Below are 55,565 nucleotides of genomic sequence, written 5' to 3' on the forward strand. Positions count from 1 at the left end.
GATCGTCCGACATCGGCTTCACTGCCGGAGCGGAGGCGGCAACCGGCGCGGCAGCCGGAGCCTTGGCCGCGGGTGCTGCCTTGGCGCCGCCGCCGGCAATCGCGGCATCGACATCAGCCTTCACCACACGGCCATGCGGGCCGGTGCCGGTCACAGCCGAGACATCGACGCCAGCCTCCTTGGCGATACGGCGCGCGAGTGGCGATGCAAAGGTGCGCTCGCCAGCCGCATGGCCATTGGCGACCGGAGCCGTCTCTGCCTTCGGAGCGGCTGCGGCAACAGGTTCAGCCTTTGGCGCCTCTGCCTTTGGTGCTTCGGCCTTGGCATCCGCTTTCGGCGCTTCGGCTTTCGCTGGTGCAGCACCGCCACCGCTCTTCGCGGCGGCGCCTGCGTCCTCGCCTTCAGCCGCAAGCACGGCAATCAGCGCATTAACCTTGACGCCTTCGGTGCCAGCGGGCACGACGAGCTTGGCGACCGTGCCTTCATCGACGGCTTCAACCTCCATCGTCGCCTTATCGGTTTCGATCTCGGCGATGACGTCGCCCGGCGAAACCTTATCGCCTTCCTTGACCAGCCATTTTGACAGATTGCCCTCTTCCATCGTGGGCGAGAGCGCCGGCATGGTGATGTTGATTGGCATTTTGTCCTCCCGGCCGGTTCAGCGATACGTGATGGCTTTGACCGCCTCGATGACCTCGCCGACATTCGGCAAAGCCAGCTTTTCGAGGTTGGCCGCATAAGGCATCGGCACGTCCTTGCCGGCAATGGTGATGACCGGCGCGTCGAGGAAATCGAAAGCACGCTGCGAGACCTGGTTGGCGATATGGTCGCCGACCGAGCTCTGCGGGAAGCCTTCTTCGACCACGACCAGCCGGTTGGTCTTCTTGACCGAGGCAATGATGGTGTCGAGATCGAGCGGGCGGATCGTGCGCAAATCGATGATCTCGGCGTCGATGCCCAGACCGCGCAGTTCCGCCTCCGCCTTGACCGCATAGGTCATGCCGATGCCGAACGAGACGATGGTGACGTCCTTGCCTTGCTTGTGGATACGCGCCTTGCCGATCGGCAGCACGAAATCATCCAGCTTCGGTACGTCGAAGGACTGGCCGTAGAGGATCTCGTTCTCAAGGAAGATGACCGGGTTCGGATCGCGGATCGCGGCCTTCAGCAAACCCTTGGCGTCGGCGGCCGTATACGGCATCACCACCTTCAGGCCAGGAATGTGGCTGTACCAGGCGGCATAGCACTGCGAATGCTGGGCGGCGACGCGGGCAGCGGCGCCGTTGGGCCCGCGGAACACGATCGGCGCACCCATCTGGCCGCCCGACATGTAGAGCGTCTTGGCAGCCGAGTTGATGATCTGGTCGATCGCCTGCATGGCGAAGTTGAAGGTCATGAATTCGACGATCGGCTTCAGCCCGGCCATCGCCGCGCCGACGCCGACACCGGCAAAACCATGCTCGGTGATCGGCGTGTCGACGACGCGACGCGGTCCGAATTCCTGCAGCAGGCCTTGCGTGATCTTGTAGGCGCCCTGGTATTCGGCGACCTCCTCGCCCATGACGAAGACATCGCCGTCGCGGCGCATTTCCTCGGCCATGGCATCGCGCAGCGCTTCGCGCACCGTGGTCGAGACCATTTCCGTGCCGGCAGGGATATCCGGATCGGCGGCGATCTCGGTCTTCGGTGCCGCCGCGACTGGTGCCGCGGCCTCGCTCTTGGCCGCAACTGGTGCCGGTGCAGCCGTTTCAGCCTTGGCAGGCTCTTCGCCAATGCCTTCGCCGGCCTTGTCGGTGTCTTCGCCTTCAACCGCGAGCACGGCGATCACCGCGTTGACCTTGACGCCTTCGGTGCCGGCGGGAACCACGATCTTGGCAAGCGTGCCTTCGTCGACGGCTTCGACTTCCATCGTCGCCTTGTCGGTTTCGATTTCAGCGATGACGTCGCCGGCGACAACCTTGTCGCCCTCGTTCTTCAACCATTTGGAAAGATTGCCCTCTTCCATGGTCGGCGAGAGAGCGGGCATGAGAATTTCGATCGGCATGTCCTGGCCCTCCCCTTACAATACGATATCGGTCCAGAGCTCGGACGGATCCGGCTCTGCATCGTTCTGGGCAAACTCGGCGGCGTCGGCGACGATGTCGCGAACCTCCTTGTCGACGGTCTTCAGCTCGTCCTCGGTTGCCCACTTCTTCTCGATCAGACGCGCCTTGACCTGCTCGATCGGATCGTGCTCCGAGCGCATCTTCTGCACTTCTTCCTTCGAGCGGTATTTCGCCGGGTCGGACATCGAGTGGCCGCGGTAGCGATAGGTCTGCATTTCGAGGATCAGCGGGCCGTTGCCGGCGCGGCACCATTCGGTGGCGAGATCGCCGGCCGCCTTGACGGCGCGCACGTCCATGCCGTCGACCTGGATGCCGGGAATCTTGAAGGAAGCGCCGCGATGCGAAAAATCCGTCTCGGCGGAAGAGCGCGAGACCGAAGTGCCCATGGCATAGCGGTTGTTCTCGATGATGTAGATCACCGGCAGCTTCCACAGCGAGGCCATGTTGAAGCTTTCATAGACCTGGCCCTGGTTGGCGGCGCCGTCACCGAAATAGGTTAGCGAGACATTGTTGTTGTCGCGGTAGCGGTTGGCGAAGGCCAAGCCCGTGCCGAGCGACACCTGCGCGCCGACAATGCCGTGGCCGCCATAGAAATGCTTCTCCTTGGAGAACATGTGCATGGAGCCGCCCTTGCCCCGTGACAGGCCGCCACGGCGTCCGGTCAACTCGGCCATGACGCCGCGCGGCGAAAGCTCCATCGCCAGCATGTGGCCGTGGTCGCGATAGGCCGTGATCATCTGGTCGCCGTCGATCAGCGCCATCTTCATGCCGGTGACGACAGCTTCCTGACCGATATAAAGATGGCAGAAGCCGCCGATGAAACCCATGCCGTAGAGCTGACCGGCCTTTTCCTCGAAGCGGCGGATGAGCAGCATGTGCCGGTAGGCGGCAAGCTCTTCATCCCTGGTGAATTCAGCGGGCTTGGGGGTCGAAAGCCCTGATTTGCCGTCGGATTTCGATTTGGCAGGCGCTTTTCTGGCTGCGGTGGCCATGCATCACTCCCTGTTGCGTCTCTTTGCGGACATTAGGGCAGGATGAAACCTGCCCTGGGAAGATGAACTCTCCCCACCGATTTATGCAAAGTTAACACGCGTCACAGCGTTGCGCCATGACGAATTTGCATAGCTGGCATGCGCCTAAGCGATTAAAATCATTGAAAATATTGTCGATTAACTGTAATTCAGTTATTTCGACGAGACCGGCAACATGATGGTGATTTCGTCAGCCTGAGACAGATTGAGCGCCCGGCGCGCCTGCTCGTCGAGCATGTCCTTCTCCAGCGTGCCGTCATGCATGAGCCGGACGCGGCGTTCGAGTTCCATCCGGCGGGCCTTGATGGCGTCAAGCTGGGCCTGCAGCGCAACCGTCTGGGCTTCCAGCTGGTATTTGGAATTGATGCCGAATTCGCCGTGATAGGCATGGAAGCCGAAATAGGCCAGGAACACGACGCAAAGCGAAGGGATGATCAGCCGACCGGTGTTTCTCTGCTTGTGCTGACGCGTCCACATAACCGATTCCCCATGGCCGCAAACTCAAACGACCCGGAACCTTTTTCACCTGATTGTGCTTAACGGACGGTTACGGAGACCGGCCCGGCGATCAGCGAAATGAAAAAGGGCGGGAATGATCTCGCCCTTTACAGTATCTAAGTTCAATGTTTCCCGATCAGCCCTTGATCACCGACTTGCCGGCGTAACGCGCCTGTTTGCCGAGTTCTTCCTCGATGCGGATCAACTGGTTGTACTTGGCCATGCGGTCCGAACGCGACAGCGAGCCGGTCTTGATCTGCCCGCAATTGGTGGCGACGGCGAGATCGGCGATGGTCGAATCCTCGGTTTCGCCGGAGCGGTGCGACATGACGGCCGTATAGGCCGCCTTGTGCGCGGTCTCGACGGCGTCGAGCGTTTCCGTCAGCGAGCCGATCTGGTTGACCTTGACCAGGATCGAATTGGCAACGCCCATGCGGATGCCGTCGCGCAGGCGTGCCGTGTTGGTGACGAAGAGGTCGTCGCCGACCAGCTGCGTCTTCTTGCCGATCAGGTCGGTCAGGTACTTCCAGCCTTCCCAGTCGTCCTCGGCCAGGCCGTCCTCGATCGAAATGATCGGATAGTCGGCGGCGAGCTTGGCGAGATACTTGGCCTGGGCCTTGGGATCGCGTGTCTTCTTCTCGCCCTCATAGACGTAATTGCCGTCCTTGAAGAACTCGGTCGCAGCGCAATCGAGGCCGAGCGCGATTTCCTCGCCCGGCTTGAAGCCGGCCTTCTCGATCGATTCCATGATGAAATCGAGCGCCACCGGCGCGCTCTTCAGGTTCGGGGCGAAGCCGCCTTCGTCGCCGACATTGGTGTTGTGGCCGGCATCCTTCAGCTTCTTGCGCAGCGTGTGGAAGATTTCCGACCCCCAGCGCACGCCTTCGCGCAGCGTCGGCGCGCCGACCGGCAGGATCATGAATTCCTGGAAGTCGATCGGGTTGTCGGCATGGGCGCCGCCATTGATGATGTTCATCATCGGCACTGGCAGAATGTGCGCCTTGGTGCCGCCGACATAGCGATAGAGCGGCAGGCCGGCGGCATCGGCCGCGGCTTTGGCCACTGCCAGCGAGACGCCGAGAATGGCATTGGCGCCGAGCCGGCTCTTGTTGGGGGTGCCGTCGAGCTCGATCATCGTCTGGTCGATATGGATCTGGTTTTCGGCTTCCATGCCGCCGATCGCCTCGAACAACTCGCCATTGATCGCTTCGACGGCCTTCAGCACGCCCTTGCCGAGATAGCGGGCACCGCCGTCGCGAAGCTCGACGGCTTCGTGGGCGCCGGTCGAGGCGCCCGAGGGCACAGCGGCGCGGCCCATCGAGCCGTCTTCGAGTACGACGTCGACCTCGACGGTCGGGTTTCCACGGCTGTCCAGGATTTCACGTCCGACAATGTCGATGATGGCGGTCATTGCGATGTCCCCGATTGATCTGACGAAAGGTCGCGCCCGTCTTAGCCAAAGCGACGCAAAAGGCAATCCGGCCATGGCCGAATAGTGCCACCGGCCCGATTCACGAAGCGCAAATTTCTGTCATCATAAGTCATGCGCCCGGACACGCATTCCGGGTTATGGCTGGTGTCGCGCGGGGCGAAACAGGAGGAGTTTCGCCATGTCCGAGTGGAGCGGTATCGTGAGTTTGTTCCTGATCGCGGCGGCGTTCCTGACGTCGTGCGACACACAGCAATCGCCGCCGAAGGCTTTCGAGCCTTTGCCGGTGTTGCACCTCAGCGAATAGCACTGCCTTGAAAAAAGGGCCTCGTCGAAACGAGGCCCTTTTTTGATCGTGGTTGCGTCAATGCCAGTAGGGCGTGACCTTGTAATACTCATAGGACGCGTCGCGCGCCGCCTCGCCATCCGCGCCGGCCAGTTCGTTGATCGAATAAGCGGGCGCTGCCTTCAGCTGATCCTTCGAGAACGGCACGACATAGCCGCCCTTGTCCTCGTCGTAGTCGAGACTGGCCCAGGGGATGGCGTGGTACTTCTCGCCAATGCCGAGAAAACCGCCAAAGCCGATCACCGCGAACATGATGCCGTTCGAAGTCTTGTCGAGCATGATGTCCTCGATACTGCCGATGCTCCTGCCTTCGGTGTTGTAGACTGACGTGCCGATGACCCGCGAAGCGGCAATGGCTTCGGTGTGGCCTGTCTGGGTTGTCATGATCTGCTCCTCGTTGTCGTTGAACTCTGCTTTGACAATGAGGGGCGTCGGTGAAAGTTCCCGACTTTTTTCGGCGTCGGCCGATCATTCCGCCAGAATGAAAGTCACCTTCATGTTGACGCGATAGGCAGCGATCTTGCCGTCCTCGACGACGATCTTCTGATCCTGGATCCAGGCGCCTTCGACGTTCTTCAGGGTTTTTGAAGCGCGGGCGATTCCCTTTTCGATGGCGTCTTGAAAACTCTTCTTCGACGACGAGGTTATTTCGGTCACGCGGGCGACGGACATGACTTTCCTCCTGCCAGGACGCTCATTTGCCGGCCAAGCGTACAACCGGTCTATGCCTTCCACAAGCGCGGCCCCGCCGGGCCATTGTCATGTCGCCGTCTAGCGTGGCATTGAGGGAGCGTCCGGTCGTTTTGCGAGGCGGCAATGGCCCGAAGGCGCAGTCAGCAGCCAGCGGCGGCGCAGCCGCCGGCACCTGTGGTCGATGCCAATGCCGCGAATGCGTCCAGCGGCTACTTCTTTGCCGGCGCCATGGTGCTGATCGCCGCCCTGATCCCCTGGTATTTCGAGCTGCCGCTCAACTTCAACGTTAACGACCGCGAATTCAATCCATTGGTCTTCGTCCCGGTCGTGTTTGCCGTCATCGGGCTCTACGCATTGCCGAAGGCGATCCGTGACACATTGCGCGTGCGCAAATTCGGCGCAACGACGCTGGAGGCGGGGCCGGCAAAACCTGGCGGACGCTTCGAAGGCCGGCTGCGGTCGAGCCGCGATCTGGCTCCTTCCGGTGACTACGTCGTCAAATTGCGATGTATCAGAACCTACCGCGTCGGCGGACCGGCCGTGAATTCGACCGCTGGGGACAAATCGACCTACAAGGAAGAGCTCAGATACGAGGAAAAGCTCGTCGTGCCGCGTGGTTCCGTGCAGTCGAGCGTGGGCATCCCCTTCGCCTTTGCAATCCCGCCCGATGCCCTGCCGTCGAACGGCCCGCCGGTTTACGAGCGCCAGCATGGCAATGTGCGCTGGATCCTGACCGTCACGGCGCCGATGCCAGGCGTCGACTATTACGCGGTGTTCGCGATCGACATGAGGCGGTCAGGCCAGAACAACTGACATGCAGGCGCTTGCAGCTTTCCTCAGGGCGCTTTAGCGGCCCTTGGCGATGCGATCGAATGCCATCAGCCTCTCGAGCAGAGCCGGCATATCCTTCAGCGGCAGCATGTTCGGCCCGTCGGAAGAGGTCGAATTGTCGGGATCCTGGTGGGTCTCGATGAAGACGCCGGCGACGCCGACGGCGACGGCCGCACGGGCCAGCGTCTCGACAAAGCGGCGCTCGCCACCAGACGAGCCGCCCTGCCCGCCAGGCTGCTGGACCGAATGCGTGGCATCGAAGATAACCGGAGCGCCGATCTCGGCCATAACAGGCAGTGCGCGCATATCCGACACCAGCGTGTTGTAGCCGAAGGACGCGCCGCGCTCGGTAGTCAAGACATTGGCGTTGCCGGAACCGGTGATCTTGGCCACGACGTTCTTCATGTCCCAAGGGGCGAGGAACTGCCCCTTCTTGACGTTGATGACCTTGCCGGTCTTCGCGGCGGCGACCAGCATGTCGGTCTGGCGCGACAGGAAGGCGGGGATCTGCAGCACATCGACATGCGGCGCGACGATCGCGCACTGCTCCTCGGTGTGGACATCAGTCAGAACGGGAAGCGAGAATTCCTTGCGCAGTTCGTCGAAGACCGGAAGTGCGGCGTCCATGCCGGCGCCGCGCGTTGCCGACAGCGAGGTGCGGTTGGCCTTGTCGTAGCTGGTCTTGTAGACGAGGCCGATGCCGAGCTTGGCTGTCAGTTCCTTCAGCGCGCCGGCCATGTCGAAGGCATGCTGGCGCGATTCGAACTGGCACGGGCCGGCGATCAGCGCCAAAGGCGCGTTGTTGTCGAAGACGACGTTGCCGACGGTTACCGAAGCGTTGGGCGTCAGGGGTTTGCTCATTGGATCTCCCGGAAGATGAAAGCCGCGCCCTGTCCGGAGGTCGGCCGCACGACGATATCAGTGCCCGCTATATCGTGCTGGATGGCATTGGCTGCAAGCAGGCTCGACGTGGCATCCGCACTGCGGACGGCAAAGACGATCGCCGCGAAGCGAAGTTTCGTCGATGACCCGGCCGGAATGCCAAAGCGGGCGGTGAAAGATTTGGGGTCGAGCACGCTCAAGGTTGCATTCGGCAGGAAAAACGCCTCACCGTCGGCGGCAGGATCGTTTACCGCCACGGAGATCAGCCTGATCTGTTCGGCAGGTTGGTCGCTGACCGCCACCACCTCGAGGATTCCGCTGGCACCGTTGGCGTGGTCCTGCAGGGCCGCACGGTCCACTTTCGGCGCGTTGATCCGCTGGCAGGCAAACAGGAACGCGTCGGTTGCGCCACTAGCCGAGGCGAAGGCGAGCTTGAACGATGCGATATCGCTTTTGCCCGCCGTGTCGATGAAAGCGCGCGAAAAGCTCAGCGTATCCCCCGCCGACAGTCCGGCCTCGATATAGCGTGCGTGGTCGGCATCGGCATTGCCGGTCCCCAGAACCACCGCGGAAAACCCCTCATCGCCGCGGCTTTCGCGATAGGCACGGTCGCGTGTGACGAAGACGTTGCCCGTGGCGGCGGCCTCGATCGCCGCCTGCTCGCTGCCAATCGCGAGCGGCTCCAGATAGGTGCCGTCGGCGAGGAAAACGCAGCAGTTTTCCGTTCCAAAGGGATGGATGCCTGTCGGGGCGACGACGAAGCCAAGCGAACTGAGCCGAGCTCTTGCCACATCGAGGCTCCGCGTCGGCAGCACCAGATGATCGAGCGGATGAATGCCGGTTGTTCGGGTCATAGCGGCGCGATGTGCATCATTCCGCAGAACGGTTCAAGACGTGATTGCGATCCTGACCGCCGGCAGCGGATCAGCTGCCGGCCACGACATCGGCTGAATAGCGCAGTTCGCGCAATGGTTTGACCTTGGCCGTGGTCTGCGCATAGAGCGGATGCGCCTTGTAGGCGGCCAGCGCCGCATCATCGGCGAACTCGGCATAGACGACGACATCGACTTCGTCCGACAGTGGGTCGACCTTGGTGTTCAAGGTAACCTCGAAGAGACTGGAATGAGGAATGTTGCCGAGCGCCAAAAGCCCGGTGCGCACTACCTCGACATCCTCCTTGCGCCGCGCGCTGAAGAAAACGATATGCCGGATCAATCCCGCCTCCTCGATCTGAATGTCGGGGTCTTTAGTGAGGGCGGTCCCCTTGCGTCAACCGTTCATGGCGCCACGCGTCCTTGCGACGCGCCCCGCACGGTGCCGGACCTCATCTCGCGGCGATAAAACACCGCGAATGGCGCGCCGGGCTGCTCTTTTCAGAAGGGATATCAGGCCTTGCCGGTGACGTAGCGCACGACATGGGAAAGCTCCCTGACCGAGATGTCGAGATACCGGCCCTGATTGTAGAGACCGTCCCAGATCAGGAAGAACGCGATTGCCGCAATGACGATTACATAACGCATGGCTAAAGCTATCGCACAAGCGCGGCGGCGGCCATAGACGTTTTCGTTTTTGGGCAGCAGCCAGCCGACGCAAGGGCAGATGCCCAGGCGCCATGTGGCACAGCCCAGCTAACGACCTGCCTCTTGAAGTTTGCCCTCATGACGTGGAAGATTGTTGGCAGGCATTCGCTGGGAAGTGCACAAGCTCCGGCTAACGGGCGCGCACTTTCGTTCGAGCCTGCCTGTCGCCGGACCCGCGAGTTGCCGGGACCCGGCAGGCGTTCGAACCTGGCGAATGATCCAAGAGAACCGTGGCTCGGCAATTTGCGCCGGCACCACGGAAATCCAGGGGCATGAAATGGCACACGGGGACCATCAGAGTATAGCGCCGGGCGAAGCGGTCAGGCTCGACGAGTTCAATTTCGCCGAGATCGTCAAGGGCCTGCCGGCCAAGGCGCGCATGGTGCTGTCGGCGGCAATGAACCTGCCGCGCGGTTCGCTCAAGGTGAGGATGCCGGATGGCCGCGCCGTTCTCGTTGGCGGCAAGGGACCTGGCCCGGACGCCGAACTGGTGCTCAAGAACTGGCGCCTGCCCGGCCGCGCCTTTTCCGGCGGCACGATCGGCGTTGCCGAATCCTATATGGACGGTGATTGGGAGAGCCCTGACGTCACCAGCTTCCTGGAATTGTTCGTCGTCAATTCGGCGATCGGCGAACGCGTCGCCGGCGGCGCCAGCTGGCTCATCAACACCGTCCAACGCATCCGCCACTGGTTCAACGAGAACACGCACACCGGTTCGAAGCGCAACATCTCGGCTCATTACGATCTCGGCAACGCCTTCTATAAGGAGTGGCTCGACCCGAGCATGACCTATTCCTCGGCGCTCTACGCCAATGGCGCCAATGACCTGGAGAGCGCCCAGGCTGCCAAATACCGGGCGCTGGCCAGGGATACGGGTATCGGCGACAAGGATCATGTGCTGGAGATCGGCTGCGGCTGGGGTGGCTTTGCCGAATTCGCGGCGCGCGAAATCGGCTGCCGCGTTACCGGACTGACGATCAGCCGCGAACAGCACGATTTCGCCAAGGCGCGCATCGCCAAGGCTGGGCTTTCCGACAAGGTCGACATCAAGCTGCAGGATTACCGCGACGAAACAGGGACTTACGATCGCATCGCGTCGATCGAGATGTTCGAAGCGGTCGGCGAGAAGTACTGGCCGGTGTTCTTCTCGAAGATGAAGGCCTGCCTGAAACCCGGCGGCACCGCTGGCCTGCAGATTATCACCATCAACGAAGCCGCCTACGACACCTATCGCGCCAGGCCGGATTTCATCCAGCGCTATGTCTTTCCGGGCGGCATGCTGCCGACGCCGTCGATCCTGAAGACGCTCGGTGCGGACCATGGCCTTGCTCATCTGCGCGAGCGGGTGTTTCCCGACGACTATGCGCGCACGCTCGCCGAATGGCGGCATCGCTTCTGGGCGTCGTGGGAGAAGATCGTGCCGCTCGGCTTCGACGATCGTTTCAAGAAGCTCTGGGAGTTCTACCTGCACTATTGCGAAGCCGGCTTCCGCGCCAGCTATATCGATGTGCGCCAGGTGGTCTACAAGGCGTAAGCTGGCGCGGTGAGCATGTCCCCGCAGCGTTGAAATTGCGGGCTTGCGCCAAAAGCGCCGATCGCGACGTCTTCATGCGAACGTGATGCAACCACGATCGCGCGGCGCCCGTTCTCACGCACCAGACGCCCCGCGCCCCAACCAACGCCGAGCGCCTCTGACCATAGGAGGCTTCCATGAAGCGAACTGTTGCCGCCATTGCCATGCTGCTTGCCGCCGTATCCGCAGCCGACGCACGGCGCGTCGCTTCACCCCGTCATGAACGATCCGCTGGGCCTCAGCATCAGCCCAACCTTGAGGCCTGGTGCGAGCGATCTCATCGACAACACACCAAGCTCGACCCTCCACGAGGTCCATGCTCCGGCCGGGATGTCGCCCTTGACCGTGCCCAGCGACCCGACTGGCACGTCGCTTGAGCCGACGCAGCCAGTCAGCCCGCAAGCGCCCGCGACAGCCTTGCCGCTGACACCGGTGCCCGCAACCAATTGAAGCTGCGCGACCAAGGACGAGCTCACGCCTAACTGGCGTGAGTTCGCTTCCCGCGGATTGCGCACCAATCTTCAAAGAGTAATGCGATATTTCGCAAAACCGGATTCGCCCTCGCCTGCCGGTTCGATCTTCAGCGATTTCACATCGGCGATGAAATCCTTTGCCTTGACGCCCGTCTCGAACACGACGCTGGTTCCAGGCAGCGGCGCGAACGACCAGTTGCCGTCGGCGGACGGGTTGATCGTGCCCTGGCTCACAATGTAGCGAACGATGACGTCGCGGTTGGTGTCCGGCGCCTCGTAGATGATCTTGGAGGCATTGATGTCGGGGAAATTGCCGCCGCCGCCGGCGCGATAATTGTTGGTCGCAACGACGAATTTCTGATTGAGATCAATTGGTTTTCCGTCGAACATCAGGTCAACGATGCGGCTCGAACCGGCGTTCGCGACACCGCCCTTGGCATCGTATTTCGGCGGCTGCGACAGATCGATCTTGTAGGAGACGCCGTCGATGACGTCGAAATTGTAAGATGGGAAATCGGTGTTGATAAGCGGCTGGTCAGCCTTCCCCGCCTCGATCCTGTTGAAGATTCCGGCCGACATTTCCAGCCATTCCTTGACCTGCGCTCCGGTGATTTCGACGGCGCGCACGGTGTTGGGATAGAGATAAAGGTCGGCGACGTTCTTGATGGCGATGTCGCCGACCGGCACGTCTGTGTAGTAGTCGGCGCCGTTGCGCCCGCCGGCCTTGAAGGGAGCGGCGGCCGACAGCAGCGGCACATCCTTCCACTGCGTGCTCTTGAGGATGTCCTTCAAATACCAGGTCTGCGCCTGGCTGACGACCTGCACCGACGGATCGTCGGCAACCAGCGAGAAATAGGAATAGAGCGGCGCGGAGGTCTTGCCGACGGGACGGCGCACATAGGCCAGGGTCGCCTGGTGGTCCTGCTCGAGCGCCGCGATGATGCGCTTGTCGTCGGGGACAGTCGGCTTGTTCTTGTTGTCGACGCGCTCGAAGATCGGCCTCGCCTCGGAGGTGGCGGAAACGACCTTCCACTTCGATCCGTCACGCTCCAGCATCAGGTCGATCAGCCCCATATGCGAGCCCCAGAAGCCACCCATCACGGCGGGCTTGCCCTGCAGCGTGCCTTTTTGCGTATCGACACCGTCGAGGGACTGGAAATCCTTCTTGCCGGGGAACACCAGATGCTGGTGGCCGGTGAACACGGCATCGATGCCATCGACGCCGGCGACGAAGAACGAGGCGTTCTCCATCATGTCGCCCTGCTTCACATCGATGCCGGAATGCGAGAGCGCGATGACGATGTCGGCGCCCCCCTCCTTCATCTGCGGCACCCAGGCCTTGGCCGCCTCGACGATGTCGCGCGTCTTGACGTTGCCTTCGAGATTCTTGAGGTCCCAGACCATGATCTGCGGCGGCACGAAGCCGATAATGCCGATCCGGATCGGCTGATCAATGCCCGAACCGTCCTTGATCTTCTTGTCGAGGATCACATAGGGCTTGAGATAGAGCTTGTCGTCGCGCGGGTTGGCGGCAAGCTCGGTGCCCCGGATCAGATTGGCGCAAACGAATGGGAAATTGGCACCGGCCAGCACCTTGTCCAGGAAGGACAGGCCGTAATTGAACTCGTGGTTGCCGAGCGTCGAGCACTCGTAGCCGAGCAGGTTCATGCCTTTCATGATCGGATGCAGATCGCCGTCCTTCAGGCCTTTCTCGTAGGCGATGTAATCGCCCATCGGATTGCCCTGCAAAAGGTCGCCATTGTCGATCAGCATCGAATTGACGGCTTCCTTGCGCACCGCATCGATCAGCGACGCCGTGCGCGACAGGCCCATCGTGTCGTTGGCTTTGTCGGCGTAGTAATCATAAGGCAGCACGTTCACGTGGATGTCGGTGGTCTCCATGATCCGAAGATGCGCCTGGTTGGCCTGTGCCCGGGCGGAGAAGGGATGAAGCACGATCAGCGCCCCTGTGGCTGCGGCGCCAGCGAGGAAACCGCGGCGAGAGACTGGATGGAGCAGTTGCGACATGTTTTCTCCTCTTTGACGACCTGACGACCTGACGCCCTGCCCCGAAGCGAACTTGGCGCCGAAATCGGCTCAAGTCCACTCAAGAAGCCGCGCGCATCCGGACATCAATCCATCAGCACCAGATGACGCGCGGATGAATGGGACAGTGGAGAAAAGTCAGGTCTTGTCGTCGTCGCCTTGGGTGATCAGCCGGGCGCTGCGCTGGCCTGTGACGTAGATCCATAGCCAGCTCAGGGAAACCGCAAGCCGGTTGCGGAAACCGATCAGGAAATAGATGTGCGCGATGCCCCACAGCCACCAGGCGAGCCAGCCCGTCAGCTTGATCCAGCCGAAATCGATCGCGGCGGCGCGTTTGCCGATCGTCGCCAGATCACCGGCGTGCTTGTAGTGGAACGGACGGGTGGTCCCGTCACCGCCGAGCCTGGCCTTGATCGTCGCTGCGACATGCCGGCCCTCCTGCTTGGCGGAAGGCGCCACACCAGGGACCGGCCGTCCACCCGGCCGCAGCACAAGGGCGGCGTCGCCGATGACGAAAATCTCCGGGCTGCCGGGCACGCTGAGGTCGGGCTCGACGAGCACCCTGCCCGCGCGGTCCGCCTTCGCCCCCAGCCATTCGGCGGCGGGCGAAGCGGCAACGCCGGCTGCCCACAGGATCGTTCTCGCCTCCAGGTGCTTGTCGCCAAAGACGACCCCTTCGGCATCGCAGCGTGTCACGGCACGTCCGAGTTCGACCGTCACGCCGAGTCGCTCGAGTGCCCTACTGGCGTAATCGGAGAGTTTTGGCGCGAAATTGGCCAGGATGCGGTCACCGGCCTCGATCAGCACCACGCGTGTTTGCCGCGTGTCGATGTTGCGGAACTCGCCGCGCAGCGTGTCATGCGCCAGCTCGACGATGGTGCCGGCCAGTTCCACCCCGGTCGGCCCACCGCCGACGATCGCAATGGTCAGCAGCGCCTGGCGCTTGGTGGGATCGGTTTCCCGCTCGGCCTGCTCAAAGGCCAGGAGAATGCGGCGCCGGATGGTGGTGGCGTCCTCCAGCGTCTTCAGCCCCGGCGCGAAAGGCTCCCATTCGTCGTGGCCGAAATAGGCATGGCGGGCGCCGGTGGCGAGCACCAGCGTGTCGTAGGCGACGGCGCTGCCGTCATCGAGCAGCACGCGTTTGCCGGCACGGTCGACGCCGGTGACATTGGCCAGCAGCGTCGTCACGTCCTTGCGCTTGCGCAAGAGATGGCGGATTGGCCAGGCAACCTCGGAGGTTGCCAGCGCCGTCGTCGCCACCTGGTAAAGCAGCGGCTGGAAAAGATGATGGTTGCGCTTGTCGATCATGGTGATGCGCACCGGTGCGCCTGACAGCGCGTGGGTGAGTTCGAGGCCGCCGAACCCCGCGCCGACAACGACGACATGATGGCTGGCTTCGTTCATCTCATTCACCCTGACGGCGAGATTGCCTAGCCTAGATGTAGGTATTTTTGTGCAATGCAGCAACAGAAGGACGGTGCCCGGGACTCGCCGTCCCATGTCGTGAATGCACAAGTTGTATCGTGTCGCGAGGTATAGCGTCATAGACCACGCTATGAGGTGATGCATGGCCAACGATCATGACGGCGACAGCCCGGCGCAGTACTCCTCGCCGCCTTGCTTCATGCACGAACTCGATCCGGAATTCCGGGCACCGCTATCCGACTGGACCGATGTGCGGCGCTGGCGCAAGGCCGAGCGCGAGCGCCTGATCGCCGCCCGCCTTGCTGTTTCGGCCGACGCGCGCACGGCCATGTCCCAGCGCATCGCCGAAGGGCTCGACACGATCATCGGCGAGATCAGCGGCCGCATGGTCAGTCTTTACTGGCCGTTTCGCGGCGAACCGGATCTGCGTCCCTGGATGGCATCAATCAACGAGCGCGGCGGCCGCACGGCGCTGCCCATCGTCGTCGAGAAAGGGCAGCCGTTGATCTTTCGCGCCTACAAAGCGGGCGACCGGCTGGAAAAGGGCATCTGGAACATCCCGATACCGGCCGAGGGCAATCCGGTGCTGCCGGACATCGTCATCTCGCCGATCGTCGGCATCGATCCGGCACATTATCGCCTGGGTTATGGCGGCGGCTTCTTCGACCGCACGCTGGCCGCAATGCCGTTCAAGCCGCTGGTCATCGGCGTCGGCTACGAACTGCAGCGCATCGCCACCATCTACCCGCAGCCGCACGACATTCCGATGGATCGGGTGGTGACGGAGGCCAGCAGCTAGGCCGAAGCTCCCGATTTCGTCATCCCTGGGCGAAGCAGCCGCGGAGCGGCGTCGCGAAGACCCTGGGATCCATTCCGTGACCCTAGTCGAGGAGTGCAGCGGAGCAGAATTCTGCACCGTGGTGACGCGTTTGAGTCCCGGCATGGATCCTGGGGTCTGCGCCGCGTCGCTTCGCTCCTTGCTCCGCCCCAGGATGACGAAGCGGCTGACCGTGTCGAACCAGACCTCAAGCCATTTCCGGCTTCATGCCCATGGCCGTGCGGTCGACGATTTCGCGCAAGGCAAAGGACGAGTTGATCTTGGTCACGTGCGGCATGGCCGACAGCCATTCCTTGTGGATGCGCTCATAGTCGACCAGGTCCTTTGCCGCGATGCGCAGGATGTAATCGTATTCGCCCGACATCAGGTGGCAGGACAAGACATTGGGGCAACGCTTGATCGCCGCCTCGAAATCCGACAGCGTCTTCTCGAACTGGCCCGACAGCGATATGTGCACGATCGCCGTCATCTGATGACCGAGCGCTGCGTTGGACAACCGGGCGTGGTAGCCGCGAATGGTCCCGGATTTTTCCAGATTATCGAGCCGGCGCGAACAGGCCGACTGCGACAGGCCAACCTTCTCGGCAAGCGCCGCATTGGGTATCCTGCCGTCCTTCTGCAAAGTCTCGAGAATGGCGATATCGATCCTGTCGAGCGGCATTTTTCGTGAATCCTGCGAATATCCTGCTATTTCGCGCAAGGATTATCGAAACCCGCCTGTCCGCGCAAGCGCATTCGCAAACACTTGCACGCCGATTCGTGGTTCACTCCGACAATACAGGGAGTGAGCCCAAAAAGGGCCCGGATCAGGAGAAGACAATGCGCGTCGGTTGCCCCAAGGAAATCAAGAACCACGAATATCGCGTCGGCCTCACGCCAGGCTCGGTGCGCGAATATGTGGCGCACGGCCACGAAGTGCTGGTCGAGGCCGGAGCCGGCGCCGGCATCGGCGCCGATGACAACGCCTATCGCGCCGCCGGCGCCACTATTGCCAAGACCGCCGCCGATGTGTTCGCCAAGTCGGACATGATCGTCAAGGTCAAGGAGCCACAGCCCAATGAGTGGGTGCAGCTGCGCGACGGCCAGATTCTGTACACCTATCTCCACCTGGCTCCGGATCCGGAGCAGACCAAGGGCCTGCTTGCATCCGGCGTGACCGCGATCGCCTACGAGACCGTCACCGACGACCGTGGCGGCCTGCCGCTGCTCGCACCGATGTCGGAAGTCGCCGGTCGCCTGTCGATCCAGGCCGGCGCTACGGCGCTGCAGAAGGCCAATGGCGGCCGTGGCGTGCTGCTCGGCGGCGTGCCCGGCGTGCTGCCCGGCAAAGTCACCGTGCTCGGCGGCGGCGTCGTTGGCCTGCATGCCGCCCGCATGGCCGCCGGCCTTGGCGCCGACGTCACCATCATCGACCGTTCGATCCCGCGCCTTCGCCAGCTCGACGACCTCTTCGCCGGCCGCGTGCACACCCGCTACTCCACCGTCGAGGCGCTTGAGGAAGAATGCTTCTCGGCCGACATCGTCGTCGGCGCCGTGCTGATCCCGGGCGCTGCGGCACCCAAGCTCGTCACCCGCGAAATGCTGTCGGGCATGAAGAAGGGCTCGGTGCTGGTCGACGTCGCCATCGACCAGGGCGGCTGCTTCGAGACCTCGCATGCGACGACTCACGCCGAGCCGACCTACGAGGTCGACGGCGTCATCCACTATTGCGTCGCCAACATGCCCGGCGCGGTGCCGGTCACCTCGGCCCATGCCCTCAACAACGCAACGCTGCACTATGGTCTGCAACTCGCCGACAAGGGCCTGAAGGCGCTGGTCGACGACCATCATTTGCGCAACGGGCTCAATGTCCACAAGGGCAAGATCACGAATCGCGCGGTGGCCGAAGCGCTCGGCTACGAACTGGTCGAGCCGAAAGCTGTTCTGGCTGCATAAGCTGAACTACAAGAGTTTCCTCCTATCAGCCCGCCGGCCCGTGCCGGCGGGTTTTTTCTTGCCTGGTAAACGCAGACAACAAAAAAGCGGAGCCAAAGCCCCGCTTCCTCGATATCGAGATTGCCGCCGGTTCATCCGCGGTCGGCCAATCGATCGACAGTCACTTTCTATCGCATCTATGCGACGGGAGTACGACAGCTTTCCCGACCGCAATCCTCGTGGTTCAGGCCCGTTCAATCCGGCACTGGTAGCAGTTGTTGCGCGCCGAGCGGACATGCACGTAGGCAATGTCGTCGCGTTCGAACAGCGTCTCGGCCCGCGCAATGATTGCCTCGGTCGGGATGACACCGCCACTGCCGTAGACGATGCGGTCGTCCTTGCCATAGCCGCGCACGATGTAGTCCGGGCTTTCGAGAATCTCGGGAAGTTCTTCGGTCGCGGCCGCACGCTCGCACTGCTCGGCGTGCAGGAAGATCGGGCCGGTTTCAGCATAGGGCTGAAGCTCCGGAAAGGGGCGGTAGGCAAGGATGAGATAAGCATCGCCAGCAGCGATGTTATTCAGGCAATGCCGGCAAGGCATGCCGTCACCGTCTGAAATCCTGCGTTCGGGCGTCTGGCCGTATGAATCGGGACCACCGCCCTGCAGTGCCCTGACATGGTCGGTGGGTAGCGCCTTGAACTGAATGGTCATCGTGAAATCTCCGGTGTTGTCGGCCGGAAATTATCTACTCGAGCCGATGCTTCCCACCCGATTCCTGCCAAGAATCGAGGGACCGACCCGATGTTCGTGATCAGTCCCTCGCATAGATCAAAAGCACCAGTGATGGCGCCATGCCAACAATCTAAACCGGCTAACTAAAGTTGGCAGAGCTCCGGATCACCGGATGAAATCGTCAAAGCGCCGCAATGTGACCCTGCGGTTCTGCCAGTTTTCGTTCTGCGTCGGCACGAGCAGGAACTCCTCGCCGTAGCCCACGGTTTCCAAGGCATAGCCGGGCACGCCAAATTCGCGCACCAACGTGCGTTTCAGCGAAGCAGCGCGCTGTTCGGACAGTATCTGGTTCGACTGGAAGGAGCCGACGGCATCGGTGTGCCCTTCGATCAGCACGCGGGCACCGGGATCGCGGCGCAGGATGCGTTGCAGCGCGTCGGCGATGTTTTCGATCTTGTCGTATTGCGAATTGGAGATGGCGGCCGAGCCGAAGGCAAAATTGATCGACTGGATGTCGATCGAGCGCGCCATGCGGCGCAAATCGGGCCGGCGTTTGAATTCGCGGATGGTGACGCGCTCGTTCGGCCGCAGCTTCACCCGGGGCGCCGCCTCGAGCTTGCGCTCGATCGTCGCGGCCGAGGGCGTCGTCGCCTGGGCGGCGGCAAGGCTCGGCATGGCAATCGCGGCGATCAGCGCGGCGGCAAGGGTACGGCGTGTCAGCATGTCTTTTCTCCTTCGGCCTCTGCCGCATTGATGATGCGGGCAACATGCCAAAGGCAGGCTGAAGCAGCGATGAACGAACGGTTCAGGTTCCGGCTGATCTCACGGCCGCATGACGCTGGCCGAGCGCTCGGCGAAAGGCAGCGGATGCACGACCTCTTTCTTCTGCGCGACCGGCCTGAAACCGAGTTTCTGGTAGAGCGGCAGAGCCGCCGGATGGTCAAGCGTGCAGGTTTGCACCGTCACCCGTTTCGGCCCATGCGACCAGGCGGCTGAAATCGCCGAGCCCAGGAACCAGCGGCCAATGCCTTGCCCGGTGGCGTGTTCCATCATGCCGAAATAGGCAAGCTCGACCTCATCAGGCAGATGCGGCTTGAGATCGAAGAAGCCGGCCGGCGCGCCGTCGAGATAAAGCACCCTGATGTCGCGGTCCTCACGGTGGATGCCGGCCGCAAGCTCGTCATCGTCCAGCCTGAGAACATTAACCCAGTGCCATTTGCGCCCGACCCGGTCCATCAAATAGCGATAGAAATGCAAGGGAATATCCTTGGTCTTCAGCAGCGCGACCTGGCGGTTGTAGGGCACTGGCGGCGAGATGGCAGGAGGGGCATGCATTTCAAGAAAAGTCACCGTGACTTCAATGTCCTGCAGCACACCGTTTTCCATCGCGTTCATTCCTTGCCGGTCTTGGCGGGGCCGGTCACGACAGGCGTGTCGGAGAGCCCGCCCCACTCGGTCCATGAGCCGTCATAAAGCCTGTTGTCGGTATGGCCAAGCGTCTCCAGCGCCAGCGTAACCACCGCAGCCGTAACACCAGAGCCGCAGGATGTGACGACGGGCTTCGACAGGTCAATGCCGGCGTCCTCGATCACTTTGCGCAAACGGTCCTTCGACAACAGCATGCCGTTTTCCGACAGTGCTGAGTACGGCACATTGCGCGCGCCCGGCATATGACCGGAGCGGATACCCGCGCGGGGCTCGGGCTCGGCACCGGTGAAGCGGCCGGGTCCACGGGCATCGGCAATCTGGCTTGCGCTGGTCTCGACGATCCGGCGCATGTCGGCGAGGCTGGCGACGCGGCCGGCGTCGAAATCGGCATGGAACACGCTCGGCGCGATCTTCGTCGGCTCGGCCGTCACCGGCCGGCCGGCCACCTTCCAGGCGTCGAAACCGCCGTCCAGAATATAGGTCTGGAAAACGCCCATGATGCGGAACATCCACCAGGCTCGGGGTGCCGAGAAAAAGCCGGGACCGTCATAGACGACAATGGTGTCGTCGGCGGAAACGCCCATCGAACCAACATATTGCGCGAAATGCTGAGGCGAAGGCAGCGTGTGCGGCAAAGCAGCGTCGGGATCAGAAACCGCGTCCTGATCCAGGAAGCGGGCGCTTGGAATGTGGGCCGCATTATATTCGGCGCGCGCGTCGCGCTTTTGCGCAGGCAGGTACCAGGAAGCGTCGACAACGGTCAGGCCCGGCTGACCGAGGCGCGCCTGCAGCCAATCCGCGTCGACTGTGAAAGGGCTGTCCTCGGCCATTCTCGTTCTCCTGCTCATGTTCGGCAAAACTTTGTTTAGCTTGGCAATTTGGATGCGTTCGAGCACGCGACATTCGCTTTGGATACGCGACGCGACCGGCCGCTGCGGTCCGTTGATTCCGATTGTTTTCGTGTTTCGTGGCGAGTACGGATTGATCGTTATGATCTGGGGTGGGCGGGGTCAATAATCTCGGCATGAGCAATCTTCTGTTTTCCCGTATTCCCAGCAATCCAGTTTCGCTGGGACTCGTTTGCAACTTCATCGCGCATTATCCGCCTTTTGACGGCTACGAATTCGGCCTGATGGTGAAGACGCTGCGCTATCAGCTGGATCAGCAGACCCATATGATCGGCTCGATCGACGACGCCATCGTCGCTTACGTTGGCTGGATCCAGACCAGCCGCGAAATAGCCGAAGCCTGGGCGACGAATGGTGGGCCGCTCAACCCCTTCCCCGGCGGCGACGCCACCGCGGTGACGGTGCTGGCGGCGCGGTCTTCGTCCCACATTCTGCCGATGATCAAGGAAGCCAAGCGCATCAACCTGGACAAATCGGTATTCTGGAAGCGCGACTTCATCGACAACCGCGGCTCGGTCAAGCGTGCCGTCCGCAAGCGCAACGCCTGATGGATCCGGCCGGCTTCGCCGAGGCGCTGACGCAAGAAATCCTCATCCGGCTGGATGACCGCTATGCCGCGATGTTCGTGCGCATCTGGCGACCGGCCGGCACGCCGCGCGCGACGGTGTTCTGCCTGCACGGCTTCACCGGCAATGGTGCCGACTTCGACTATCTCGCCACCTTCCTGTGCCGCAATGGCTTCCTGGTTATCTGCCCCGATTTGCTGGGGCGCGGGCGCAGTGCCTATCTGGGGTCGGGATACGACATCAATGTCTACTCCAAATGCCTGCGCGCGCTCGGCGAGTTCGCTGGCACGGAGAACCATTTCATCGGCACTTCGTGGGGCGGCTCGATCTTGCTGCTGTTTCTGCAGATGACCCGCTCCAAGGCCGCTAGAATCATTCTCAACGACGTCCCCATGCTCGGCGGACCGAAGGTTGACGCGATGAGACACGAAGTCCTCAGGGAAAGTACGCTTGCGTTCGACACCCGCACGGCGGCCAGGGACTATCTAAGCGCCACCAGAGCGGCCATAGGCCCGGTCGAGGACTCGGTGTTCAACCGCTATGTCGAGAACCGGATCACCGCCGGTCCCGATGGCTTCCGGCTCGCCTACGACCCGGCCACGACGGGAAATTTCGGCGCCCTCGCCGGCCGCGAATACGATCTCTTCCCAATCGCCGCCAAGATCGACGCCCGCATCCTGCTGCTATACGGTCGCGATAGCCAAGTCATCGACCGGCGGGCCATCGAGCGTACGCGGCTGGCACGGCCTGATCTGTGGCTTGTGGACAACATCGATGCGGGCGATCCGCCATCGCTGATGACACTGGACCAGGCTCTGCTCATCCTGGGATTTCTGTCTGCCGCTTGAAAAACTGGCGTGTCGTGGTGGGGTTGGTTTCGGAAATGCATTTCGACGATTTGTACAGCGAATATGTCACCGCGACCCATGATCGCCAGAGCTCCACCGAAAACCCTGCCAAAATCCTCATCTGCACGACACCGCGAACGGCGGGGCATTCCTATTGTCAGGTCTTGCGGCAGTTCGGCCTGGGAATGCCGACGGAGTATTTTCAGTGGCAGTACGCCTTGCCGCTGATGAGACGGTGGTCGGCTGACGACACCATGGACCTTGAAAAACTCAATCAGCAGGCGCCGGCCTATGGTCGCCATCTTCTGGCGAAAAGGACGGAGAACGGTGTATTCGCCGCCAAGATCTTCTTTGAAAACCTGCCATTCGCGCGCAGTTCAATCGGCGATGACAACGGCAACTCGTTCTATGTCTTCCTCTCCAGGAGAAACAAGGTCGATCAGACCATAAGCCTGCTCTCGATGCTGCATACGGGCCAGCCGTTCGACAGTCAGGAGACACTGCCTGGAATTCCCACAGTAACAACTTTGACCGAGAGGGTTGTCAGGGATACCGCCCAGTATATTCTCGATAGCGAGATCAGGTGGAAAAATTACCTAAACGCCCTTGATCGGCGCAGGGTGGCGGAGGTCTGCTATGAGGACTTTATCGCAAACCAGCAGGAAAGCGCTTCCGCCACGATGGGCAACTGGTTCCCAGACTTCGAATTGAAATCAAAAACCATATCGACAAGCATGCGCTATGCGCATGATGTCGAGCTCAAGACCATGATGAAACGTCAGTTTGGGGACTACGTCAGGCGGTTCTGGCAGGACCACGCCTAACGCCGGCGCATCATCGCCTCAAAACACTGACCGAAGACCCCTGCGCCGGGCGCAAGGCCAACGCATAGTCGAACCGGATCACATCGTCGGCCCGGCTGAAAGCGAACTGCCGCACAATGGCGAGGACCGCCTCCCTGACTTCCAGCCGGCCGAGGCGCGCGCCACCACACATGCGCGGTCCGGTAAGGAAGGGAATAAAGGCCCGTCGATCAAAGCTGTTCTCGAGGAATTCCCTGCGGCTGGCGTCGAAGACACGCGGGTTTGACCAGAAGGCTGGATTCTGGTGCACGCCAACGATCGATACCATGATCAGTTGCCCGGCATAGAGTTTCTGGCCGTCGAGAACCGTATCGGCGCCGACTTCCCGGGTCAGGAACGGTATCGGCGGGAAATAGCGCATCGTCTCGTTGATCATGCAATCGGTGTACGGCGTTTGTGCCTCGCCCGAGAGAACCTCCGCATGGATACGCTCCTGCACCTGCAGGTTGGCACCCAGCCGATCGATCACCCAAAGAGCGGTGGTCACCGTCGTCTCGACGCCAGCGAAGAAATTCATGACGAACTCCTCCACCGGTGAGAAGTCCTCCAGGTCGGAGGCCAGATCCCTGAAGCGGTCCATCTCAGCGGCCGCCCGGGAGTCCGCCATCAGCAGCGATGTGAAATCGGCAACAACCGCGCGGGCATCCTGGATGACATTCGTGCGCTCGGCGCTCGTCGGCGATACCCAGGAATAATATTGGAGGCGCCTCAGCACGTCGCGGACCCTGTCGAGCAGCAAGAGCGTCGCTGCCATATCGGGAACAAGACCGAAAGCCCGGTAAAATATCGTCATCGACGCCGCGAACAGAGCTTGCTGGATGGAGGGCAGCGTTGCGTCACTCCCGGCAAGACCGGCGGCGTAGAGCTCTGCCATCGGGTGCTGCTGCGCCGGCCTGGCTGCCGCCAGGTAGGTATCCTGGGTGATGGCGCGCCGAACCGACCAATCCTCGCCATTGGTGTTGAAGCGGCTGAAACCGAGAGCCGAGATCAGGGAGAAATTCTTGCGGAAGAGTTCCGGCGCCTTGACGATGGTGTCAACGGCTTCCGGGTTGTCGAAGACAATCAGGTTGCCGAGACTGCCAGCCCTTCCATTCGTTTCCATCTGCCCGCTTTGGGCAAAAAGTGCATATACGAGGTTGTTGAGAACGCTTTCGATCTGCGCCTGATTGTCCATCAATGCTCCCCCGGCAGTCTCGAACGCCACAGGCGTCGCGCTAACATTCGCCTACAAAACCCACGGCTATCTTATTTGATTCTCGGGGAGAAAAAGCCATCTGTGGCAAACGCGTAACACTGCCGAGCAAATTATTATAACAGCTATCTCGCGGGGTACCGCTGCGGTAATGTGCGAGTGGGCTAATAACTATTGATTTGTTTCCAGGCGGGGAAAAATGCGAAATCACGTTTCAAGCAAGCTTCTTGCTACTGTTGCAGCGTCGGCTGCTTCGGTGACATCTGTTGGTGTGGTTGCGGCCCATGCCGCCGATGCGCAGACAATTGATCCAGCAGTGGTCGATTCCCGCATCAAGATTGCCTTCGAAGGCGCGGTCTATCAGTCCAACGTCGACAAGCTTGGTGACACCACGGACAAACTAGGCAGCAACAACGGCTTTGGCGATCTCTATGGATCGGTCGCGCTGACCAAAGCGATTTCTCCGGATGTCGACTGGCGCCTCGCCGGGTCCTTTCATGCAGGGCAGGATAATGACACCAGTTTTGACATACCGATAACGGGCAGCGACCCCGGCAACGTCAATCTTTCGTTTGGAAACAGCTACAATTTTCAGACGTTGGACTTCGATATCGGCAAGCACGTCCAGGCACAAAGCGCCGACATCCGCTTCTTCGGCGGCTTGCGGCTGCTGCACTCCAAGGAGGAAATCAGCCTGCACGAAGGCATTACCCGGGATAATCCGGCGGACAAGTCCGGCAGCGCCGACAAGCTCGGCTCGTCCGAATTTTACGGCATCGGTCCTCGCCTCGGCGCAGAAGTCTATTATCCCTTGGGTGAGACATGGGGTCTGACTGGCGCGGTTTCCGGTTCGGCCATGTGGGGCCGGCGCACGAACAAGATTAGCCTGAGCGCGACGCAGCACGATCCGGGCGCTATCCCGCCTGATCCGATCGATCAGACCATCAATGCAAGCGAAAGCCAGCATTCCAGCGAAGTGGTGACCAATGTCGACCTTTCCGGTGGCGTGACTTTCAAGCCATGGGACAACACCACGTTCACTGCTGGCTATCGGGTCGAGCAGTGGCACAATCTTCTCCAGCTCTCCGATAAGAGCACCCAGACGTTCAACGGGCCGTTCCTGCGCCTTGAAGTCAAGATGTAACCTAGCGGTTCGGGCTGCCGAGCTCGGACCGCGGCGTCGAATGGATTGCAATTGACTGAACTGGAAGTGGCGTTTGAATCGAAGTTTGCCGTAAACGGCAACGTCAAACTGCACTACACGGCGGCGGGCTCTGGCCCGCCGATTGTGTTTCTGCACGGCTTTCCGGATCACGGCATGGGTTGGCGCCGGCAGTTGGAAGCACTTTGCGGCCGCTACCGCGTGATTGCGCCCGACCTGCGGGGCTATGGGCAAAGCGATGCGCCGCAGGGCTACGGCAACTATGTGCTGGCAAACCTGATCAACGACGTGCTGGCCGTTCTGGCCGCGGAAAAGCTGACCCAGGCCGCCATTGTCGGCCACGACTGGGGTGGCATCGTTGCATGGTGGCTGGCCATACGCGCGCCGCAGGTCGTGCGCCATCTCGTCCTGCTGTCGACGCCGCATCCGCGCAATCATCTCAACGCCATTGCCGATCCGGCCAATGCCGAGATGATCGCCTACATACGCAGCTTCCAGGTACCCGGCGCAGCCCAGATGCTGAACATCGACGACCTTGCTACCTGGGTCGCCGATCCGCAGGATAGGCAGGCGCTGACGGACTCGCTGCGGCGATCCAGTCCGGAAGCAATGCTTGGCTATTACAGAGCCAACATTCCGCTCGGCAAGGTGCCAAGTCTGGGACAATTGCCACTCGTCAAGGCACCGACCCTGGTCCTGTTTGGCACCGACGATCCCTATGTTCCCGTCAGCGCTTTCGATGGCACGTTCCGCGAGGTCGACAATGTGACCGCGCTGATAGCTCTGCCCGGCGCCGGTCATTTCATCCACCATCAGGCAGCGAAGTTCGTCACCGAGCAGATCGAAGCCTGGGTGGAGAGACCGCCTTCCAGTTTCCGACACCTTGCGTAAGGTGTCTCACGGCCGCGTGAAGAATTGCAGCAGGCCGACCACCGTCTGACCTCAGGCCGCCGGCATCGGGCCGAAGCGGATCCGGAAGCGCCGGTTTTCGCGGCCCTTCTTCTCGATCTTGCCGATGTGGATTTCACCGATTTCGCCAGTGCTTTTGACATGCGTGCCGCCACAGGGCTGGCTGTCCACCGAAGCGTTGTCACCGATGCAGACAAGGCGGATCTTGCCAGTGCCGACCGGCGGCCGGACGTTCTTCGACTTCACCAGGCCGGGATTCGCGGCGAGTTCCTCATCGCTGATCAGCCTGGTGAAAATCGGATGATCGGAGCGCACCAGATCCATCAGGCGCGCGGTCACCTCTTCCTTCGAGAAGCTGGCGTCCGGAATGTCGAAATCGACGCGGCTGTCATCCTCGGAAACCGCCGCACCCGTGATCGGAAATGGGCAAACGACTGTAAGCAGGTGGCAGGCCGCGTGCATGCGCATCAGCAGATGCCGGCGCTCCCAGTCGATCGCGAGTTTGATCTTCTCGCCTACCGCCAGTGCCGCCTGCTCCGGCGTCGGCACATGGATGATCTCGTCCTTGGTCTCACCCGTGATGGTGGCCGCAATTGCGATGCGGCTGCCATCGGCGCGTTCGAGATAGCCGGTATCGCCTGGCTGGCCGCCCGAGGTGGCGTAGAAGATCGTCCGATCGAAAATGATGCCGCCGCGATCATTGACGGCAACGACCGTCGCGTCCGCCGTGCTGAGATAGGCATCGTCCCGAAATAGCGCTTCCGTCTTGTGCGCCATCACGTAACCTTTTCGAACGGCACCGAAATCTTGCTCTGCAGCTCCATCCAGCCCGGTACAGGCAGGTTCTTCTCGCGCAGGAATTCCGGGTTGAACAGCTTCGACTGGTAGCGCGTGCCGTAGTCGCAAAGGATGGTCACGATGGTGTGGCCAGGACCCAGTTCCCTGGCCAGACGGATGGCGCCGGCAATGTTGATGCCGGTCGAGCCGCCGACGCACAGGCCCTCTTCCTGGATCAGGTCGAAGACGATCGGCAGCGCGTCCTCGTCCTTGATCTGGAAGGAGAAGTCCGGCGTGAATCCTTCGAGATTGGCGGTGATGCGCCCCTGCCCGATGCCTTCGGTGATCGAACTGCCCTCGGATTTGAGCTCGCCACTGGTGTAGAAACTGTAGAGCGCGGCGCCCAGTGGATCAGCGAGCGCAATCTTCACATCCTTGCTCCTGGCTTTCAGCCCGAAAGCAACGCCGGCCAGCGTGCCGCCGGAACCGACCGACGAGACGAAACCGTCGACCTTGCCACCGGTCTGAGCCCAGATTTCCTCTGCCGTGGTGCGGATATGTCCATCTCGGTTGGCGACATTGTCGAACTGGTTGGCCCAGATGGCACCATTCGGCTCGCTCCTGGCCATCTGTTCGGCCAGCCGTCCCGACAGTTTCACGTAGTTGTTAGGATTCTTGTAAGGCACCGCCGGCACCTCGATCAGCTCGGCACCGAGTAACCGGATGGTGTCCTTCTTTTCCTGGCTCTGCGTATCGGGAATGACGATGACCGTGCGATAACCCAGCGCCTTGGCGACCAGCGTCAGGCCGATGCCGGTGTTGCCGGCCGTCCCCTCGACGATGACACCGCCCGGCTTCAACAGGCCGCGCTGTTCGGCGTCCCGGATGATGAACAGGCCGGCGCGATCCTTGACCGATTGCCCCGGATTCATGAATTCGGCCTTGCCCAGGATCTCGCAGCCGGTTTCTTCGGAAGCTTTGTTGAGGCGGATCAGAGGCGTGTTGCCGATCACGTCGATCACAGAACGGGGCATTCGGGATTCCTTGTGTGCGTGCGCCGAAACCCTAGAAACCCGAAGCTTCGGTTTCAAGGCAAGAATTCGTCTGGTCCAGTCGCATTTCAGGCACTGCGATCTAGACCGGGCTCGATATCGCACAGTTCATTTGTGTCTGCGGGCGAAAAGCACTCTTTTCATTCGATTTCCTGACCGCTAGAGCAAGGCACCAACAAACTCGGCAGGGCGCAGCATGACACTCTATCGGGCCGATCCGAAACACGGCGTCGCCTGGGTCACGGGCGGCTCGAGCGGCATTGGCCGCTCGCTGGCCAGGGATCTGGCATCCCAGGGCTATGCGGTGGCGGTAACGGCACTAGACGACGATCCGATTGACACGCTCATCGTCGAGACCGCGCAGATGCCGGGCAGCGTCAAGGCTTTTCCCTGCGATGTCACCGACGAACCGCGCATGGCAAGAACGGTCGCCGCGATCGAGAAGGAGCTCGGCCCGATCGTGCTCGCGGTCTTCAATGCGGGGAACTACATTTCGACGCCGGGGGAGGCTCTCGTCGTCAGCGACTTTCGCAAGTCCTTCGAGGTCAACTATTTCGGCATCATCAACGGGCTGGTGCCGGTTGTGGAGCATATGCGCGTGCGATCGCGCGGCCATGTCGTGCTCGTCGGATCGGTCACCGCCTATTTCGGCTGGCCGACCACGGCCGCCTATGGCGGCACCAAGGCGGCGATCAACATCTTGGCCGAGTCGCTGAAATATGACTTCGACAAGATGAACATCCGCGTCCAGGTGATAAACCCCGGTTTTGTCGACACGCCGCTGACCGAAAAGAACATGCTGCCGATGCCGGGCCTGATGCCGGTCAGCCGGGCGACGCGCCGCATGGTGAAGGCAATTAAGTCCGGTGGCTTCGAAGTCACCTTTCCATACCGCACGAGCTGGCCGCTGAAGTTTCTCGCTTTGTTGCCCAGGCCGATCACCCGGTGGGTGATCATCTTGACGACCAGCTGGAAGGCAAGGCCGCTGCATTACGAGCGCAAGCCGCCCAACAAATAGGATGCCCACAGGATTGGTGGTGTGGTTACCCGGACGGCCGTTGCCTGGTCATGGCCACCACCATAGGTTTGTTGTTGTTGCGTGGAGTCTGCAATGGGGCGACGGATCGTGCTTGTTGTGCTGGGCCTGATCGCCGTTCTTGCTCTGGCTTTCGTCTTCGGCCCACGCGTTCCCGCAGACACCACGATCCGCTTCGATCCTTCCGTCATCGGTGACGATCCGCAGGCCTATGTGGCAAAGGTGGAAGCCGCCGTGCCCGGTATCCGCGACGGGCTGGAGAAGGAGATCGTCTGGGCCAACCCGATGGTGCATGCCAAGACGCCGCTGTCGATCGTCTATATCCACGGTTTCTCGGCTTCAAAGGGCGAGGTCCGCCCGTTGCCCGACGACGTGGCCGACCAACTCGACGCCAACCTCTTCTACACCCGCCTCACCGGTCACGGGCAGGACGGCGCGGCTATGGCGCAAGGCAGCATCAATGCCTGGATCAACGACTATGAGGAAGCGCTCGCCATCGGCCGGGCGATCGGCGACAAGGTGGTCGTCATCTCGACCTCGACCGGCGGCTCGCTGGCGGCATGGGCGGCAACACAGCCCGGTGCATCGGATGGGGTGGCGGCGATTGCGTTCATCTCGCCCAATTTCGGCGTCAAGGCATCCGGAGCCGAGCTCCTGACCATGCCGTGGGGCAAGCAGATTGCCGAACTGGTGATCGGCAAGGAACGCAGTTTCGTGGCGCGCAACGCGCTGCACGAGAAATTCTGGACCACCAAATATCCGGTCGCCGCGACGCTGCCGATGCAGGCGCTGACGGAACTTGCCTATGGCGCGCCGGTGGAGAAGGCTGATATCCCGGCTTTGTTCATCTTCTCGGATATGGACAACGTGGTGCGGCCGGACCGCACGCGTGAGATCGCCGGGCGCTGGGGTGGCGCGCATGAGCTGGTCCCGATCGAAAGCACTGGCGATCCCGACAATCACGTCATCGCAGGCGACGCGCTGTCGCCGTCGACCACGGCCTTCCTGGCGCAACGGATTGCCGTCTGGGTCGAGGCGGTCGCGAAGTAAGGTTCGGAGACAAAAAGGGCGGCTGAAGCATCGCTTCAACCGCCCTTTCTCTATCGGTCAGGCAACCAGCCAGGCGCCAAGGCTTGGCCAATCGTCACGACGCTTCGTTTAGGCAGCGCGCGCCGCCGGACGCTTGCCGCCGAAGCGGCGTTTGTTGTTGCCCTTGAAAGGCTTGGCGCCTTCCGGCTTGCGCTCACCGGCGAAGGCCGGCTTGTCGCCGAAGCGCTTCTTGCCAAAGCCGTTGCCCTTGTTCTCGCCGCCCGGCCGCCTGCCGTCGCGACGGCCATTGCGGTCGTTGCGATCATTGGCCGGCTCGAAGCGCTCGTTCTTTTCAGCCGGATTGCGCTGCGGATCGGGGCTGCCGAGATGGTCGGCAACGATCGGCAGCTTGGTGCGGATGATGCGCTCGACCTGGCGCAGCTTGCTGTTCTCAGAAGGATCGCAAAGCGTGATCGCGATGCCGTCCATGCCGTTGCGGCCGGTGCGGCCGATGCGGTGGACATAGCTTTCAGCCTCGTCCGGCAGGTCGAAATTCACGACATGGCTGATGCCGGGGACGTCGATGCCGCGCGCCGCGATATCGGTCGCGACGAGAATGCGCACCGATCCCTCACGGAAATCGTTGAGCGCCTTCTGACGGGCGTTCTGCGACTTGTTGCCATGGATGACGGCGGCCTTGAAACCATCGCGTTCGAGGTCCTTGGTCACCCGGTCGGCGCCATGCTTGGTGCGCGAAAAGATGATGACGGACTTCATCGCTTCATCGGCGAGCATGGTCGACAGAACCTGACGCTTCTGCTTGGTGCGGGCGAAGACGACACCCTGCACGATCTCTGCCGCCGCAGTGCTTTGCGGCGAGACTTCGATGCGGACGGGGTTCTTCAAGAGGCCCTTGGCCAGTTCGGCGATCTCGTCCGGCATGGTGGCCGAGAACAGCGCCGTCTGGCGGTCGGGCGCGGTCGCCTTGGCGATGCGCTTGACGTCGTTGATGAAGCCCATGTCGAGCATGCGGTCGCCCTCGTCCAGAACCAGCCATTTGGTGTCGGAGAGGATGAGGTCGCCCTCGCGCACCAGGTCGGTCAAACGGCCGGGCGTGGCAATCAGGATGTCGACGCCAGGAGCAACCTTCTTCACCTGGCTGAAGCGCGAGACGCCGCCCAGCACCAGTGCGGTGGAGACATGCTGGCCTTTTGCGAGGATCTTGATGGTGTCTTCGATCTGCACGGCAAGTTCGCGCGTCGGCGCCAGGATGAGCGCACGGGCCGTCTTGGCACGGCGCTTGGTGCCGAGCGCGATGATCTTCGACAGGATCGGTAGCGCAAAGGCCGCGGTCTTGCCGGAGCCCGTCTGCGCGATGCCGAAAATGTCACGGCCTTCCAGCTGCGGCGGGATGGCCTGCATCTGGATCGGCTTCGGCTCGGTGAAGCCGGCGTTGTGGGTGGCCTTGAGCAGCGCACCCGTAATCCCCAGCGCTGCGAAACCGGTGAGTTCCGCGGTGTCGCTGCCGGGCAATGTGTTTTCGTTGGTCAAAATAATCTTCTTTCACGCGGCTCTATGGCCGCAAACATCAATGGCGGCAGGGCGCAACCTGCCGTCGAAAAATTTGATATGGAACGACAAGGCGGGCGGACGGTATCGTCCACTCGGCTGCGCTGTCGTGCCCGCAGGCGTCATGCCACGGGGCTTTTTCGCCGCCTTACCGATTTGCCGGAAAGAGGGAAAACAGACGCAACCAGTCTCATTTGTCGAGAAGGCCGGAATCTCCCGGCCCAAGCGCCTATGGGCTGCATATGGCTGAGTTCGCCTCGGAATGCAAGAGGTGTCATGTTGCAGTGCAGCAAAAACCGGTCAAAAGCCAACGCTTGCGCTCCCTGGCGGGCATCATTACCACAAAGCAGCTTCCACTGGGGACCGAGCGATGAAGGACGTGCTGAAGGAACTCGAGCGCCGGCGTGAGATCGCCCGCATGGGTGGCGGGCAGGCGCGCATCGATGCCCAGCACAAGAAGGGCAAGCTCACGGCGCGAGAGCGCATCGAGGTGTTTCTCGACGAGGGTTCGTTCGAGGAATTCGACATGTATGTCGAGCATCGCTCGACCGATTTCGGCATGGAGAAGACGAAGATCGCCGGCGACGGTGTCGTCACCGGCTGGGGCACGGTCAACGGTCGCCCGGTCTACCTTTTCGCCAAGGATTTCACTGTGTTCGGCGGGTCGCTGTCGGAAGCCCATGCCGAAAAGGTCATCAAGGTGCAGGAGATGGCGCTGCGCAACCGCGCGCCGATCATCGGGCTCTATGATGCCGGTGGCGCGCGCATCCAGGAGGGCGTGGCCGCCCTTGGCGGCTATGCCGAGATCTTCCAGCGCAACGTGCTTGCCTCCGGCGTCATTCCGCAGATTTCGGTGATCATGGGCCCGTGCGCCGGCGGCGACGTCTATTCGCCCGCCATGACCGACTTCATCTTCATGGTGCGCGACACCTCCTACATGTTCGTCACCGGCCCGGATGTGGTGAAGACTGTCACCAACGAGACGGTGACCGCAGAAAGCCTCGGTGGCGCCTCGGTGCACACGACGAAATCCTCGATCGCCGACGGCGCTTATGACAATGACGTCGAGGCGCTTTTGCAGATGCGCCGGCTGGTCGATCTGCTGCCTGCGTCGAACACATCTGACATTCCCGAGATCGAATGCTACCAGTCGGTCACCGACCATGATTTGTCGCTCGACCGGCTGATCCCCGACAACGCCAACAAGCCCTACGACATCAAGGAGCTCATCCTGAAGGTTGCCGATGAAGGTGACTTCTTCGAAATCCAGCAGAGCTTCGCCAAGAACATCGTCACCGGCTTCGGACGCGTCGAAGGCCGCACGGTCGGCTTCGTCGCCAACCAGCCGATGGTGCTGGCCGGCGTGCTCGATTCCGATGCCAGCCGCAAGGCGGCGCGCTTCGTGCGTTTTTGCGATTGTTTCTCGATCCCGATCGTCACCTTCGTCGATGTGCCGGGCTTCCTGCCCGGCACCGCGCAGGAATATGGCGGGCTGATCAAGCATGGCGCCAAGCTGCTTTTCGCCTATGCCGAAGCGACCGTGCCGAAGATCACCGTCATCACCCGCAAAGCCTATGGCGGCGCCTATGACGTGATGGCGTCGAAACATCTGCGCGGCGACATGAATTATGCCTGGCCGACGGCGCAGATCGCGGTCATGGGCGCCAGAGGCGCGGTCGAGATCATCTACCGCAAGGACATTGGTGACGCCGAAAAGATCGCAGCCCATACAAAGACCTACGAGGATCGCTTCCTGTCGCCCTTCGTCGCCGCCGAACGCGGTTATGTCGATGAGGTGATCATGCCGCACTCGACCCGCCGCCGTATTGCGCGCGCGCTCAGAATGCTGCGCAACAAGGATATGCAGAACCCCTGGAAGAAGCACGACAACATCCCGTTGTGAAGCGACCGATGGGCGTCTGCCAGCGGCAGCCGTCGAACACTCACTCCTCCTCGGCCGCGCCGAACCCCGCGTCCCTGGGCACGCTGGTCGCGCTCGCCCAGGGTGTTGCGTGGTTGTCGATACGCATCTGGAAGATGAAATAGGTCGGCGAGCAGAAGCCGATGCCTTTCACTTTAGCGGCACCCGGCGTGTCCGACGGCAGCGACTGGCACATATAGTCCTCGCGGCAGAAATGATCGGCCGAGCAGGCCGGCCGGTTGCCGCGATTGACCGCGCCGCCGAGGCACTGGTCGAAATTGTTGGTCGCCACGCAAGTGTCGAATTTCTTGCCGCCGACCAGCCCGCAGATTTCATTCGGCATCGGCTTGCCCTTCTTGAAGGCGGCAAAGCTGCGGTCCTTGTCGTCACAGGCGCGGTAAGCGATGCCGGCCGGCACGCCGATCTTCGGTGGCCGGCAGGTATAGGCGGTCCGCGAAATCCCCGGCGCGAAGGCTGCGAACTGCCCAGTGATCTTGTAGCGATCGTTGAAGGGCTGCGACTGGTTGCTGGCAATCGACCCTGTCCGGCAGGGATGGCCGGAGAACATTTTTGGGCCGTCCTTGGGCAACAGACATTGCGCCAGAGTGGTGCGCACGCCTGACGCGGTTGCCAGCGGCGTGCAGACCGTGCCGCCGCCGCATGCCCAAGTCGCGCCGAAACGCTTGGCGTCCTCCGGCATCAGGCACGGCATCGCCATTTCCGCCGGCGCGTAGTCGACGTCGCCGGTATCGGTCCAGGTGGCTGGCGGTGCGAAGGACAGCGGCCGGTAGCGGTTCGGCTCCTTGCCTTGTTGCGTTGCGCGCAGCCAGGCCTGGCGCCGGGGAATCTCGGCATGGAGATGCGGCGAGATGCCGACTTCGATGCGGTTGAGTGGCGACGTCGTTTTGTCGTCGAGGCCGATGAAGTGGAAGCCGGCCGTGGAACCCGCCTGATGGCAGCCCTGACAAGCGCCATTGTCCAACCGCTCGACCAGCGCCTGCGGCGTGCGCACCAGCTTCATCGAGGAATAATCGAGCGATCCGAGTTCCTTGGGTTGGAATATTTGCGTAAACGGATGGTTGGCCTGCCGTGCACTGCCGAAGGTCGACCACGAGATGATCTTTTTTGCCAGGAATTCGTCGGGGAGTTCGTAGACGCCGAGATCGACCGACGCGACATTGGCACTGACATAGTCGGCGAGCTTTTTCTTCAACGCCGCGTCTATCGAAAGTCGCCCAATGTCCGGCGTGTTCTCGAGCGGCTTCTCGATGACCGCGGCACCTTCGATGCCGAATATCCGCATGAGGTATGCGGCCTGTCCGCCGAATTCAGTCTCCTGGCCGGAAGGAAAGCGCACCACTTGCGCATTGAGTTCGAGTTGCTTGAAGGTCAGCGCGGCCCGCTCCAGCGGTCCGCCGGCCAGCCAGCCGGCATCGACGCCCTCATCGAGTTGCGGTGTCCAGCGCCCGGCAACGCCGACACAGCCGCCATCGGCATCCGGCGCCGTACGGTAGACCGCGTTGAAGTTGAACGGCAGCCGCGAGGCCAGGAGCTTGCCGTCCTTCTTGAAACTATAGGCCAGGCGATAGATGAAACGCACCTCGCCGCAGCTCTTGTCGCCTTCCAAGGCAGCGAAATCGCGCCGGTCGAGCCGATTGACGACGCCGACCAGACGGAAGCGTGCCGCTTCCGTCTTCAGCCAGCGCATGTCCATGATGCGCCCGACATTGCCGTCCGTCACCTCGTACAGCGTGCGCCCGCCGGCCTTCATCTCGGCCCGCAACGTGGCGACGTCTGATGCCACCGTATCGACGATCGCATGATAGGCCGGCTCCTTGTCATAGAGCGTCTTCAGATCGCCGGCGCCATCGGCGCCGAAAATGCCGGCGAAGCCAAAACCCTTGGCATCGAGGGCGGCGAGGACTGCCGGATCGTCGACGATGGTCACCGGCTGCTCGGCGCGCACGCCATGCGATGCGAACAGCGCGATGACGGTCGCAACGGCGAGCGCGAAACGCTTCATCCGATGGGCATTTTCTGTCGTGCCTCGACCAGTTCGCGCAGCACAGGCACCAGCGCCAGCGGCAGATCCTCGGCGATCAGGCCCGGACCGAAACGGCTGCCGGTCTCGGCATGGATCCACACCGCCGCACACGCTGCTTCGAACGCCGGCATGGCTTGCGCCAGCAGCCCGGCGGTGATGCCTGACAGCACGTCTCCTGATCCGGCAGTGGCAAGCCAGGCCGCGCCATTGGTATTGATCGCCGCCCGGCCATCGGGAGCCGCGATCACCGTGTCGGCGCCTTTGTAGACGACAACGGCATTGGCACGGGTGGCCGCCGCACGCGCCTTGTCGAGCTTGGACGGGACATTGTCGCCGGCGATATCAGGAAAGAGCCTGGCGAACTCACCATCGTGCGGCGTCATCACCAGGGCCGGCGCATCCGGCCGGCGCGCCGCCTCGAACAAGATTTCCGGCGCCTCGCGAAACGCGGTGATCGCGTCGGCGTCGAACACGAGGCCATCGACCTGTGCGGAAGCACCCTGCGGTTGGCCGGAGGCGAGGAGCGCAAGTCCAAAGGTCCGCGTTCTCTCCCCGACGCCAAAGCCGGGGCCAAGAACGAAGGCCGAAGGCCGGCGCTCGCCGACAAACTCCCTGATGTCTGACACGTCATCCGTCTTGCGCAGCATGATCGAGGTCAGATGGGCGGCATTGACCTGCATGGCGTTGCCGGGCGACAGCACGGTCACCGCCCCTGCCCCGCTTCGGGCCGCGGCAAGCGCCGACAGCCGCGCCGCACCGGTGGCGCTCGGCCCGCCGGAAAAGACGCCGACATGGCCGCGCTTGTATTTGTGCGCGTCGACTGCCGGAATCGGAAAATCGCGCAGCCAATGCGCCGGCCTGTTCTCGAACGCCCTGGGCTGGAGCTGTACAATGATGTCGTCGCCGATGCCGATATCGGCCAGCACGATCTCGCCGCATCGCTCCCGGCCCGGCAGCAGCAGATGGCCGGGCTTCTTGCGCGCAAAGGTCACTGTGGTGGTAGCGGTAAATGCCACGCCCAATACTTTGCCGCTGTCGCCGGAAACGCCCGAGGGCAGATCAACCGCGACAACTGGCAAACGCCTATCTGTGGCGATGCCGACCGCCCTGGCGGCATCGCCGGACAGTGGCTTGGTCAGCCCGGCCCCGTAAAGCGCATCGACCACGATCGAGCCGGGCTCGGCTACAAAGCCGGACAGCGGCCGGGGCGCGATCGGGCACTCCGCCGCGGCGAGTGCCGCGTCGCTTTGCGGCCTCGGCGCACCGGACGCCCAGACCGTGGTGGCGACGCCGTTGCCGGCCAGGATGCGGGCGACGACATAGCCGTCGCCGCCATTGTTGCCGGGACCACACAGCACGTGGACATGTGTCGCTGAGGGATAATGCCTGAGAATCTCGGCCGCGACCGCTTCGCCGGCGCGGCGCATCAGGCCGATACCATCGATCGGGCCGGCGGCAATCGCCAGCCGGTCTGCCTCGCCCATTTCGGCGGAGGTAAGAACTTCATCGCTCATGGATTGCCCATCCGCATTCGATCAAGCATTGTCCAGTTTTCGGGCCGAAGCAAACGAAGAGGAGTTCATCATCAGCTGCGGCCATGTCGCCAGGAGGGTATCAACGCGCGAAGATGCACATTCAGTGGGCGATCTGCCCAATTATTATGCGGACGCAAGTGCTGGCACTGTGTAGGCTTCAGCAGTTCATGCCGCATCCGATGTATCGAATGACGCGAATTTGCACCTCGGCGCGACGTGACTTGGAAATCGTATGAAACCGCTTCGAATCCAGCTATCTGGCACAGTTCGTGCTTGATGGAAGCGCAAGCGGGGGCTCACAACCCGTTTTTTTGGCAGTGGAGGCCACTTTTTACATGAAAAAGATCGAAGCGATCATCAAGCCATTCAAGCTGGACGAAGTGAAGGAAGCGCTTCAGGAGGCCGGACTGCAAGGCATCACCGTGACCGAGGCCAAGGGCTTCGGCCGCCAGAAGGGCCATACCGAACTCTACCGTGGCGCCGAATATGTCGTCGATTTCCTGCCCAAGGTGAAGATCGAGGTTGTCCTCGGCGACGATGCGGTCGAAGGCGCGATCGAGGCCATCCGCAAGGCGGCCCAGACCGGCCGTATCGGCGACGGCAAGATCTTCGTCTCCAATATCGAGGAAGTCGTGCGCATCCGCACCGGCGAAACCGGAATGGACGCCGTCTGACGCGACCATCCTCCAAGAAACGTCATCCATCAAAAAACGTCATCAAACAGGGATACATGACATGACGACAGCCAAAGACATCATGAAGCAGATCAAGGACAACGACGTGAAATTCGTCGACCTGCGCTTCACCGACCCGAAGGGCAAGCTGCAGCACGTAACGATGGATGTCGTCGAGGTCGAGGAAGACATGTTTGCCGATGGCGTCATGTTCGACGGCTCCTCGATTGCCGGCTGGAAGGCCATCAACGAGTCCGACATGGTGCTGATGCCCGATCCGGACACCGTCCATATGGACCCGTTCTTCGCCCAGTCGACCATGGTCATCCTGTGCGACATCCTTGATCCGGTTTCGGGCGAATCCTACAACCGCGACCCGCGCGGCACGGCCAAGAAGGCCGAGGCCTATATGAAGGCCGAAGGCATCGGCGACACCATCTATGTCGGCCCGGAAGCCGAGTTCTTCGTGTTCGACGACGTCAAGTACAAGGCCGATCCCTACAACACCGGGTTCAAGCTGGACTCCACCGAACTGCCGTCCAACGACGACACCGACTACGAGACCGGCAATCTCGGCCACCGTCCGCGCGTCAAGGGCGGCTATTTCCCGGTGCCGCCGATCGACAGCGCGCAGGACATGCGCTCCGAGATGCTGACCGTGCTCGCCGAAATGGGCGTGCGCGTCGAAAAGCATCACCACGAGGTCGCCGCCGCCCAGCATGAACTCGGCATCAAGTTCGACACGCTGGTCCGCAACGCCGACAAGATGCTGATCTACAAGTATGTCGTGCACCAGGTCGCCAACGCCTACGGCAAGACGGCCACCTTCATGCCGAAGCCGATCTTCGGCGACAACGGCTCGGGCATGCACGTCCACCAGTCGATCTGGAAGGGCGGCAAGCCGACCTTCGCCGGCAATGAATATGCCGGCCTGTCGGAAACCTGCCTTTTCTACATCGGCGGCATCATCAAGCACGCCAAGGCGATCAACGCCTTCACCAACCCGCTGACCAACTCCTACAAGCGTCTGGTGCCCGGCTACGAAGCGCCGGTGCTGCTCGCCTATTCGGCGCGCAACCGCTCGGCCTCCTGCCGCATTCCGTTCGGCTCGTCTCCGAAGGCCAAGCGCGTCGAGGTCCGCTTCCCCGATCCGGGCGCGAACCCCTACCTCGCCTTCGCCGCCATGCTGATGGCCGGCCTCGACGGCATCAAAAACAAGATCCATCCCGGCCAGCCGATGGATAAGGACCTCTACGACCTGCCGCCGAAGGAGCTGAAGAAGATTCCGACCGTCTGCGGCTCACTGCGTGAAGCCCTGCAGAGCCTCGACAAGGACCGCGGCTTCCTGAAGGCCGGCGGGGTCTTCGACGACGACCAGATCGACAGCTATATCGAGCTGAAGATGGCCGAAGTGATGCGCTTCGAAATGACCCCGCATCCGGTCGAATACGACATGTACTACTCAGTCTAAGATTCCGTTGGGATAGTCGAAAAGCCCTTGAAGGTTTTTCCCTTCAAGGGCTTTTTGTTGTCTCGACGCTCCGCGATGAACCGCGTGGCCAGCCAACAGCGTGGCGAGCTCTTTTGGTTTTTAATGATTGTTTGATGGTCGGACTTGCCTGGACCAGTGCCCCGGCAGAAGATCCAAATGAAGGCTAACGACCAGTCATTTCCAGCGCAACAAAACGCCAGGAGCGAGCGGTACACTGCCTCAGGCTGCAATGCCCGCTCGTCCGGCGCCCCCGCCAATGCCGTCGTTCAAGAAACCCCGCCCCGTTCGAACAGCATCGCTTTGGCGTAACCCCATGCGGTGAATACGCATGCCGCAGCGTGATCTGTCAACGCCGCCGGACGAAGGCATGAATCGCCAATTTCGATGTATGAACAGAGGCTTATAGACAGGATCATTGGTGTACGGATGAGCTGAAACAGGCCGTTTTACGGGCTTTTTCGACGAACTCGGAAACGCACGACACTAGTGGCGCCGACGGGTGTCCGTCAAAAGCCTCCCCGTCCGGTGAATTTGTTCGATCCTTTTCAGCCTGACTTTTTTTGGGGGTATTCGCTCCGCCGGCCAGGTCCGGCAAAGAGAACCCCGACCGAAGCCGGGGTTCTTGCGGGGACAAGAGTCGGAGGGTGACGCCTATCCGGCAAGTTCGTCTGGGCCGTGCAGGTTCCAGTCCGTTCGCCTGGCCAGCACCAGCACATAGTAGATCGCCGCCACGGCCATGATCAGCAGCGTCGCGATCAGGCTCGGGCGGCCGAAGGCTGCGTCGAGCAGGTTCTGGTAGGCGACATAGACCAGCGCCACGAAGGCCAGGATGGTCGGCACCGGAAACAGTGGCATGCGGTAGTGCCCGCCTGCCGTGCTGCCGTTGCGGCGGCCGGCAAACACCGCCACGCACAGAAGCGCGTAGATCACCACCAGCGACGTTCCGCTGACCACCAGCAGAAGGTTGATGTCAATGAAGCAGGCGACTGCCGCCAGCACCGACACGACGATGGTGGCGATCCAGGGTGACGCGTAGCTGCCATGAACAGAGGCGACGGCGGCGTTGATCGGACCGAACCAGGTCTTGTCGCGGCCGGAGCTGAACAGCAGCCGCGCCGCCTGCAGGATGATGGCGATGACCGCGTTGAAGATGGCGACGGCGATGGCAAGGCTGATCAGCACCGTCAACGCATGGCCGCCACGCGCCTCGAGGAAATATTCTATTTTCTGCGGTGCGGCGAGCAGGCCCGGAAGATCCGGTGAGCCGAGCAGCACGGCGGTCAGCGGAATGAGCTCCGCGGCGACGGTGATCAACAGCGCCCAGACCACCACCTTGCCGATGTTGCGTTTGGCGTCCTGCGTCTCCTCGCCGAAATAGGCAGCCGCGCCATAGCCATTGTAGGCAAAGAGCGAAACGGCGGTGGCCGCAAGGATGATTCCGGCCGACGCCGGCACCAGCGTGTTGGTGGCATCGAGCAATTGCGGCGAGGTGAACAAGCTCGACAGCGGCCGCTCGACATGAGCGAAGCCGAGGCCGGTCAGGATCAGCAGCGCCAGCATCTCGATGCCGAGGAAGATGCCGGTGACGAAGGCGTTGAGCTTGATGCGCATGGCCGCGACCGTGCCGGCCAGCGCGATCGTCACCACGCCGACCCATTGCGGGCTGAGGTTGGGAATGAGCACGCCGAGATAGGTGCCGACGCCGAGCGCGATGACGGCGACGATCAGCACGATCGAGACGAACACCAGCACCAGCGTGACAAAGCCCCAGAAGCGGCCAAGCGTCCGGCCGATCATGGTGTATTCGCCGCCGGCCATCGGGTAGGCCGACGACAGCTCGGCGTAGACAAAGGCCATGAACAGCCCGATGACCGCGGCAACGACGAAACTGAGGAATGAGCCGGTGCCGGCGAGCGCGATGACACCTGGCACGATGATGAACACCGAGGATGCCGGCGTCACGGCCGACAGCACGATCATCAGCGTGCCCAGCGCGTTGAGCGCCCGGTCCAGTCCCTTGGCGGTTGGCGCGGCCTTGTCGACCGCCCCTGTTGTTGCTTCGTTTGAAGACATCGTCCTCCCCTTTTTTTAATAAGATAAAAATTATCCTCCGCTGCGGAACCTATCGATGGAGTCAGATATCGTCAACAAATATGGAGCAATGGTGCTTGCAAAATTTTCCATGCCAGTTTTAAACTGAATCAAATTCAGGAAACAGAAATGGGACGACCCAAAACTCAGACCGATCGCCGCCTCACCCTCGTCGCGGCTGCAGAATCGATGATCGCAAGGCGCGGCCTTGCCGGCGTCACGTTGCGCGACGTAGCCAATGAGGCAGGGATGAGTTCGAGCGCCCTGCTCTACTACTATCCCGGCCTCAAGGACCTGCTGGACGATGTGCAGCGCAAGGCCGTCGAGCGGTTCTGCACGCTACGCGCGGCGTCGGTCGCCGAGATCGCCGATCCGCGGCTGCGGCTGAAAACGATGATCGAGAGCGGGCTGCCGACCGACGCGGACGACCAGCTCTGCCGCCTGCTGCTCGAGCTCGGCGCCTATTCGCGCTCGGATGCGAGCTATGCCGCCCGCCACATCACCTTGTTCGAGCGGCAGGTGTCGATCTATGTCGGCATACTGGAGGCGGGTGCGGCCACCGGCATCTTCAAACTGCAGACGACCAGTGAGACGATCGCGCGCAGCCTGGTGGTGCTCGAGGACGGGCTGGGGCTGCATCTCGTCAACGTTGTGCCCGCGGTCGATCAATCGTCAGCACTGGCAATCCTTACCAGCTACGCCGAGCTTGCGACCGGCTGCAGCCTTCGCTGAGCCGGCTTACATCAACGGAGCGAACCCCAAGCATGGACCAATTGCCGACCCAGATCACCACGCCAGCCGGCAAAGCGCGGGCCCGGGCGCTCGCCATTCCCTTGCAAGGGACGCCCGGCCCCGCCAATGCCATCACCGATGTCGACGGTGTCCTGGTCGGCTACTCCACGATCATCAAGGGCGAAGGCAAGCTCAATGGACAAGGACCGGTGCGCACCGGCGTGACGGCCATTTTGCCGTTCGGCCATGACGGCGTCGGTGTCGCCTGTGCCGCCGGCTATCATTCTTTCAACGGCAATGGCGAGATGACCGGCGCATCGTGGATCGAGGAGGCCGGCAGCATCAGCCTGCCGATCCTGATCACCAACACCCATGCGGTCGGCCCTTGCCATCGTGGCGTCATCGACTGGGTGGCGCGCCATAAGCCCGAAGTCGCTAACCAGTGGCTGCTCCCGGTGGTGGCCGAAACCTGGGACGGCTATCTCAACGACATCAATGGCTCGCATGTCACGGTCGACCACGCCATCGCCGCGATCGACAATGCGACCAGCGGGCGTATCGAGGAAGGCTCGGTCGGCGGCGGCACGGGCATGAATTGCTACGCCTTCAAGGGCGGCTCCGGCACCGCCTCGCGGGTCGTCGACTACGGCCATCGCTCCTACACGGTCGGCGTCTTCCTGCAGGCCAATTTCGGTTCGCGTCGCGAACTCACCATCGCCGGCGTGCCACTCGGCGATCAGCTGGCGGACGACAATCCGATGGAGTCGTATTTCGGGGGCGGCCCGACGGGTGCCGGCTCCTGCATCGGCATCGTCGCCACCAACGCGCCACTTCTGCCCGGCCAATGCAAGGCGCTGGCCAGGCGCGCACCGCTCGGCCTAGCGCGGACCGGCACCACCGGCTCGCATTTCTCCGGCGATATTTTTCTCGGCTTCTCAACCGCTAATCGCGATGCGCTCAACGGCCGCTTTCCCAAAGGTCCAGCCAGCGAAGACAGCTACAGCCACATCAATTTCATCCCATGGGGACGCATGGACGATTTCTATGCCGCTGTCGTGCAGGCGACGGAGGAGGCTGTGCTCAACGCGCTCCTCGCCAACGGCGACATGACCGGACGCGACGGCAACCGCACGCCTGCTTTGCCGCATGCCAAGGTTTTAGCGGCGCTGAAGGCGCGTGGAGCTGTCACCGGCTGAGAACGGCAGACGCACCAGCGCGTCGCAAACGCGAAAAGCCCTGGCGTTTCCGCCAGGGCTTTTTGTTGCAGAGCTTGGTCGCGGCGAGAGCTTGTTATCCGCGCCGCGAAAACAATCAGGCGGCGGCAGAGACCTTCGCGTCGGTCGCAACCTGCGAGATCGTCTTCAGCACCTGCGAGGCGATCTGGTAGGGGTCGCCCTGCGAGTTCGGACGGCGGTCTTCCAGATAGCCCTTGTAGTCATTCTTGACGAAAGAGTGCGGCACGCGGATCGAGGCGCCACGATCGGCAACGCCGTAGCTGAATTTGTTCCATGGCGCGGTCTCGTGCTTGCCGGTCAGGCGCTTGTCATTGTCCGGGCCGTAAACGGCGATGTGGTCCATCAGGTTCTTGTCGAACTGCGCCATCAGGGCCTCGAAATAGGCCTTGCCGCCGACTTCGCGCATGAACTTGGTCGAGAAGTTGCAGTGCATGCCCGAGCCGTTCCAGTCGGTGTCGCCGAGCGGCTTGCAGTGGAATTCGATGTCGATGCCGTAGGTCTCGGTCAGACGCAGGAGCAGGTAGCGCGCCATCCAGATCTGGTCGGCGGCCTTCTTGGAGCCCTTGCCGAAAATCTGGAATTCCCACTGGCCCTTGGCCACTTCGGCGTTGATGCCTTCATGGTTGATGCCGGCGGCCAGGCACTGGTCGAGATGCTCTTCGACGATCTTGCGCGCGACATCGCCGACGTTCTTGTAGCCAACGCCGGTGTAATAAGGGCCCTGCGGCGCGGGATAACCGCTCTCCGGGAAGCCGAGCGGACGGCCATCCTTGTAGAAGAAATATTCCTGCTCGAAACCGAACCAGGCGTCCTCGTCGTCGAGGATGGTCGCGCGGCTGTTCGATTCATGCGGGGTGACGCCATCGGGCATCATGACCTCGCACATGACGAGAATGCCGTTGGTGCGGGCCGGATCCGGGTAAAGTGCCACCGGCTTCAACACGCAATCGGAGCTACGGCCTTCGGCCTGCATGGTCGAGGAACCGTCAAAGCCCCACAGCGGCAGCTGTTCGAGCGTCGGGAATTCGGCGAATTCCTTGACCTGCGTCTTACCGCGAAGATTGGGGACCGGGGTGTAACCATCGAGCCAAATGTACTCGAGCTTATATTTCGTCATTCTAGCCTCTCGTTGCTTGTTCACCGAACACCAAACGGCGTCGACATGCGTCTGCCGTCGGCAGCCGGCGCTGCCGGTCCCTAAAATGCAATTCGTGTGCCACTCCGGTGCCGACAGGTGCGGCAAAATGGCCGCGAGATCACGTTGAATTTGCTGAGCCGCCTCATCACTGGGCCCATATCAGTCAAACCAGGATTGTGCATAAATATTAGGCAATTGCTGATCTTTTCGTAGGCATATTGCCTAAATGAATCGCAGGACCTATCTTGAGGCAAAGCTGAATCGACACGCTCCTGAAAAAGAAAGGAGACCGCCCATGGAAGTCGTTCCCTCCCGTCCGTCGGCAAAAATTCTGATGTTCCCTCTGGCAGCGCGCAACTCTGCCTCAAATTTAGGCGCAAAGGCGAAATTCGCGGCAGAGCTCGCCTCGCTGCGTTACACGCACGCCGATTTTGACGGCTGGTACCACGAAGCGGCGATCGAGGAAGAAAATCAGCCAAAGAGCTGATCCGCTTCTTCGTATCTGAGACACGGAAAAGCCCGGCGTGATCGCTCACGCCGGGCTTTCTGTTGGCCGTTGCTCCGTCCACTAGTCCTTGGCGTGCAAATCCGTGCCAAGCGTATCCCGAACGAAGATCATGCCGATGACCAGCGTCATGGCCGCAATCACCACCGGATACCAAAGGCCATAGTAGATATCGCCCTTGTAGGCACTGAGCGCGAACACCGTCGCCGGCAGCAGTCCGCCGAACCAGCCATTGCCGATGTGATAGGGCAGCGACATGCCGGTGTATCGGATACGGGTCGGGAACATCTCGACCAGGATCGCCGCGATCGGCCCGTAGACCATGGTCACAAAGAGGATCAGGATAAACAGGATACCGATCGTCATCGGCCAGTTGATCCCTGCCGGGTCGGCGAACATGGCGAAGGCGCCACCGCCCGGGATGTTGTAGACTGTGACCTCCGATGCACCCGCGGCCTCGTCCTTGGTCAGGATCTTGTCCTTGATTGCCTGGTCGACAGGAACAGTCGCCTTCTCACCGGCACGGATGGCGGCGGCATCGAGCTTCAGTTCCGGATTGGCGGCGACAAACGCGTCGAGCTTCTGGTCAGCGATCTTGATCGCCGCACGCTTCAGCGGATAGCCACCGTCCTGCAGGGACATGTTGACGGCCTTCACGAAGGCCGCGTCCTTGGCTTTCGCCTGGTCGCCGGCTGCGATGGCATCATAGGAGTCCACCGTCTCACCGCCGATCTTCACCGACGCAGCCGTTCCGGGGGCGGCCGTCGACAACACCTCAAAGGGAACCGAGTTCTTGGTCAGGAACGAGGTCGCGATGTCGCAGGACGTCGTGAACTTGGCGGTGCCGACCGGGTTGAACTGGAACCTGCAGTCGCCAGGTGCGGCGGTCACCGTCGCACGCGTGTTCTTCTGGGCATTGGCGAGCGCCGGGTTGGCGGCCCAGGTCAGTGCCTTGAACAGCGGGAAGGTGCAGACGATCGCCAAGGCGAGACCCGCCATGATGATCGGCTTGCGGCCTATCTTGTCGGAAAGCCAGCCGAACACGACGAAGAAGATCGAGCCGAGGGCAAGCGCGATGGCGATCATGATGTTGACCGACTGCGCGTCGACCTTCAGTACGTTCTGCAGGAAGAACAGCGCATAGAACTGGCCATTGTACCAGACCACGGCCTGGCCAGCAGTGAGGCCAAGCAGCGCCAGCAGTGCGATCTTGGCATTCTTCCACTGGCCAAAGGCTTCCGAGAGCGGTGCCTTGGACCCCTTACCTTCGTCCTTCATCTTCTGGAATGTCGGAGACTCGGAAAGAGACAGCCGGATCCAGACTGAAACTGCAAGGAGCAGGAAGGAGACGATGAATGGAATGCGCCAGCCCCAGTCGGCATAGGTCTCCTTGCTCAGAGACCCCTGCACGATCAGGATGACGATCAGCGACAGGAACAGGCCGAGTGTCGCCGTCGTCTGGATCCATGACGTGTAGAAACCGCGACGGTCGTCAGGCGCGTGCTCGGCGACATAGGTGGCTGCACCGCCATATTCGCCGCCGAGCGCCAGACCCTGCAGCATGCGCAAGATGATCAGGATCACTGGAGCGGCAATACCCCAGCTTGCATAACCAGGCAGCAGGCCGACCAGGAAAGTCGACAGACCCATGATCGTCATGGTGACGAGGAAGGTATATTTGCGGCCGACAAGGTCACCGATACGGCCAAACACCAGAGCCCCGAACGGCCTGACGAGAAAGCCGGCGGCAAATGCCAGCAGCGCGAAGATGTTGCGCGTCGCCTCCGGAATGGTCGGGCTAAAAAAGGTCGAGCCGATGAAGGCCGCCAACGAGCCGTAGAGATAGAAATCGTACCATTCGAAAACGGTGCCGAGCGAGGAAGCGAAGATGACCTTCTTCTCTTCCCGTGTCATGCCGCGGCTGGTTCCGCCGGCGGTCGATGCAATTGCCATTGAGTTGTCCTCCCGTGAGACACTGTTCTCGATGCTGCGTTCAATCGTCCGCGTACTCCTCCGAACGCGGACTCACGACAGCCATCACGGAAAAAATGACAGAAAGCGCCCGCCGAAGGCAGAGCGACGATGGGATTATGACTTTGGTATTAGGTGCGGTGCGGTAGGACCGGCAGGTCAGGCCTTGAGCGCTTCGAGAAGGCTGACGGCAGCCACCATGTCGCGCTTGCGGGCGGCGCGGCGCGCGACTGCTTCGGCGTCCTGCCCCCAATGCTCGATCTGCCAGTCCTCGTCGACATGGCCTGCGGCCCAGGCGGCCTCGACGTCGAGCTCGCCGAAATCGACCGCCAGCGCCAGCAGCGCCGAACCGGTCAGCGAGGTCATGACGTGGATGGCGGCCAGCCGCAGCGGTTCCGCGCGCTGCGCGAGATAACTGCCCAGAACGGCGATGGACTCACGCGGCTGCTCGACATGGATGATCCCCTCGGCAAGGTTGAAGCGGGCTCCGAGTGCGGCGCGCGCCCAATCAATGACCGGATCCCAGTGCTCGTTCTGCCGCTCGACCAGCCCCTGCGGCGCATCCGTGCGGTAGCAGAGCAAATCGGACGCGGCAAAGCGCAGTATGTCTTCCAGCACCGCTTGCGGATCGCTGGCGACGCCATCGATAGCGGTGTTGACCAGCCGCATCACCGGCATCGTCACCGGATTGATCGTCTCGCCCTGCTCGGCGAATTCGTCGGCAACCAGCACTGCTGCCGCCTCGGTCGGCAGCGCCAGCAGTGCCTTGCCCGGCGTGCGCACCGGCTTGCCATCGAGATGCACGGCGAAACCTTCCTCTACCGGCACCACCGAGACGGCCTTGTAGAAGCGCTTGGGCAGCGGTGTCTTCATCTGGATCTGGGCGCGGCGCACCGGATCCGGATCGGAAAGATATTTTCCGGCTTCGAGGTCGTTGAGGATGTCACGCATGAAAAATCTCTCTCACACCGGTGTCAGCTTGCGTGCCGGCCGGTTGACCATGATCAGGCCCGCCGCAATCAAGCCAAGTGCCAGAAAAATGCGAATGGTCAGCGGCTCGTTCAAGATGATAGCGCCGCACAAAACACCGAAAACCGGCGACAGGAAGGTGAAGCTGGACAGGCCTGAGGCCGGATAGCGGCGCAGCAGCCAGAACCACAGGACATAGGTGAAAGCGACGATGTAGATAGCCTGGAAAAGCAGCGCCAATGTCGGCAACAAGGAGGGATCGCGCACCGGGGGACCGGCGAGAGGCAGCACCAATATGCCGACGATCGCCGCGCCGGCGAGCTGATAGAGCAGCAGCTTCTCGGCGCTCGCCTCGACCAGTTTAGACCGCTTGATAAGGATGTTGGTCAAAGCCCAGAAGAATCCGGAACCGAGACTGAGGAGGTCGCCGAACAGCATGTCCCCGCCGCCAAGCTTGTCGGAAAGGACGGTGGCAAGGCCGGCGAAGGCCAGCAGCAGGCCAAGGAACTTGCGCAGGGTGATCTGTTCGCCAAGCAGGAAGTGCCCGCCAATCAGCATCCAGAACGGCATCGAGTTGACCAGCAGAGTGTTGCGGGCAACCGTCGTATGCTCCAGGCCGACATAGAGGCAGAGGAACTCGATGCCGAAAAGCACGCCGACGGCAATGCCAGCCAGCAATGTGCCATCGCGCGTGAACAGCGCGATGCCGCGCCAGCGACACCAGAGGAAGACGCAGAAGCCGCCGATGATCGAGCGCGCAATCGACAGGAAGACAGGGTCGTAGCCGGCATAGGAGATTTTGGCGGCGACGTAGTTCAAGCCCCAGGAAAAGGTCAGGCCGACCATGATGGCGGCGGCGGCCATGTCGACTGCGTCGCGCCGATCAAGCGCGTCGGTGGCGCCGCTCAACCTCAATCCTCCGCGCTGGCGTCGTCGAAGCCGATCAGGTTCCAGCTCTGGCGCATATGCGGCGGCATCGGCGCGGTGACGTCGATCACGCCCTTGTCCGGGTGCGGAATGATAATGCGGCGCGCATGCAGATGCAGGCGGTTCTGGATGCCGCCCGGAAAATCCCAGTTGGTGTCGGCCTCGAAATACTTCGGGTCGCCGATGATCGGGCAGCCGATATAGGCGGCATGGACCCGGAGCTGGTGGGTGCGGCCCGTATAGGGCTCCATCTCCAGCCAGGTCATGGTCTGCGCCGCCTGCTCGATGATGCGGTAGTAGGACACGGCGTGGTCGGCGCCTTTTTCGCCATGCGCGGCGACCCGAACACGGTCGCCGTCCTCGGTCGGCTCCTTGATCAGCCAGGTCGATATCTTGTCCTCGCGCTTCGGCGGCACGCCCTTGACCAGCGCCCAATAGGTCTTTTTCGTTTCGCGGGCGCGGAACGCTTCCGACAACTTCATGGCGGCCAGTCTCGTGCGGGCGACGACCAGCACGCCCGACGTGTCGCGGTCGAGCCGGTGGACCAGCCGTGGCTTCTCGCCCTTCTGGTTGCGCCAGGCTTCCAGCATGTCGTCGACATTGCGGGTGACGCCCGAGCCGCCCTGCACCGCAAGGCCCGCCGGCTTGTTGAAGACGAAAACCTTGGGATCCTCATGGATCAGCATTTTTGCCAGAACGTCGGCATCGCCCTGATTGCGGATCGAATGGCCGGTCAGCGCGCTCTCACCCTTCTTGTCGACCTCGAGTGGCGGGATGCGCACCACCTGGCCAGGCTCGACACGGCTGTCGGCCTTGACGCGGCCGCCATCGACGCGGATCTGGCCGGAACGCAGCAGCTTCTGCAAATGGCCGAAACCAAGGCCCGGGAAATGGGTTTTGAACCAGCGATCGAGCCGCATGCCCGCCTCGCCGGCCTCCACCGTGATCTGTTCAACGCCTGCCATTTTTTCTTCGCTTACCCGTTTCCAAAGCAGGGCTCGGCCTGCGCTTGGCGCGGCAATAGCATTAAGGCAGGCTTCTTGCGAGCCAAAGTCCCAGAAACAGGGCGACAATGGCGCCAATGACGCTGGCCAGCACATATCCAAACGCCGGCAGCGTGGCTCCCCGCTCCCACAGCGTCGCGAAATCGAGCGAAAAGGCGGAGAACGTCGTGAAGCCGCCAAAGATGCCGGTGGCGACAAACAGCCTGACTTCGGTCGATCCGCCGCGACGCGCCAGTATGGCGATGAACAGGCCCATGGCAAAGGAGCCGACAATGTTGATCGCCATCGTGCCCCAGGGATAATTGGGGCCGAAAAGGCGCAGCGCGCCCATACTGGTGAGATGGCGAATGCCGGCGCCGATGCCACCGCCGACGACCACGAGAAGCAGATTGAACATCGCCGTCTACTGCCCCCGCGAAGGCGGTGGCGTCAATCCCTTCACGCCCGTGAAAGCACTTCCGGGATAGCACAGACGGTTGAGCGCGTCAGAAACCGCCTCTCACGCCCATTGTCGAGCGAGAACATGCCACCCCTGCCCGGCACCACATCGATGAGGAGGTCGGTGTGCTTCCACACCTCATATTGCGAAGCGCTGATGTAAACCGGGGTGTCGCCGATCTCGCCCAGCAAGACGTCATTGTCGCCGACGATGAAATCGCCGCGGGGGTAACACATTGGCGAGGAGCCGTCGCAACAGCCGCCGGACTGATGGAACAGCACCGGACCGTGATCGGCGATGATCTCCGCCAGAAAAGCGACGGCTTCCGGTGTGGCCGAGACCTTTCCCAGGGAAACCTTGTCTGGCATGCCGTCCTCCACGACGAAACCTCGGGCACGGCCGGCAAGCCTAGCCGCATGAACAGAGCGCGCATGATCCCTCGGAAAGGATCATGCGCTGTCTTGGGAGGCGATCAGAAGAAGCCGAGCTTCTTCGGGCTGTAGCTGACCAGCATGTTCTTGGTCTGCTGATAGTGGTCGAGCATCATCTTGTGGTTCTCGCGGCCGATGCCGGATTGCTTGTAGCCGCCGAACGCCGCGTGCGCCGGATAGGCGTGGTAGCAGTTGGTCCACACACGGCCGGCCTGGATGGCGCGGCCGAAGCGATAGCAGCGGTTGGCGTCACGGCTCCAGATACCGGCACCGAGGCCATAGAGCGTGTCGTTGGCGATCGACAATGCCTCGTCGTCATCCTTGAAGGTGGTCACCGAGACCACCGGCCCGAAAATCTCCTCCTGGAAGACGCGCATCTTGTTGTGGCCCTTGAACACGGTGGGCTTGACGTAATAGCCGCCGGCAAGGTCGCCCGGCAGATGGTTCTGCTCGCCACCGGCCAGCACCTCGGCGCCTTCCTTGCGGCCGATATCGAAGTAGCTGAGGATCTTTTCCAGCTGTTCGCCCGATGCCTGTGCGCCGATCATTGTCGCCGGGTCCAGCGGATCGCCCTGGACAATCGCCTCCACGCGCTTCAGCGCCCTTTCCATGAACTTGTCATAGATTTTCTCATGCACCAGCGCGCGGCTAGGGCAGGTACAGACCTCGCCCTGGTTGAGCGCGAACATGACGAAGCCTTCGATCGCCTTGTCGAAGAAATCGTCGTCCTCTGATGTCACGTCCTGGAAGAAGATGTTGGGCGACTTGCCACCGAGTTCCAGCGTCACCGGAATGAGGTTCTGGCTGGCATATTGCGAGATCAGCCGACCGGTCGTGGTTTCGCCGGTGAAGGCGATCTTGGCGATACGGTTGGACGACGCTAGCGGCTTGCCGGCTTCGAGACCAAAGCCGTTGACGATGTTGAGCACGCCATCCGGCAAAAGGTCGCCGATCAGATCCGCCCATAGCATGATCGTGGCGGGTGTCTGTTCGGCGGGCTTCAGCACCACGCAGTTGCCGGCGGCAAGGGCCGGCGCCAGCTTCCATACCGCCATCAGCAGCGGGAAATTCCAGGGGATGATCTGGCCGACGACACCAAGCGGCTCATGGAAATGATAGGCGACGGTGTCATGGTCGATCTCGGAGATGCCGCCTTCCTGGCTGCGCACGGCACTGGCGAAATAGCGGAAATGGTCGATGGCCAGCGGCAGGTCGGCGGCGGTCGTCTCGCGGATCGGTTTGCCATTGTCCCAGGTCTCGGCGAGCGCCAGGAGATCGAGATTGTCTTCCATGCGATCGGCGATGCGGTTGAGGATCAGGGCACGTGCCGCGGCACTGGTCCTGCCCCAGGCGTCCTTGGCCTTGTGCGCGGCATCGAGTGCCGCCTCGATGTCGTTTGCGTCCGAACGGGCGATTTCGCCCAGCGGCTTCCCGTTGACCGGCGAGATGTTGTCGAAATACCTTCCTGAATGCGGCGCCACCCATTTGCCGCCGATGTAGTTGTCGTAACGCTTGGCGAAGGGAACCTTGGCCGTGCGGGAAAATTCCACCTTGTTCATTGTCTTCCTCCCAGGAAACAGCGGTACGGGATGTACCGCGCTGCCAGGGAGAGTGGGGATGGGATCGGGCTTTGTCAGCCCAGGCAAGTCATCCACCCCAGGCCGACTGTCGCAAGATTGCGACAGGTTCGGCCTCGAAACCTCAATGCGGCCGACGGATGCCGAAGCGGGCGAGCTTGCGATGCAGAGTGGCCCGGGAAATGCCGAGATTGTGCGCGGCGGCAGAGACGTTGCCATGGGCGCGTGCGATCGCCCGCTGGATCACACCGCGCTCCGCCTCATCGAGTTCCTCCGCGGCCTTGGCGACGTCGCCGAGGATGTCGGCGGCGGGAAGCCCCCGGGCCAGTGCCTGTTGCGTGATGCCGAGGCTCAGCCGCGCCGCGCGTGTCGCACCGACGACCAGATCATTCCCGTCGACGGCGATCAATGCACCCGCGCCGCGCTCGGCCGCCGAGGCAAGCAGGATGCGGGCATTGGGAAAAGACAGGCGAAAATTCTCGGCCTCGATGCGGCGCGCGGCATCGCCGACCGCCATGGCGATCAGGCCGACAAAGCCTTCGGTCAGATCCGACCGGCACGACGACACATCGAGCGCGGCAGCCAGATTGCCCTCGTGGTCGTAAATCGGCGCAGTGGTGCAGCTGAGCAGCGTGTTGCTGGAAAAGAAGTGCTGGTCGCGGTGGATGGTCAGCGCGCGCTGGTCGGCGAGGCATGTGCCGATGCCGTTGGTGCCTTCGGAGTCCTCGCTCCATACTGTCCCCGTCCACAGGCCCCATTCGTCGAAGGTTTCGTCATCCGCTGAAGCCCCGCGGCGTTCGACCGGAATGCCGTCGCGGTCGGCGAGCAGGACGCAACAGCCAATGCCGCCTACCGCAAGATAGAGACGATCAAGGCTCGCATCCGCAGCACGCAGCAGCTGCTCGACCCGCTGCCGCGCCAGCCTGAACTCGCCTTCGGTCAGTCGTCGATGTGCCTGTCGTTGGCCAGGATCCAGCCCATGCACCGTGAGCGAGCGCCTCCAGGAGGCAACCAATGCCGATCGGGCGGCATCGCTGGTGGCAATGGCCGCCTGGACGATATCGGCATGATGGGCAGGCTGTCCGCTCACCTCATCCTCCCAAGGCGCTTCCAACTCAAGCAGCGTTATATGCGTTCACATATATCCGCGGCACCAAGTTGTAGGGGATCAGCGACTGTTGGCGCTATAAGACAATGGTCCAACAGGAATTGCCCGAGGCGGCCGACCGCTAAAGGCGCCAGAACCGCGAAGCTTTCAGCTCAGGTGGTTTCGACCTTCTTGGGCTTGCTCGAGCCGATCATCTTCCAGTTCTTGTAGAACATCGAATTGATGCGCTCGACGCTGACCGAGACGACAGCGAGCATGCCAGCGATGAATCTCGGGAACGGGGACGGCCTGATAATGTCCATGAACACGCAGTAGCGGCGGCCGTCATATTCGTTGACCGAGCGGTGCAGCAGGGTGTCGTCGAAAATGAACTGCGGATTGTCGTACCAGTAGTTTTTGACGTTGCCGCATTCGACGAAGATTTCCGCTTTCACCGGGATCAGATTGTAGAGGATGCGCAGGCTGAGCCGCAGCGGGCCGAAATGCCAGGAAGTCGATTCGCGCTTGCTGAAGACCGAAACGGCGATGGTCTTGATGTATTTGAAATCCTTGTTGAACTCGGCGACGTTGTCGATCCGGTGCTTGCCGTACCACTGGTAGACATACATGCCGCGCCGGCCGGCGCCGAAATTGGCGTCGATGTCGGCGATGATCTCGTCCTTGCGTGCCTTGAAGATGTCCAGGACCTCATTGACCTCGCGCTGATAGTCCTCCGGAAACTGTTCCAGCTTCCACACGCCGGGGTTCCTGTAGCAGAGCAGATCGACCAGCAGGTTGAACGGCGACAGCAGCCAGGTGAAGATGCCGTTGCCGAGGAAGTAGCCTGAGAACAGCGACAGATCCTTCCTGTCGTTGCGCAGCACATCGATCAGGCCGCAAACGATGAAGATCGTCGTCAGGATGGGGATGAAGTAGAAGCCAAGAGCGAGAAGCGGGACGGCGATGGCGAATTTGCGAAGGGATTTGCGAAGGGTTTTTGTCATTTTTCCACGCGCGGAGCGCGATCCTGTTGCGAATGAGTGTGCCAAATCTCGGCAACGACCACCGCCCGGCCGTGCGCCTTGATAAGGTTTTTTGGGTCGCCGCACAACGCCACGACGTCGTGGCCCTGCGGCTGCCTGGTGGAATTTGCCAGACTTCGGTCAATGCACGGCTGGCAAGCCGAACTCGTCCCATTTCTCCCTGGCCACGGGATCGCCGACTAGGAACTCAAAGCCGATGACGCTTTCGCCGTCTCGTGCGAGCTGGCATTTGAACTTCAGACTATACCAGTTTTTGCGGCTGCGGAAAGCCGCGCCATCCGCGGCGATGGTGGTGCCGCGGATCTTCTCCTCGGCCGTTGCGTAAGGCACGACGCGTTCCGGTTGAAAATCCGCGCGCCAACGCCGGATCTGATCCATGGCCTCGAGATTGCACAATTGCACCATCCGCTCGTCGGAAGCGAAGGTCGCAAGATCGGCGCGCGCCTGCCGGCTACGCGGATCGGCGAGCGTCTTGGCCGACAGCATTTCGGTCGGCCGGATCATGGCCGGCGCGGTTGGCGGTTGAGCTGGAGGAGTACTCGGCGATGGTGTTGGTGTTGATGTTCGTACCGGTGCCGGCGCTTGGGCCTCGGGCGTCGAGGGCGGCGCTGGCGCCGGCGGTGGCCTTGTCACGGCCTCGAACTGCCGCGGTGTCAGAATGGCGACCGACACCCGCTCCTCTTCCAGCCGCTTCGGCCGCTTTGGCAGCGGCATAAGCGCCAGCGTCACGGCAAGCAGCGTGTGGAGAACAACCGAGGTTGAGATGCCCCAAGGCGAGGCCTCGGCTCGCAGCGTGACGACCACCGGCCGACGCAAATCAGCTATTCCCGCTCTTTGCGCAGCTTCGCCCAATAATCGAGCCGCTTGCGGATATCGCGCTCGAAACCTCGCTCAGGCGGATCATAGAAGGTCTGGCGGCCCATCCTCTCCGGAAAATAGTCCTGGCCCGAAAAAGCGTCCGGCTCGTCATGATCGTAGCGATAGCCAGCGCCGTAATCCTCTTCCTTCATCAGC

The 55,565-nt window shown here is 61.9% G+C and carries 56 protein-coding genes (1 of these 56 running past the window's edge); 18 read left to right on the forward strand and 38 right to left on the reverse strand.

The window, feature by feature from the left end:
- From AC04SF_RS32855 to eno, 5 genes are all read right to left on the reverse strand, one after another.
- The coding region (locus AC04SF_RS32855; protein WP_488481179.1) for a biotin/lipoyl-containing protein at positions 1-640 on the reverse strand (640 nt) is incomplete at its 3' end.
- Positions 641-658: 18 nt separating this feature from the next.
- Complete coding sequence (locus tag AC04SF_RS32860; protein WP_488481180.1) at positions 659-2,044, reverse strand: pyruvate dehydrogenase complex E1 component subunit beta; 1,386 nt, start codon at positions 2,042-2,044, stop codon at positions 659-661.
- 15 nt (positions 2,045-2,059) lie between these two features.
- The gene (pdhA, locus tag AC04SF_RS32865) at positions 2,060-3,097 is read right to left on the reverse strand and encodes a pyruvate dehydrogenase (acetyl-transferring) E1 component subunit alpha (RefSeq protein ID WP_488481181.1); all 1,038 of its coding nucleotides are present in this window, start codon (positions 3,095-3,097) and stop codon (positions 2,060-2,062) included.
- Between the two features lie 192 nt (positions 3,098-3,289).
- On the reverse strand, positions 3,290-3,613 hold the full coding sequence (locus tag AC04SF_RS32870; protein ID WP_488481182.1) for an FtsB family cell division protein: 324 nt from the start codon (positions 3,611-3,613) through the stop codon (positions 3,290-3,292).
- Positions 3,614-3,770: 157 nt separating this feature from the next.
- Entirely contained in the window at positions 3,771-5,045 is a 1,275-nt protein-coding gene (gene eno, locus AC04SF_RS32875; RefSeq protein WP_488481183.1) for a phosphopyruvate hydratase, read from the reverse strand.
- A 199-nt stretch (positions 5,046-5,244) separates the two neighbouring features.
- Here eno and AC04SF_RS32880 point away from each other — a divergent pair, with 199 nt between their 5' ends.
- Positions 5,245-5,370 (forward strand): hypothetical protein, encoded by a 126-nt coding sequence (locus tag AC04SF_RS32880; protein ID WP_096445788.1) that lies wholly within the window; start codon positions 5,245-5,247, stop codon positions 5,368-5,370.
- A gap of 57 nt (positions 5,371-5,427) precedes the next feature.
- Here the strand turns inward: AC04SF_RS32880 and AC04SF_RS32885 are convergent, their stop codons facing one another.
- Together AC04SF_RS32885 and AC04SF_RS32890 are read right to left on the reverse strand one after the other, a co-directional pair.
- Positions 5,428-5,793 carry a PRC-barrel domain-containing protein gene (locus AC04SF_RS32885; RefSeq protein ID WP_202350399.1) on the reverse strand — a complete coding sequence of 122 codons (366 nt, stop codon included), beginning with the start codon at positions 5,791-5,793 and terminating at the stop codon, positions 5,428-5,430.
- An 84-nt stretch (positions 5,794-5,877) separates the two neighbouring features.
- A complete protein-coding gene (locus AC04SF_RS32890; RefSeq protein WP_027045027.1) occupies positions 5,878-6,081 on the reverse strand; it encodes a dodecin family protein in 204 nt (67 codons plus the stop codon).
- A gap of 144 nt (positions 6,082-6,225) precedes the next feature.
- On the opposite strand from AC04SF_RS32890, the gene AC04SF_RS32895 reads away from it, so the two are divergent.
- A complete protein-coding gene (locus AC04SF_RS32895; protein ID WP_488481184.1) occupies positions 6,226-6,915 on the forward strand; it encodes a hypothetical protein in 690 nt (229 codons plus the stop codon).
- A gap of 33 nt (positions 6,916-6,948) precedes the next feature.
- Here AC04SF_RS32895 and kdsA read toward each other — a convergent pair whose 3' ends face one another.
- From kdsA to AC04SF_RS32915, 4 genes are all read right to left on the reverse strand, one after another.
- The gene (gene kdsA, locus AC04SF_RS32900; protein ID WP_096445782.1) at positions 6,949-7,794 is read right to left on the reverse strand and encodes a 3-deoxy-8-phosphooctulonate synthase; all 846 of its coding nucleotides are present in this window, start codon (positions 7,792-7,794) and stop codon (positions 6,949-6,951) included.
- Positions 7,791-8,669 (reverse strand): VOC family protein, encoded by an 879-nt coding sequence (locus AC04SF_RS32905; RefSeq protein ID WP_488481185.1) that lies wholly within the window; start codon positions 8,667-8,669, stop codon positions 7,791-7,793. Before AC04SF_RS32905 ends, kdsA begins: the two co-directional genes overlap by 4 nt.
- 70 nt (positions 8,670-8,739) lie before the next feature.
- The gene (locus tag AC04SF_RS32910) at positions 8,740-9,030 is read right to left on the reverse strand and encodes a Dabb family protein (protein WP_202350403.1); all 291 of its coding nucleotides are present in this window, start codon (positions 9,028-9,030) and stop codon (positions 8,740-8,742) included.
- Between the two features lie 170 nt (positions 9,031-9,200).
- The gene (locus tag AC04SF_RS32915) at positions 9,201-9,335 is read right to left on the reverse strand and encodes a hypothetical protein (protein ID WP_274608581.1); all 135 of its coding nucleotides are present in this window, start codon (positions 9,333-9,335) and stop codon (positions 9,201-9,203) included.
- Positions 9,336-9,672: 337 nt separating this feature from the next.
- Between AC04SF_RS32915 and AC04SF_RS32920 the strand changes: the two genes are divergently transcribed.
- Complete coding sequence (locus tag AC04SF_RS32920; RefSeq protein ID WP_488481186.1) at positions 9,673-10,929, forward strand: class I SAM-dependent methyltransferase; 1,257 nt, start codon at positions 9,673-9,675, stop codon at positions 10,927-10,929.
- Between the two features lie 248 nt (positions 10,930-11,177).
- On the opposite strand, the gene AC04SF_RS32925 is transcribed toward AC04SF_RS32920, so the two are convergent.
- The 3 genes from AC04SF_RS32925 to AC04SF_RS32935 all read right to left on the reverse strand — a co-directional run bounded on the left by AC04SF_RS32925 (position 11,178) and on the right by AC04SF_RS32935 (position 14,891).
- The gene (locus AC04SF_RS32925; protein WP_488481187.1) at positions 11,178-11,432 is read right to left on the reverse strand and encodes a hypothetical protein; all 255 of its coding nucleotides are present in this window, start codon (positions 11,430-11,432) and stop codon (positions 11,178-11,180) included.
- A gap of 57 nt (positions 11,433-11,489) precedes the next feature.
- Positions 11,490-13,469: a bifunctional 2',3'-cyclic-nucleotide 2'-phosphodiesterase/3'-nucleotidase gene (locus AC04SF_RS32930; RefSeq protein ID WP_488481188.1), complete on the reverse strand. Its 1,980-nt coding sequence runs from the start codon at positions 13,467-13,469 to the stop codon at positions 11,490-11,492.
- 156 nt (positions 13,470-13,625) lie between these two features.
- On the reverse strand, positions 13,626-14,891 hold the full coding sequence (locus tag AC04SF_RS32935; protein ID WP_488481189.1) for an NAD(P)/FAD-dependent oxidoreductase: 1,266 nt from the start codon (positions 14,889-14,891) through the stop codon (positions 13,626-13,628).
- A gap of 163 nt (positions 14,892-15,054) precedes the next feature.
- Between AC04SF_RS32935 and AC04SF_RS32940 the strand changes: the two genes are divergently transcribed.
- Complete coding sequence (locus AC04SF_RS32940) at positions 15,055-15,711, forward strand: 5-formyltetrahydrofolate cyclo-ligase (protein ID WP_488481190.1); 657 nt, start codon at positions 15,055-15,057, stop codon at positions 15,709-15,711.
- 226 nt (positions 15,712-15,937) lie between these two features.
- Here AC04SF_RS32940 and AC04SF_RS32945 read toward each other — a convergent pair whose 3' ends face one another.
- The gene (locus tag AC04SF_RS32945; RefSeq protein ID WP_010909317.1) at positions 15,938-16,411 is read right to left on the reverse strand and encodes an Lrp/AsnC family transcriptional regulator; all 474 of its coding nucleotides are present in this window, start codon (positions 16,409-16,411) and stop codon (positions 15,938-15,940) included.
- A gap of 158 nt (positions 16,412-16,569) precedes the next feature.
- Between AC04SF_RS32945 and ald the strand changes: the two genes are divergently transcribed.
- Positions 16,570-17,685 (forward strand): alanine dehydrogenase, encoded by a 1,116-nt coding sequence (gene ald, locus AC04SF_RS32950; RefSeq protein ID WP_010909316.1) that lies wholly within the window; start codon positions 16,570-16,572, stop codon positions 17,683-17,685.
- A 223-nt stretch (positions 17,686-17,908) separates the two neighbouring features.
- Here ald and AC04SF_RS32955 read toward each other — a convergent pair whose 3' ends face one another.
- The 4 genes from AC04SF_RS32955 to sseA all read right to left on the reverse strand — a co-directional run bounded on the left by AC04SF_RS32955 (position 17,909) and on the right by sseA (position 20,655).
- The gene (locus tag AC04SF_RS32955; protein ID WP_488481191.1) at positions 17,909-18,376 is read right to left on the reverse strand and encodes a DUF1203 domain-containing protein; all 468 of its coding nucleotides are present in this window, start codon (positions 18,374-18,376) and stop codon (positions 17,909-17,911) included.
- 186 nt (positions 18,377-18,562) lie between these two features.
- The gene (locus tag AC04SF_RS32960) at positions 18,563-19,120 is read right to left on the reverse strand and encodes an OmpA family protein (protein WP_202350409.1); all 558 of its coding nucleotides are present in this window, start codon (positions 19,118-19,120) and stop codon (positions 18,563-18,565) included.
- A 99-nt stretch (positions 19,121-19,219) separates the two neighbouring features.
- Positions 19,220-19,783: a GNAT family N-acetyltransferase gene (locus AC04SF_RS32965; RefSeq protein WP_096457276.1), complete on the reverse strand. Its 564-nt coding sequence runs from the start codon at positions 19,781-19,783 to the stop codon at positions 19,220-19,222.
- Between the two features lie 5 nt (positions 19,784-19,788).
- Positions 19,789-20,655, reverse strand: coding sequence for a 3-mercaptopyruvate sulfurtransferase (gene sseA / locus AC04SF_RS32970; RefSeq protein ID WP_488481192.1), 867 nt, complete (start codon positions 20,653-20,655; stop codon positions 19,789-19,791).
- Between the two features lie 194 nt (positions 20,656-20,849).
- Between sseA and AC04SF_RS32975 the strand changes: the two genes are divergently transcribed.
- Genes AC04SF_RS32975 through AC04SF_RS32985 form a run of 3 tightly spaced genes read left to right on the forward strand, consistent with a single transcriptional unit; the run spans position 20,850 to position 22,971 of the window.
- A complete protein-coding gene (locus tag AC04SF_RS32975) occupies positions 20,850-21,281 on the forward strand; it encodes a hypothetical protein (RefSeq protein WP_488481193.1) in 432 nt (143 codons plus the stop codon).
- Positions 21,281-22,147, forward strand: a complete 867-nt coding sequence (locus tag AC04SF_RS32980; RefSeq protein WP_488481194.1) for an alpha/beta hydrolase — start codon at positions 21,281-21,283, stop codon at positions 22,145-22,147. Before AC04SF_RS32975 ends, AC04SF_RS32980 begins: the two co-directional genes overlap by 1 nt.
- Positions 22,144-22,971 (forward strand): Stf0 family sulfotransferase, encoded by an 828-nt coding sequence (locus AC04SF_RS32985; protein WP_488481195.1) that lies wholly within the window; start codon positions 22,144-22,146, stop codon positions 22,969-22,971. The genes AC04SF_RS32980 and AC04SF_RS32985 overlap by 4 nt, the downstream gene beginning before the upstream one ends.
- A 10-nt stretch (positions 22,972-22,981) precedes the next feature.
- Here AC04SF_RS32985 and AC04SF_RS32990 read toward each other — a convergent pair whose 3' ends face one another.
- Entirely contained in the window at positions 22,982-24,184 is a 1,203-nt protein-coding gene (locus tag AC04SF_RS32990) for a cytochrome P450 (protein ID WP_488481196.1), read from the reverse strand.
- 217 nt (positions 24,185-24,401) lie between these two features.
- On the opposite strand from AC04SF_RS32990, the gene AC04SF_RS32995 reads away from it, so the two are divergent.
- Together AC04SF_RS32995 and AC04SF_RS33000 are read left to right on the forward strand one after the other, a co-directional pair.
- Entirely contained in the window at positions 24,402-25,346 is a 945-nt protein-coding gene (locus AC04SF_RS32995) for an Lpg1974 family pore-forming outer membrane protein (RefSeq protein WP_488481197.1), read from the forward strand.
- 51 nt (positions 25,347-25,397) lie between these two features.
- The gene (locus tag AC04SF_RS33000; RefSeq protein WP_488481198.1) at positions 25,398-26,255 is read left to right on the forward strand and encodes an alpha/beta fold hydrolase; all 858 of its coding nucleotides are present in this window, start codon (positions 25,398-25,400) and stop codon (positions 26,253-26,255) included.
- A gap of 51 nt (positions 26,256-26,306) precedes the next feature.
- On the opposite strand, the gene AC04SF_RS33005 is transcribed toward AC04SF_RS33000, so the two are convergent.
- Together AC04SF_RS33005 and AC04SF_RS33010 are read right to left on the reverse strand one after the other, a co-directional pair.
- Positions 26,307-27,050 (reverse strand): alanyl-tRNA editing protein, encoded by a 744-nt coding sequence (locus tag AC04SF_RS33005; RefSeq protein WP_488481199.1) that lies wholly within the window; start codon positions 27,048-27,050, stop codon positions 26,307-26,309.
- The gene (locus tag AC04SF_RS33010; RefSeq protein ID WP_488481200.1) at positions 27,050-28,084 is read right to left on the reverse strand and encodes a cysteine synthase A; all 1,035 of its coding nucleotides are present in this window, start codon (positions 28,082-28,084) and stop codon (positions 27,050-27,052) included. The genes AC04SF_RS33005 and AC04SF_RS33010 overlap by 1 nt, the downstream gene beginning before the upstream one ends.
- 214 nt (positions 28,085-28,298) lie before the next feature.
- On the opposite strand from AC04SF_RS33010, the gene AC04SF_RS33015 reads away from it, so the two are divergent.
- Both AC04SF_RS33015 and AC04SF_RS33020 read left to right on the forward strand, forming a co-directional pair.
- A complete protein-coding gene (locus AC04SF_RS33015) occupies positions 28,299-29,120 on the forward strand; it encodes an SDR family oxidoreductase (RefSeq protein ID WP_488481201.1) in 822 nt (273 codons plus the stop codon).
- Positions 29,121-29,213: 93 nt separating this feature from the next.
- Positions 29,214-30,188: an alpha/beta hydrolase gene (locus AC04SF_RS33020; RefSeq protein ID WP_488481202.1), complete on the forward strand. Its 975-nt coding sequence runs from the start codon at positions 29,214-29,216 to the stop codon at positions 30,186-30,188.
- A gap of 108 nt (positions 30,189-30,296) precedes the next feature.
- Here the strand turns inward: AC04SF_RS33020 and AC04SF_RS33025 are convergent, their stop codons facing one another.
- Positions 30,297-31,718, reverse strand: a complete 1,422-nt coding sequence (locus tag AC04SF_RS33025) for a DEAD/DEAH box helicase (RefSeq protein WP_488481203.1) — start codon at positions 31,716-31,718, stop codon at positions 30,297-30,299.
- 388 nt (positions 31,719-32,106) lie between these two features.
- Here AC04SF_RS33025 and AC04SF_RS33030 point away from each other — a divergent pair, with 388 nt between their 5' ends.
- A complete protein-coding gene (locus AC04SF_RS33030; protein ID WP_032930196.1) occupies positions 32,107-33,639 on the forward strand; it encodes an acyl-CoA carboxylase subunit beta in 1,533 nt (510 codons plus the stop codon).
- A gap of 40 nt (positions 33,640-33,679) precedes the next feature.
- Here the strand turns inward: AC04SF_RS33030 and AC04SF_RS33035 are convergent, their stop codons facing one another.
- Together AC04SF_RS33035 and AC04SF_RS33040 are read right to left on the reverse strand one after the other, a co-directional pair.
- The gene (locus AC04SF_RS33035; protein WP_488481204.1) at positions 33,680-35,680 is read right to left on the reverse strand and encodes a hypothetical protein; all 2,001 of its coding nucleotides are present in this window, start codon (positions 35,678-35,680) and stop codon (positions 33,680-33,682) included.
- Positions 35,677-37,215 (reverse strand): NAD(P)H-hydrate dehydratase, encoded by a 1,539-nt coding sequence (locus AC04SF_RS33040; protein ID WP_488481205.1) that lies wholly within the window; start codon positions 37,213-37,215, stop codon positions 35,677-35,679. The genes AC04SF_RS33035 and AC04SF_RS33040 overlap by 4 nt, the downstream gene beginning before the upstream one ends.
- A 356-nt stretch (positions 37,216-37,571) precedes the next feature.
- Between AC04SF_RS33040 and AC04SF_RS33045 the strand changes: the two genes are divergently transcribed.
- Both AC04SF_RS33045 and glnA read left to right on the forward strand, forming a co-directional pair.
- Positions 37,572-37,910, forward strand: coding sequence for a P-II family nitrogen regulator (locus tag AC04SF_RS33045; RefSeq protein ID WP_006205430.1), 339 nt, complete (start codon positions 37,572-37,574; stop codon positions 37,908-37,910).
- A 61-nt stretch (positions 37,911-37,971) separates the two neighbouring features.
- Complete coding sequence (gene glnA / locus AC04SF_RS33050; RefSeq protein WP_096445705.1) at positions 37,972-39,381, forward strand: type I glutamate--ammonia ligase; 1,410 nt, start codon at positions 37,972-37,974, stop codon at positions 39,379-39,381.
- Positions 39,382-40,053: 672 nt separating this feature from the next.
- Here the strand turns inward: glnA and AC04SF_RS33055 are convergent.
- Complete coding sequence (locus AC04SF_RS33055) at positions 40,054-41,475, reverse strand: APC family permease (protein ID WP_488481206.1); 1,422 nt, start codon at positions 41,473-41,475, stop codon at positions 40,054-40,056.
- A 147-nt stretch (positions 41,476-41,622) separates the two neighbouring features.
- On the opposite strand from AC04SF_RS33055, the gene AC04SF_RS33060 reads away from it, so the two are divergent.
- On the forward strand, positions 41,623-42,225 hold the full coding sequence (locus AC04SF_RS33060) for a TetR/AcrR family transcriptional regulator (RefSeq protein WP_488481207.1): 603 nt from the start codon (positions 41,623-41,625) through the stop codon (positions 42,223-42,225).
- A 32-nt stretch (positions 42,226-42,257) separates the two neighbouring features.
- Positions 42,258-43,421, forward strand: a complete 1,164-nt coding sequence (locus AC04SF_RS33065) for a DmpA family aminopeptidase (RefSeq protein ID WP_488481208.1) — start codon at positions 42,258-42,260, stop codon at positions 43,419-43,421.
- A 115-nt stretch (positions 43,422-43,536) separates the two neighbouring features.
- Here AC04SF_RS33065 and AC04SF_RS33070 read toward each other — a convergent pair whose 3' ends face one another.
- A complete protein-coding gene (locus AC04SF_RS33070) occupies positions 43,537-44,577 on the reverse strand; it encodes a glutamine synthetase beta-grasp domain-containing protein (RefSeq protein WP_096445694.1) in 1,041 nt (346 codons plus the stop codon).
- A gap of 316 nt (positions 44,578-44,893) precedes the next feature.
- Between AC04SF_RS33070 and AC04SF_RS33075 the strand changes: the two genes are divergently transcribed.
- Positions 44,894-45,085 (forward strand): DUF2735 domain-containing protein, encoded by a 192-nt coding sequence (locus tag AC04SF_RS33075; protein ID WP_488481209.1) that lies wholly within the window; start codon positions 44,894-44,896, stop codon positions 45,083-45,085.
- Between the two features lie 81 nt (positions 45,086-45,166).
- Here AC04SF_RS33075 and AC04SF_RS33080 read toward each other — a convergent pair whose 3' ends face one another.
- From AC04SF_RS33080 to AC04SF_RS33130, 11 genes are all read right to left on the reverse strand, one after another.
- Positions 45,167-47,056, reverse strand: coding sequence for an MFS transporter (locus tag AC04SF_RS33080; RefSeq protein ID WP_488481210.1), 1,890 nt, complete (start codon positions 47,054-47,056; stop codon positions 45,167-45,169).
- 177 nt (positions 47,057-47,233) lie between these two features.
- On the reverse strand, positions 47,234-48,025 hold the full coding sequence (locus AC04SF_RS33085) for an ATP12 family chaperone protein (protein ID WP_488481211.1): 792 nt from the start codon (positions 48,023-48,025) through the stop codon (positions 47,234-47,236).
- A 12-nt stretch (positions 48,026-48,037) separates the two neighbouring features.
- On the reverse strand, positions 48,038-48,907 hold the full coding sequence (locus tag AC04SF_RS33090) for a DMT family transporter (RefSeq protein WP_488481220.1): 870 nt from the start codon (positions 48,905-48,907) through the stop codon (positions 48,038-48,040).
- Positions 48,908-48,954: 47 nt separating this feature from the next.
- The gene (locus AC04SF_RS33095; RefSeq protein WP_019857981.1) at positions 48,955-49,935 is read right to left on the reverse strand and encodes an RluA family pseudouridine synthase; all 981 of its coding nucleotides are present in this window, start codon (positions 49,933-49,935) and stop codon (positions 48,955-48,957) included.
- A gap of 61 nt (positions 49,936-49,996) precedes the next feature.
- Positions 49,997-50,371, reverse strand: coding sequence for a fluoride efflux transporter CrcB (gene crcB, locus AC04SF_RS33100; RefSeq protein ID WP_096445678.1), 375 nt, complete (start codon positions 50,369-50,371; stop codon positions 49,997-49,999).
- 41 nt (positions 50,372-50,412) lie between these two features.
- Complete coding sequence (locus tag AC04SF_RS33105) at positions 50,413-50,781, reverse strand: DUF779 domain-containing protein (protein ID WP_488481212.1); 369 nt, start codon at positions 50,779-50,781, stop codon at positions 50,413-50,415.
- A gap of 104 nt (positions 50,782-50,885) precedes the next feature.
- Complete coding sequence (adh, locus tag AC04SF_RS33110) at positions 50,886-52,403, reverse strand: aldehyde dehydrogenase (protein WP_488481213.1); 1,518 nt, start codon at positions 52,401-52,403, stop codon at positions 50,886-50,888.
- 142 nt (positions 52,404-52,545) lie between these two features.
- On the reverse strand, positions 52,546-53,511 hold the full coding sequence (locus AC04SF_RS33115; RefSeq protein WP_488481214.1) for a helix-turn-helix domain-containing protein: 966 nt from the start codon (positions 53,509-53,511) through the stop codon (positions 52,546-52,548).
- A gap of 170 nt (positions 53,512-53,681) precedes the next feature.
- Positions 53,682-54,512, reverse strand: coding sequence for an aspartyl/asparaginyl beta-hydroxylase domain-containing protein (locus AC04SF_RS33120; RefSeq protein WP_488481215.1), 831 nt, complete (start codon positions 54,510-54,512; stop codon positions 53,682-53,684).
- A gap of 159 nt (positions 54,513-54,671) precedes the next feature.
- The gene (locus AC04SF_RS33125) at positions 54,672-55,367 is read right to left on the reverse strand and encodes a DUF930 domain-containing protein (protein WP_488481216.1); all 696 of its coding nucleotides are present in this window, start codon (positions 55,365-55,367) and stop codon (positions 54,672-54,674) included.
- 5 nt (positions 55,368-55,372) lie between these two features.
- Positions 55,373-55,565, reverse strand: the 3' end of a protein-coding gene (locus AC04SF_RS33130) for a replication-associated recombination protein A (RefSeq protein ID WP_488481217.1). 1,115 nt of this gene lie beyond the right edge of the window; 193 of the gene's 1,308 nt are visible here — the last part of the coding sequence; its start codon lies off the right edge, out of view — the gene reads right to left on this strand; it ends in the stop codon at positions 55,373-55,375.

Source organism: Mesorhizobium sp. CNPSo 4671 (genome assembly GCF_057784245.1).

Excerpts from the sequence above, each read along its gene's own strand:
- AC04SF_RS32860 (WP_488481180.1), bottom strand. The coding sequence starts at position 2,044 with ATGCCGATCGAAATTCTCATGCCCGCTCTCTCGCCGACCATGGAAGAG.
- pdhA (WP_488481181.1), bottom strand. The coding sequence starts at position 3,097 with ATGGCCACCGCAGCCAGAAAAGCGCCTGCCAAATCGAAATCCGACGGC.
- AC04SF_RS32870 (WP_488481182.1), bottom strand. The coding sequence starts at position 3,613 with ATGTGGACGCGTCAGCACAAGCAGAGAAACACCGGTCGGCTGATCATC.
- eno (WP_488481183.1), bottom strand. The coding sequence starts at position 5,045 with ATGACCGCCATCATCGACATTGTCGGACGTGAAATCCTGGACAGCCGT.
- AC04SF_RS32880 (WP_096445788.1), top strand. The coding sequence starts at position 5,245 with ATGTCCGAGTGGAGCGGTATCGTGAGTTTGTTCCTGATCGCGGCGGCG.
- AC04SF_RS32885 (WP_202350399.1), bottom strand. The coding sequence starts at position 5,793 with ATGACAACCCAGACAGGCCACACCGAAGCCATTGCCGCTTCGCGGGTC.
- AC04SF_RS32890 (WP_027045027.1), bottom strand. The coding sequence starts at position 6,081 with ATGTCCGTCGCCCGCGTGACCGAAATAACCTCGTCGTCGAAGAAGAGT.
- AC04SF_RS32895 (WP_488481184.1), top strand. The coding sequence starts at position 6,226 with ATGGCCCGAAGGCGCAGTCAGCAGCCAGCGGCGGCGCAGCCGCCGGCA.
- kdsA (WP_096445782.1), bottom strand. The coding sequence starts at position 7,794 with ATGAGCAAACCCCTGACGCCCAACGCTTCGGTAACCGTCGGCAACGTC.
- AC04SF_RS32905 (WP_488481185.1), bottom strand. The coding sequence starts at position 8,669 with ATGACCCGAACAACCGGCATTCATCCGCTCGATCATCTGGTGCTGCCG.
- AC04SF_RS32915 (WP_274608581.1), bottom strand. The coding sequence starts at position 9,335 with ATGCGTTATGTAATCGTCATTGCGGCAATCGCGTTCTTCCTGATCTGG.
- AC04SF_RS32920 (WP_488481186.1), top strand. The coding sequence starts at position 9,673 with ATGGCACACGGGGACCATCAGAGTATAGCGCCGGGCGAAGCGGTCAGG.
- AC04SF_RS32930 (WP_488481188.1), bottom strand. The coding sequence starts at position 13,469 with ATGTCGCAACTGCTCCATCCAGTCTCTCGCCGCGGTTTCCTCGCTGGC.
- AC04SF_RS32935 (WP_488481189.1), bottom strand. The coding sequence starts at position 14,891 with ATGAACGAAGCCAGCCATCATGTCGTCGTTGTCGGCGCGGGGTTCGGC.
- AC04SF_RS32940 (WP_488481190.1), top strand. The coding sequence starts at position 15,055 with ATGGCCAACGATCATGACGGCGACAGCCCGGCGCAGTACTCCTCGCCG.
- AC04SF_RS32945 (WP_010909317.1), bottom strand. The coding sequence starts at position 16,411 with ATGCCGCTCGACAGGATCGATATCGCCATTCTCGAGACTTTGCAGAAG.
- ald (WP_010909316.1), top strand. The coding sequence starts at position 16,570 with ATGCGCGTCGGTTGCCCCAAGGAAATCAAGAACCACGAATATCGCGTC.
- AC04SF_RS32955 (WP_488481191.1), bottom strand. The coding sequence starts at position 18,376 with ATGACCATTCAGTTCAAGGCGCTACCCACCGACCATGTCAGGGCACTG.
- AC04SF_RS32960 (WP_202350409.1), bottom strand. The coding sequence starts at position 19,120 with ATGCTGACACGCCGTACCCTTGCCGCCGCGCTGATCGCCGCGATTGCC.
- AC04SF_RS32965 (WP_096457276.1), bottom strand. The coding sequence starts at position 19,783 with ATGGAAAACGGTGTGCTGCAGGACATTGAAGTCACGGTGACTTTTCTT.
- sseA (WP_488481192.1), bottom strand. The coding sequence starts at position 20,655 with ATGGCCGAGGACAGCCCTTTCACAGTCGACGCGGATTGGCTGCAGGCG.
- AC04SF_RS32975 (WP_488481193.1), top strand. The coding sequence starts at position 20,850 with ATGAGCAATCTTCTGTTTTCCCGTATTCCCAGCAATCCAGTTTCGCTG.
- AC04SF_RS32980 (WP_488481194.1), top strand. The coding sequence starts at position 21,281 with ATGGATCCGGCCGGCTTCGCCGAGGCGCTGACGCAAGAAATCCTCATC.
- AC04SF_RS32990 (WP_488481196.1), bottom strand. The coding sequence starts at position 24,184 with ATGGACAATCAGGCGCAGATCGAAAGCGTTCTCAACAACCTCGTATAT.
- AC04SF_RS32995 (WP_488481197.1), top strand. The coding sequence starts at position 24,402 with ATGCGAAATCACGTTTCAAGCAAGCTTCTTGCTACTGTTGCAGCGTCG.
- AC04SF_RS33005 (WP_488481199.1), bottom strand. The coding sequence starts at position 27,050 with ATGGCGCACAAGACGGAAGCGCTATTTCGGGACGATGCCTATCTCAGC.
- AC04SF_RS33010 (WP_488481200.1), bottom strand. The coding sequence starts at position 28,084 with ATGCCCCGTTCTGTGATCGACGTGATCGGCAACACGCCTCTGATCCGC.
- AC04SF_RS33015 (WP_488481201.1), top strand. The coding sequence starts at position 28,299 with ATGACACTCTATCGGGCCGATCCGAAACACGGCGTCGCCTGGGTCACG.
- AC04SF_RS33020 (WP_488481202.1), top strand. The coding sequence starts at position 29,214 with ATGGGGCGACGGATCGTGCTTGTTGTGCTGGGCCTGATCGCCGTTCTT.
- AC04SF_RS33030 (WP_032930196.1), top strand. The coding sequence starts at position 32,107 with ATGAAGGACGTGCTGAAGGAACTCGAGCGCCGGCGTGAGATCGCCCGC.
- AC04SF_RS33035 (WP_488481204.1), bottom strand. The coding sequence starts at position 35,680 with ATGAAGCGTTTCGCGCTCGCCGTTGCGACCGTCATCGCGCTGTTCGCA.
- AC04SF_RS33040 (WP_488481205.1), bottom strand. The coding sequence starts at position 37,215 with ATGAGCGATGAAGTTCTTACCTCCGCCGAAATGGGCGAGGCAGACCGG.
- AC04SF_RS33045 (WP_006205430.1), top strand. The coding sequence starts at position 37,572 with ATGAAAAAGATCGAAGCGATCATCAAGCCATTCAAGCTGGACGAAGTG.
- glnA (WP_096445705.1), top strand. The coding sequence starts at position 37,972 with ATGACGACAGCCAAAGACATCATGAAGCAGATCAAGGACAACGACGTG.
- AC04SF_RS33055 (WP_488481206.1), bottom strand. The coding sequence starts at position 41,475 with ATGTCTTCAAACGAAGCAACAACAGGGGCGGTCGACAAGGCCGCGCCA.
- AC04SF_RS33060 (WP_488481207.1), top strand. The coding sequence starts at position 41,623 with ATGGGACGACCCAAAACTCAGACCGATCGCCGCCTCACCCTCGTCGCG.
- AC04SF_RS33065 (WP_488481208.1), top strand. The coding sequence starts at position 42,258 with ATGGACCAATTGCCGACCCAGATCACCACGCCAGCCGGCAAAGCGCGG.
- AC04SF_RS33070 (WP_096445694.1), bottom strand. The coding sequence starts at position 44,577 with ATGACGAAATATAAGCTCGAGTACATTTGGCTCGATGGTTACACCCCG.
- AC04SF_RS33075 (WP_488481209.1), top strand. The coding sequence starts at position 44,894 with ATGGAAGTCGTTCCCTCCCGTCCGTCGGCAAAAATTCTGATGTTCCCT.
- AC04SF_RS33080 (WP_488481210.1), bottom strand. The coding sequence starts at position 47,056 with ATGGCAATTGCATCGACCGCCGGCGGAACCAGCCGCGGCATGACACGG.
- AC04SF_RS33085 (WP_488481211.1), bottom strand. The coding sequence starts at position 48,025 with ATGCGTGACATCCTCAACGACCTCGAAGCCGGAAAATATCTTTCCGAT.
- AC04SF_RS33090 (WP_488481220.1), bottom strand. The coding sequence starts at position 48,907 with ATGGCCGCCGCCGCCATCATGGTCGGCCTGACCTTTTCCTGGGGCTTG.
- AC04SF_RS33095 (WP_019857981.1), bottom strand. The coding sequence starts at position 49,935 with ATGGCAGGCGTTGAACAGATCACGGTGGAGGCCGGCGAGGCGGGCATG.
- crcB (WP_096445678.1), bottom strand. The coding sequence starts at position 50,371 with ATGTTCAATCTGCTTCTCGTGGTCGTCGGCGGTGGCATCGGCGCCGGC.
- AC04SF_RS33105 (WP_488481212.1), bottom strand. The coding sequence starts at position 50,781 with ATGCCAGACAAGGTTTCCCTGGGAAAGGTCTCGGCCACACCGGAAGCC.
- adh (WP_488481213.1), bottom strand. The coding sequence starts at position 52,403 with ATGAACAAGGTGGAATTTTCCCGCACGGCCAAGGTTCCCTTCGCCAAG.
- AC04SF_RS33120 (WP_488481215.1), bottom strand. The coding sequence starts at position 54,512 with ATGACAAAAACCCTTCGCAAATCCCTTCGCAAATTCGCCATCGCCGTC.